At 66.3% G+C, this 43,304-nt stretch carries 43 protein-coding genes and 2 pseudogenes; 26 read left to right on the forward strand and 19 right to left on the reverse strand.

Features of this window, described 5'->3' with window-relative positions:
• Positions 1–192: 192 nt before the first annotated feature.
• The 6 genes and pseudogenes from UB43_RS09330 (at position 193) to bglX (ending at position 7,880) form a co-directional block, all read left to right on the forward strand.
• Positions 193–1,068, forward strand: a complete 876-nt coding sequence (locus tag UB43_RS09330; protein ID WP_045210145.1) for a PHP domain-containing protein — start codon at positions 193–195, stop codon at positions 1,066–1,068.
• The gene (locus tag UB43_RS09335) at positions 1,065–1,694 is read left to right on the forward strand and encodes an L-threonylcarbamoyladenylate synthase (RefSeq protein WP_045210146.1); all 630 of its coding nucleotides are present in this window, start codon (positions 1,065–1,067) and stop codon (positions 1,692–1,694) included. Before UB43_RS09330 ends, UB43_RS09335 begins: the two co-directional genes overlap by 4 nt.
• 61 nt (positions 1,695–1,755) lie before the next feature.
• Positions 1,756–2,970 (forward strand): tryptophan--tRNA ligase, encoded by a 1,215-nt coding sequence (locus UB43_RS09340; protein WP_045210150.1) that lies wholly within the window; start codon positions 1,756–1,758, stop codon positions 2,968–2,970.
• 379 nt (positions 2,971–3,349) lie between these two features.
• Positions 3,350–4,108, forward strand: a pseudogene (locus UB43_RS09345) (ScpA family protein); the annotation flags it as partial.
• 219 nt (positions 4,109–4,327) lie between these two features.
• Positions 4,328–5,365, forward strand: a complete 1,038-nt coding sequence (gene scpB, locus UB43_RS09350; RefSeq protein WP_045210152.1) for an SMC-Scp complex subunit ScpB — start codon at positions 4,328–4,330, stop codon at positions 5,363–5,365.
• A gap of 217 nt (positions 5,366–5,582) precedes the next feature.
• Positions 5,583–7,880, forward strand: a complete 2,298-nt coding sequence (gene bglX / locus UB43_RS09355; RefSeq protein ID WP_256205131.1) for a beta-glucosidase BglX — start codon at positions 5,583–5,585, stop codon at positions 7,878–7,880.
• Positions 7,881–7,941: 61 nt separating this feature from the next.
• On the opposite strand, the gene UB43_RS09360 is transcribed toward bglX, so the two are convergent.
• Positions 7,942–8,721, reverse strand: a complete 780-nt coding sequence (locus tag UB43_RS09360; protein WP_045210153.1) for a hypothetical protein — start codon at positions 8,719–8,721, stop codon at positions 7,942–7,944.
• 175 nt (positions 8,722–8,896) lie between these two features.
• On the opposite strand from UB43_RS09360, the gene UB43_RS09365 reads away from it, so the two are divergent.
• Entirely contained in the window at positions 8,897–9,079 is a 183-nt protein-coding gene (locus UB43_RS09365) for a DUF1289 domain-containing protein (RefSeq protein ID WP_024766417.1), read from the forward strand.
• Between the two features lie 86 nt (positions 9,080–9,165).
• On the opposite strand, the gene gap is transcribed toward UB43_RS09365, so the two are convergent.
• Positions 9,166–10,170, reverse strand: coding sequence for a type I glyceraldehyde-3-phosphate dehydrogenase (gene gap / locus UB43_RS09370; RefSeq protein WP_045210155.1), 1,005 nt, complete (start codon positions 10,168–10,170; stop codon positions 9,166–9,168).
• Positions 10,171–10,298: 128 nt separating this feature from the next.
• On the opposite strand from gap, the gene edd reads away from it, so the two are divergent.
• The 11 genes from edd (at position 10,299) to UB43_RS09425 (ending at position 23,334) form a co-directional block, all read left to right on the forward strand.
• A complete protein-coding gene (edd, locus tag UB43_RS09375; protein WP_045210157.1) occupies positions 10,299–12,125 on the forward strand; it encodes a phosphogluconate dehydratase in 1,827 nt (608 codons plus the stop codon).
• A gap of 123 nt (positions 12,126–12,248) precedes the next feature.
• A complete protein-coding gene (locus UB43_RS09380; protein ID WP_045210158.1) occupies positions 12,249–13,247 on the forward strand; it encodes a glucokinase in 999 nt (332 codons plus the stop codon).
• Between the two features lie 44 nt (positions 13,248–13,291).
• Positions 13,292–14,026, forward strand: a complete 735-nt coding sequence (locus tag UB43_RS09385) for a response regulator (protein WP_045210159.1) — start codon at positions 13,292–13,294, stop codon at positions 14,024–14,026.
• A gap of 19 nt (positions 14,027–14,045) precedes the next feature.
• The gene (locus tag UB43_RS09390) at positions 14,046–15,467 is read left to right on the forward strand and encodes an ATP-binding protein (protein WP_156160385.1); all 1,422 of its coding nucleotides are present in this window, start codon (positions 14,046–14,048) and stop codon (positions 15,465–15,467) included.
• A gap of 249 nt (positions 15,468–15,716) precedes the next feature.
• On the forward strand, positions 15,717–16,082 hold the full coding sequence (locus tag UB43_RS09395; RefSeq protein ID WP_045210162.1) for an endonuclease domain-containing protein: 366 nt from the start codon (positions 15,717–15,719) through the stop codon (positions 16,080–16,082).
• A gap of 362 nt (positions 16,083–16,444) precedes the next feature.
• Positions 16,445–17,707, forward strand: a complete 1,263-nt coding sequence (locus UB43_RS09400) for an ABC transporter substrate-binding protein (RefSeq protein WP_045210163.1) — start codon at positions 16,445–16,447, stop codon at positions 17,705–17,707.
• A gap of 101 nt (positions 17,708–17,808) precedes the next feature.
• The gene (locus tag UB43_RS09405) at positions 17,809–18,735 is read left to right on the forward strand and encodes a carbohydrate ABC transporter permease (protein ID WP_045210166.1); all 927 of its coding nucleotides are present in this window, start codon (positions 17,809–17,811) and stop codon (positions 18,733–18,735) included.
• Positions 18,728–19,573: a carbohydrate ABC transporter permease gene (locus UB43_RS09410; protein ID WP_045210168.1), complete on the forward strand. Its 846-nt coding sequence runs from the start codon at positions 18,728–18,730 to the stop codon at positions 19,571–19,573. The genes UB43_RS09405 and UB43_RS09410 overlap by 8 nt, the downstream gene beginning before the upstream one ends.
• 11 nt (positions 19,574–19,584) lie before the next feature.
• The gene (locus tag UB43_RS09415; protein WP_045210170.1) at positions 19,585–20,745 is read left to right on the forward strand and encodes an ABC transporter ATP-binding protein; all 1,161 of its coding nucleotides are present in this window, start codon (positions 19,585–19,587) and stop codon (positions 20,743–20,745) included.
• A 45-nt stretch (positions 20,746–20,790) separates the two neighbouring features.
• Positions 20,791–22,155, forward strand: a complete 1,365-nt coding sequence (locus UB43_RS09420; RefSeq protein WP_045210258.1) for a carbohydrate porin — start codon at positions 20,791–20,793, stop codon at positions 22,153–22,155.
• A 342-nt stretch (positions 22,156–22,497) separates the two neighbouring features.
• Entirely contained in the window at positions 22,498–23,334 is an 837-nt protein-coding gene (locus UB43_RS09425; protein WP_017516670.1) for a D-hexose-6-phosphate mutarotase, read from the forward strand.
• 160 nt (positions 23,335–23,494) lie between these two features.
• Here UB43_RS09425 and UB43_RS30060 read toward each other — a convergent pair whose 3' ends face one another.
• The 3 genes from UB43_RS30060 to UB43_RS09435 all read right to left on the reverse strand — a co-directional run bounded on the left by UB43_RS30060 (position 23,495) and on the right by UB43_RS09435 (position 24,344).
• A complete protein-coding gene (locus UB43_RS30060) occupies positions 23,495–23,623 on the reverse strand; it encodes a hypothetical protein (protein WP_017516671.1) in 129 nt (42 codons plus the stop codon).
• Between the two features lie 73 nt (positions 23,624–23,696).
• Positions 23,697–23,885 carry a hypothetical protein gene (locus UB43_RS09430; protein WP_045210172.1) on the reverse strand — a complete coding sequence of 63 codons (189 nt, stop codon included), beginning with the start codon at positions 23,883–23,885 and terminating at the stop codon, positions 23,697–23,699.
• Positions 23,886–23,906: 21 nt separating this feature from the next.
• Positions 23,907–24,344 (reverse strand): hypothetical protein, encoded by a 438-nt coding sequence (locus tag UB43_RS09435; RefSeq protein WP_045210173.1) that lies wholly within the window; start codon positions 24,342–24,344, stop codon positions 23,907–23,909.
• A 222-nt stretch (positions 24,345–24,566) separates the two neighbouring features.
• Here UB43_RS09435 and UB43_RS09440 point away from each other — a divergent pair, with 222 nt between their 5' ends.
• Positions 24,567–25,001: a PGDYG domain-containing protein gene (locus tag UB43_RS09440; RefSeq protein ID WP_045210175.1), complete on the forward strand. Its 435-nt coding sequence runs from the start codon at positions 24,567–24,569 to the stop codon at positions 24,999–25,001.
• Positions 25,002–25,157: 156 nt separating this feature from the next.
• Entirely contained in the window at positions 25,158–26,063 is a 906-nt protein-coding gene (locus tag UB43_RS09445) for a YihY/virulence factor BrkB family protein (RefSeq protein ID WP_045210179.1), read from the forward strand.
• Here UB43_RS09445 and UB43_RS09450 read toward each other — a convergent pair.
• Entirely contained in the window at positions 26,060–26,611 is a 552-nt protein-coding gene (locus UB43_RS09450; protein ID WP_045210180.1) for a hypothetical protein, read from the reverse strand. The genes UB43_RS09445 and UB43_RS09450 overlap by 4 nt on opposite strands.
• A 109-nt stretch (positions 26,612–26,720) precedes the next feature.
• On the reverse strand, positions 26,721–27,629 hold the full coding sequence (locus UB43_RS09455; protein WP_045210182.1) for a LysR family transcriptional regulator: 909 nt from the start codon (positions 27,627–27,629) through the stop codon (positions 26,721–26,723).
• Between the two features lie 60 nt (positions 27,630–27,689).
• On the opposite strand from UB43_RS09455, the gene UB43_RS09460 reads away from it, so the two are divergent.
• On the forward strand, positions 27,690–28,964 hold the full coding sequence (locus tag UB43_RS09460) for an SGNH/GDSL hydrolase family protein (RefSeq protein ID WP_371318961.1): 1,275 nt from the start codon (positions 27,690–27,692) through the stop codon (positions 28,962–28,964).
• Positions 28,965–29,119: 155 nt separating this feature from the next.
• Here UB43_RS09460 and UB43_RS09465 read toward each other — a convergent pair whose 3' ends face one another.
• The 4 genes and pseudogenes from UB43_RS09465 to UB43_RS09475 form a co-directional block, all read right to left on the reverse strand.
• Positions 29,120–30,235 (reverse strand): PilT/PilU family type 4a pilus ATPase, encoded by a 1,116-nt coding sequence (locus tag UB43_RS09465; RefSeq protein WP_045210185.1) that lies wholly within the window; start codon positions 30,233–30,235, stop codon positions 29,120–29,122.
• 114 nt (positions 30,236–30,349) lie between these two features.
• Positions 30,350–30,910 (reverse strand): methyl-accepting chemotaxis protein, encoded by a 561-nt coding sequence (locus UB43_RS30290; protein WP_371318968.1) that lies wholly within the window; start codon positions 30,908–30,910, stop codon positions 30,350–30,352.
• Positions 30,890–31,723: pseudogene (locus UB43_RS30295) on the reverse strand (PAS domain-containing protein); the annotation flags it as partial. The pseudogene UB43_RS30295 and the gene UB43_RS30290, both read right to left, overlap by 21 nt.
• A gap of 79 nt (positions 31,724–31,802) precedes the next feature.
• Entirely contained in the window at positions 31,803–33,560 is a 1,758-nt protein-coding gene (locus UB43_RS09475) for a hybrid sensor histidine kinase/response regulator (RefSeq protein WP_045210190.1), read from the reverse strand.
• 27 nt (positions 33,561–33,587) lie between these two features.
• Between UB43_RS09475 and UB43_RS09480 the strand changes: the two genes are divergently transcribed.
• Both UB43_RS09480 and UB43_RS09485 read left to right on the forward strand, forming a co-directional pair.
• Positions 33,588–34,247: a response regulator transcription factor gene (locus UB43_RS09480; RefSeq protein WP_045210192.1), complete on the forward strand. Its 660-nt coding sequence runs from the start codon at positions 33,588–33,590 to the stop codon at positions 34,245–34,247.
• A gap of 219 nt (positions 34,248–34,466) precedes the next feature.
• Positions 34,467–35,099, forward strand: coding sequence for a LysE family translocator (locus tag UB43_RS09485; RefSeq protein WP_045210194.1), 633 nt, complete (start codon positions 34,467–34,469; stop codon positions 35,097–35,099).
• 82 nt (positions 35,100–35,181) lie between these two features.
• Here the strand turns inward: UB43_RS09485 and UB43_RS09490 are convergent, their stop codons facing one another.
• Entirely contained in the window at positions 35,182–35,463 is a 282-nt protein-coding gene (locus tag UB43_RS09490; RefSeq protein ID WP_045210197.1) for a peptidylprolyl isomerase, read from the reverse strand.
• 300 nt (positions 35,464–35,763) lie between these two features.
• Positions 35,764–36,348: an NAD(P)H-dependent oxidoreductase gene (locus UB43_RS09495; RefSeq protein WP_045210199.1), complete on the reverse strand. Its 585-nt coding sequence runs from the start codon at positions 36,346–36,348 to the stop codon at positions 35,764–35,766.
• A 164-nt stretch (positions 36,349–36,512) separates the two neighbouring features.
• Here UB43_RS09495 and UB43_RS09500 point away from each other — a divergent pair, with 164 nt between their 5' ends.
• Complete coding sequence (locus UB43_RS09500; RefSeq protein ID WP_045210200.1) at positions 36,513–36,806, forward strand: putative quinol monooxygenase; 294 nt, start codon at positions 36,513–36,515, stop codon at positions 36,804–36,806.
• A 7-nt stretch (positions 36,807–36,813) separates the two neighbouring features.
• Here UB43_RS09500 and UB43_RS09505 read toward each other — a convergent pair whose 3' ends face one another.
• On the reverse strand, positions 36,814–38,256 hold the full coding sequence (locus UB43_RS09505; protein WP_045210201.1) for a diguanylate cyclase: 1,443 nt from the start codon (positions 38,254–38,256) through the stop codon (positions 36,814–36,816).
• Between the two features lie 242 nt (positions 38,257–38,498).
• Between UB43_RS09505 and UB43_RS09510 the strand changes: the two genes are divergently transcribed.
• Positions 38,499–39,347, forward strand: coding sequence for a CAP domain-containing protein (locus UB43_RS09510; protein WP_045210202.1), 849 nt, complete (start codon positions 38,499–38,501; stop codon positions 39,345–39,347).
• 4 nt (positions 39,348–39,351) lie between these two features.
• Here UB43_RS09510 and UB43_RS09515 read toward each other — a convergent pair whose 3' ends face one another.
• The 4 genes from UB43_RS09515 to UB43_RS09530 all read right to left on the reverse strand — a co-directional run bounded on the left by UB43_RS09515 (position 39,352) and on the right by UB43_RS09530 (position 42,322).
• Complete coding sequence (locus UB43_RS09515) at positions 39,352–39,873, reverse strand: hypothetical protein (protein WP_045210203.1); 522 nt, start codon at positions 39,871–39,873, stop codon at positions 39,352–39,354.
• Between the two features lie 184 nt (positions 39,874–40,057).
• The gene (locus UB43_RS09520) at positions 40,058–40,894 is read right to left on the reverse strand and encodes a bifunctional allantoicase/(S)-ureidoglycine aminohydrolase (protein WP_045210259.1); all 837 of its coding nucleotides are present in this window, start codon (positions 40,892–40,894) and stop codon (positions 40,058–40,060) included.
• Between the two features lie 188 nt (positions 40,895–41,082).
• Entirely contained in the window at positions 41,083–41,967 is an 885-nt protein-coding gene (locus tag UB43_RS09525; RefSeq protein ID WP_045210204.1) for a LysR family transcriptional regulator, read from the reverse strand.
• A gap of 82 nt (positions 41,968–42,049) precedes the next feature.
• Positions 42,050–42,322 (reverse strand): hypothetical protein, encoded by a 273-nt coding sequence (locus UB43_RS09530; RefSeq protein WP_045210205.1) that lies wholly within the window; start codon positions 42,320–42,322, stop codon positions 42,050–42,052.
• A gap of 157 nt (positions 42,323–42,479) precedes the next feature.
• Between UB43_RS09530 and UB43_RS09535 the strand changes: the two genes are divergently transcribed.
• Positions 42,480–42,803 carry a hypothetical protein gene (locus UB43_RS09535; protein WP_045210206.1) on the forward strand — a complete coding sequence of 108 codons (324 nt, stop codon included), beginning with the start codon at positions 42,480–42,482 and terminating at the stop codon, positions 42,801–42,803.
• Positions 42,804–42,858: 55 nt separating this feature from the next.
• Here UB43_RS09535 and UB43_RS09540 read toward each other — a convergent pair whose 3' ends face one another.
• Positions 42,859–43,080 carry a DUF1654 domain-containing protein gene (locus UB43_RS09540; RefSeq protein WP_045210207.1) on the reverse strand — a complete coding sequence of 74 codons (222 nt, stop codon included), beginning with the start codon at positions 43,078–43,080 and terminating at the stop codon, positions 42,859–42,861.
• Positions 43,081–43,304 lie beyond the last annotated feature (224 nt).

The raw sequence follows: 43,304 nt of genomic DNA on the forward strand, positions 1-43,304 counted from the left end.
CCAGAGCCCAGTAGAGCCGGCATAATACCAACCTGCGGATGAACTGAAAGAGCCATCCGCCCAACGCTGCGTCAGATCATGGTTTCAATCCATTGCCGCGGGAGCGTTGGCACAGAAGCGTCTATACAGAAAGTTATCCCGACAGAAATCCATTCCGACACCAAGCCACCCCCTGCATTCCCTGGAAGCCCCATGCGAGTCGATCTGCACTGCCACAGCACCGCGTCCGACGGACAGCTAAGCCCGACGGCCCTGGTCGAGCGTGCCCATGGGCGCGGCGTGCGCGTGCTGGCGCTGACCGACCACGACACCCTCGATGGCCTGCCCGAGGCGCGCCGCGCCGCGCAGGCGCTGGGCATGGAACTGGTGGACGGCGTCGAGGTGTCCTGCACCTGGGGCGGGGCGACCATTCACGTGCTGGGTTACGGCTTCGATGTGACGGCCGAGCCGCTGGTGAAGGCGCTGGACGACCTGCACCGTGCCCGCTGGACCCGCGCCGAGGAAATCGGCCGGCGCCTGGAAGCCAAGGGCATGCCCGGCGCCTTCGAGGGGGCGCGGGCGATCCAGGCCGAACTGGGCGACAGCGAGAACGCCCCGGCGCGCCCGCACTTCGCCGAGTTCCTGCTGCGCCAGGGCCATGTCAAGGACCGCGCCGAGGCCTTCCGCAAGTGGCTGGGCGCCGGCAAGCTGGGCGACGTCAAGCAGCACTGGCCGAGCCTCGCCGACGCCGTCGGCACGCTGCGCGCGGCGGGCGCCTGGATCAGCCTGGCGCATCCCTACCAGTACGACTTCACCCGCACCAAGCGGCGCAAGCTGGTGGCCGACTTCATCGCCGCCGGCGGCCATGCGCTGGAGGTCTGCAACGGCCCGCAGCCGGCCGAGCAGGTCGGCGTGCTGAGCATCCTCGCCCGCGAATTCGGCCTGATGGTCACTGCCGGCAGTGACTTCCACGGCCCCAGCGACTGGTCGGAGCTGGGCCTTTACCGGAGCGTGCCGGAAGACTTGGCGCCGCTCTGGCCGCGCTTCGCCAGCGCCGAGAACGCCATCGGGATCAAGGAGACTCCATGAGCCAGTTCTTTCAGATCCATCCGGAAAATCCCCAGGCGCGCCTGATCAAGCAGGCGGTGGAGATCGTCCGCCAGGGTGGGGTGATCGCCTATCCCACCGACTCGTCGTATGCGCTGGGTTGCCGCATCGGCGAGAAGTCCGCGGTGGAGCGCATCCGCCACATCCGCCGGCTGGACGACAAGCACAACTTCACCCTGGTCTGTCGTGATCTGTCGGAGCTTGGCCTCTATGCCAAGGTCGACACCGGCCTGTTCCGCCTGCTCAAGGCGCACACGCCTGGCCCCTACACCTTCATCCTCAATGCCACCCGCGAAGTGCCGCGCATGCTGCTGCATCCCAAGCGCCGCACCATCGGTCTGCGCGTGCCAGCCTGCCCGATCGCCCTGGCGCTGCTGGAGGAACTGGGTGAACCGCTGATGAGCGTCAGCCTGATCCTGCCCGGCCAGAGCGAGCCGCTGAATGATCCGTACGAGATGCGCGATTCGCTGGAGCACCTGGTCGACCTGATCATCGACGGTGGTTTCGGCGGCGGCGAGGCCTCCACCGTGATCGCCCTGACCGACGAGGACCCGGTGGTCGTGCGCGTCGGCTGCGGCGACCCGGAGCCCTTCATGGTCAACGCCTGAACACGCCCGGCGTGCTGGCTATACTCCCTCGTCCCATCGCCGAACCCGCGAGGTTGACCGCTTGACCAGCGTCGAATCCCTGCGCCGTGTGCTGTCCGGCATGCGCCCCACCGGGCGCCTGCACCTGGGGCATTACCACGGTGTGCTGCAGAGCTGGGTGAAACTGCAGCACGAGTACGAATGCTACTTCTCCATCGTCGACTGGCATGCGCTGACCACCGAGTACGACGAGACCGCCAGTATCCGCCAGCACGTGCGCGACATGGCCATCGACTGGCTGGCGGTGGGCGTCAGCCCCAGCGCGGCGACGCTGTTCATCCAGTCCCAGGTGCCTGAGCACGCCGAGTTGCACCTGCTGCTGTCGATGATCTGCCCGCTGTCCTGGCTGGAGCGCGTGCCGACCTACAAGGAACTGCAGGAAAAGCTGGTCCACAAGGACCTTTCCACCTTCGGCTTCCTCGGCTACCCGCTGCTGCAGGCCGCGGACATCCTGATCTACCGCGCGGGCCTGGTGCCGGTGGGGTCGGATCAGTTCGCCCACGTCGAATTCACTCGCGAGATCGCCCGCCGCTTCAATCACCTGTACGGCGGCGAGGTGGACTTCGAGGACCGCGCCCAGACCGCCATCGCCCGCCTGGGCAAGAAGACCGGCAAGCTCTACAGCAGCCTGCGCCGCGCCTGGCAGGAGCAGGGCGACGCCGAGGCGCTGGAGACCGCCCGTGCGCTGCTCATGGAGCAGCAGAGCCTGACCCTGGGCGACCGCGACCGGCTGTTCGGCTACCTCGAAGGCAGCAGCCGCGTGCTGCTGCCCGAGCCGCAGACCCTCACCAGCCACGCGCCGAAGATGCCCGGGCTGGACGGGCATAAGATGTCCAAGTCGCACCACAACACCATTGCCCTGCGCGACAGCCCGGCGGTGATCGAGGAGAAGATCGCGCGCATGCCCACCGACCCGGCGCGCGTGCACCGCCGCGATCCGGGCGATCCGGAGCGTTGCCCGGTGTGGCAGTGGCACCTGATCTACTCCGACGACGGTTGCCGCCAGTGGGTGCAGGAAGGTTGCCGCAGCGCCGGGATCGGCTGCCTGGACTGCAAGCGGCCGGTGATCGAATCGATCCTCCACGAACTGGCGCCGATCCAGGAGCGCGCGCTGGACTACGAGGACAACCCCGAGTTGGTGCGCAGCATCCTCGCCGAAGGCGCCGAACGCGCTCGCGAGGCCGCGCGCGAGACGCTGGTGGAGGTGCGGCATGCCATGGGGCTGTCTTACCGATAGGCAGCGCTGTTTGCTTCTTGTAGGAGCGAGCTTGCTCGCGAACCCAGCTCCGCAGCGAGGCTTTGGTTCGCGAGCAAGCTCGCTCCTACAGTAATGCCAGGGCGGCATCGCGCCGGAAGCCAATCGCGGACGGAGTCCGCTCCTACCCACAGGCATGCCGCGTGCGAAGCAAATCCGCCAAATGCCCCTCGCGCCGCCGGCAAAAGCAGGGATAATGCCGCCTTCGAACCCTGCGCCTGACGAGTGGCCGATGAGTGACCTGACCGAGCCGGAAGCCCCCGCCGCCGCCCCTGAATACCAGGTGCCGGTGCAGCTGGCGCTCGTCTACGGCGAGGCCCTGACGGAGATGCCGCAGGACCTGTACATCCCGCCGGACGCCCTGGAGGTCTTCCTCGAAGCCTTCGAGGGTCCGCTCGACCTGCTGCTCTACCTGATCCGCAAGCAGAACATCAACATCCTCGACATCCCCGTGGCGGAGATCACCCGCCAGTACATGGGCTACGTCGAGCTGATGAAGTCGGTGCGCCTGGAACTGGCCGCCGAGTACCTGGTGATGGCCGCCATGCTCGCCGAGATCAAGTCGCGCATGCTGCTGCCGCGCTCGGCCGAGGCCGAGGAAGAAGAGGACGACCCGCGCGCCGAGCTGATCCGCCGCCTGCAGGAGTACGAGCGCTTCAAGAAGGCCGCCGAGGACCTCGACGACCTGCCGCGCCTGGGCCGCGACTACGTGGTGCCGACCATCGCCGCGCCGGATGCGCGGGCGCGCCGGCTGTTGCCGGAAGTGGACATGCAGGAACTGATGCTGTGCATGGCCGAGGTGCTGCGCCGCGCCGACCTGTTCGAAAGCCACCAGGTCACCCGCGAAATGCTCTCCACACGCGAGCGCATGAGCGAGATCCTCGAGCGCCTGAAGGGCGAGGGTTTCGTCCCCTTCATCACGCTGTTCCGTGTCGAGGAAGGCAAGCTGGGCGTGGTGGTGACCTTCATGGCGGTGCTGGAGCTGGTGAAGGAGCAACTGGTGGAGCTGGTACAGAACGAAGCCTTCGCGCCTATCCACGTCCGCGCCCGCACGGAAGTGCAGGAAGGCGCCGCGCGCTTCGGGGAAACGTCGGAAGACGTCCTGGAAGAGGGCGACGAAGCTGTTTTCGAGCCGTGCGAAGAGCCGCCGGCCGAGCTGACCTTCGAGGACGGCCACTTCGACGGCGCGGAAGACGAGTCGGCGCTCGATCAGGCGCTGGGCGGCGAGCCGGAGGACGATCTGCTCTGATCAGCCAGCGTTGCCCTGGCGCTGCGCTTTGAGTAGCTTTCCCGCCTGAACGGCGAAACCTTCCTATTCCGACCCTGACCCGAGCCCCCGATGAATCTCTCCGACCCGCAAGAACTGGCGACCCTGCTCGAAGGCATCCTCCTGGCTGCCGGCAAGCCCATGTCGCTGGAGCGCCTCGGCGAGCTGTTCGAGGAGGCCGAGCGCCCCGAGCCGCAGCAGTTCCGCGATGCGCTGGCGGTGCTGAGCCTGTCCTGCTCCGGGCGGGCCTTCGAACTGAAGGAAGTCGCCACCGGCTACCGCCTGCAGGTGCGCGAGAAGTTCGCCTCCTGGGTCGGCCGGCTCTGGGAAGAGCGCCCGCAGCGCTATTCCCGTGCGCTGCTGGAGACCCTGGCGCTGATCGCCTACCGCCAGCCGATTACCCGGGGCGAGATCGAGGAAATCCGTGGCGTCGCGGTGAACACCCAGATCGTCAAGACGCTGATGGAGCGCGAGTGGATCCGCATCGTCGGCTACCGCGAAGTCCCCGGCCGCCCGGCGATGCTTGCCACCACCCGCACCTTCCTCGACTACTTCAACCTCAAGAGCCTGGAAGACCTGCCGCCGCTGGCCGAGCTCAAACTGATGGAGCCCGAGCCGCAGCCGATCCTCGAGGACATGGCACCGGTGGCCAGCTTGCCGAGCCCCGAGGAGTACGACGAGGATTACGTCCCGCCGTCCCTGCAAGCCCTGGCCGACCAGGCCGTGCGCGATGCCGGCGAGGAGCCGGAGCCCGCGCCGCCAGAGGAGCCGAAGGAGGAAACCAGCTTCCGCAGCCTGCTGGCCGAGCTGGACGAGATGGAACAGGGGCTGAAGACCGACTTCGACGACCTGGTCGACCGCCCGCCGAGCGACGACGAGGACACTGGCGTGGAGGCCGACTTCAGTGGCGTTCATGCGCTGCCGGAGGTCGAAGCCCAAGCGCCTGGCCAACCCGAAACGCAAGGCCAGCCCGCCGTGGCAGCCGAGCCCGAAGCGCCCGCGCCACTGCCGGCCCCCGAGCCGGCGGAGGACGAATGGGATGAAGAGCGGGCCCTGCGCGAAGCCATGCTTGAGGAAATGGAGTTCAACGCGCGCAATCGCGACCATTGAGCCCGGCTTTTGGCGTATCTGGCCGAGGCTTTCCAGCCGTTCGGTGATTGACTTCCGCCCTCGGCGCGACGACCTTATGTGCCGCGTTCGCAAGGCGCTGGCGGCAACACCCGGGGATGCCGCCCGCTCGACCGCCCTGACGACGTCTCTCGACAACAATCCACAGTGGCCTGGCGCCTCGCGCAGGCTGCTGAGTACCCATATGAAAAGAACTCCAATCAGCCGTATCTGCTGGCTCGGCCTCCTGCTGGGCCTGAGCAGCGCTTCGCTTTCCGCCGCCCAGGCGCCTGCCGCCGCAGCCGCCGTGCCGCTGGCCGGCCAGTCCAAGGAAGCCTTCCTCGACAGCCTGATGCAGCGCATGACGCTGGAAGAGAAGATCGGCCAGCTGCGCCTGGTCAGCGTCGGGCCGGACCATCCCAAGCCGGTACTGCTGAAGGAAATCGCCGAGGGCACCACCGGCGCGGTGTTCAATACCGTGGTGCGTCCGGGCATCCGCGACCTGCAGGACGCGGCCATGAAGAGCCGCCTGAAGATCCCGCTGTTCTTCGCCTACGACGTGGTCCATGGCCACCGCACCGTGTTCCCCATCGGCCTGGGCCTGGCGGCGAGCTGGGACCTGGCCGCCATCGAGCGCAGCGCCCGCGTCTCGGCCATCGAGGCCAGTGCCGACGGCCTCAACCTGACCTATTCGCCCACCGTCGACATCGCCCGCGATCCGCGCTGGGGCCGTGTCTCCGAAGGCTTCGGCGAAGACGCCTGGCTGACCAGCAAGGTCGCCGCCGCGGTGGTCAAGGGCTACCAGGGCAAGGGCCTGAACCAGCCGGAAACCATCATGGCCGGGGTCAAGCACTTCGCCCTGTACGGCGCCGGCGAAGGCGGCCGCGACTACAACACCGTGGACATGAGCCCGCAGCGCATGTTCCAGGACTACCTGCCGCCGTACCGCGCGGCCATCGACGCCGGCGCCGGCGCGGTGATGGTCTCGCTCAACAGCATCAACGGCGTGCCGGCCACCGCCAACAAGTGGCTGCTGCAAGACCTGCTGCGCGGACAGTGGGGCTACAAGGGCCTGACCCTGAGCGACCACGGCGCGGTGCTGGAGCTGATCAAGCACGGCGTGGCCGCTACCGAACGCGACGCCACCCAGGCAGCGATCAACGCCGGCGTCGAAATGAACATGAACGACGACCTGTACGGCAAGCACATGCCCGAGCTGCTCAAGGCCGGGCTGATCAGCCAGGACGAGATCGACCGCGCCTGCCGCGACGTGCTCGCCGCCAAGTGGGACATGGGCCTGTTCCAGGACCCGTACCGCTACCTGCAGGGCAAGGACCCGGTGGATACCGACGCCGAAGAACGCCTGCACCGCGCCGACGCCCGCGAGATCGCGCGCAAGGGCATGGTCCTGCTGAAGAACGAGGGTGGCGTGCTGCCGCTCAAGCGTGACGGCGTGATCGCCCTGATCGGCCCGCTGGCCGACAGCAAGCGCGACGTGATGGGCAGCTGGTCCGCCGCCGGCAAGGCTTTCCAGGCCGTGACCGTGCTCGAAGGCATGGGCACCGCCACCCGTGGCCACGCCGCGCTGCTCTACGCCAAGGGCGCCAACGTCACCGACGATCCGGAGATCGTCAAATACCTCAACGAGTACAGCGAGGACGTGAAGGTCGATCCGCGCAGCCCGAAGGCCATGATCGACGAAGCCGTCGAGAAGGCGAAGCAGGCTGACGTGGTGGTGGCCGTGGTCGGCGAATCCCAGGGCATGGCCCACGAGGCGTCGAGCAAGACCAACCTGCACATCGCGCAGAGCCAGATCGAGCTGCTCAAGGCCCTCAAGGCCACCGGCAAGCCGCTGGTGCTGGTGCTGATGAACGGCCGGCCGATGGACCTGCGCTGGGAAAGCGCCAACGCCGACGCCGTGCTGGAAACCTGGTTCAGCGGCACCGAGGGCGGCAACGCCATCGCCGACGTGCTGTTCGGCGACTACAACCCCTCGGGCAAGCTGACCATGACCTTCCCGCGCTCGGTGGGCCAGGTGCCGATCTACTACAACCACCTGAACACCGGCCGCCCGTTCGACCACGAGCACCCGAACAAGTACACCTCGCGCTACTTCGACTCGGAGAACGGCCCGCTGTACCCGTTCGGCTATGGCCTGAGCTACACCGACTTCAGCGTCTCGGACGTGAAGCTGTCGGGCAGCAAGCTGAAGAAGGGCGACCAGCTGACCGCCAGCGTGACCGTGAAGAACACCGGCAAGGTCGCCGGTGAGACCACCGTGCAGCTCTACCTGCGCGACGTCGCCGCGTCCATCAGCCGCCCGGTCAAGGAGCTCAAGGGCTTCAGCAAGATCCTGCTGCAGCCGGGCGAGTCGAAGGTGGTGCAGTTCCCGATTCGCGAGGAAGACCTGCGCTTCTACGACAGCCAGCTGCGTTACGCCTCGGAGCCGGGCGAGTTCAAGGTCTACGTCGGCCTGGATTCGGACAACGTGAAGGAGCAGAGCTTCACCCTGCTCTAAGCGTAAACCGCTGCTGCAGACGAAAACGCCACGGCTGGTTCAGCCGTGGCGTTTTTCTTTGTCAGGCGGCTTTGGCTGTCCTGCGGGAGCGGAACCCGATCAGCCAGCGCACCGCGCCTTGCACCAGCACGGCCAGCAGCGCTGCCTCGGCAAAGCTGGGCAGGGTGTCGTTGTCCGGCAGGCGCAACGCCAGCCACAGGCAGAACGCCGCGAAGGCCGGGCGCCCGGTGACCATGCCGCGCAGCAGGGCGATGACGAAGCCTGCGCCATGCAGGCGTTGCGACGACACGCAGAGCACGATGGAGAGCAGCGGGAACACCGCCAGCAGGCCGCTCCAGCTCGGCCCGGCCCAGCCGGCGAGGGCGGTGACGGCCAGGGTCAGCAACGCACCGGCGAGCATGCGCAGGCCCAGTTCGAAGCGGCCAAGCGCGGCGACGCTGCCCGGCTGCTCGGCGCGGGGCATGAACAGCTGACTGGTCAGTGCGCCCAGTGCTGCGGCGATCAGCGCCCAGGCGGGCATGGTGGGGAGTTGCGTCAAGGCCCAGGCCGCGACCAGCCAGGCGAGCATCGCGCCGCTCAGGGCCAGTGGCCAACGTTGCTTGCGGCACAACCAGGCGTAGGCGAAGTTGAAGGCTTCCGAAGCGAAGATCGCCGCCAGCGCCAGCAGCGCGGCCTGGGCGCCGAAGTCGCGTCCGTGCTCCACGGTGATCAGGTAGAGGATGGGGCCGGCGATGGCGGGCAGGGCGGCCAGGCAGCCGGCAACGGTCGGCCCCCACCAGCGCCCGGAGAGCGAGACCAGCAGCAGGAACAGCGGAACCAGGGTGAGCTTGAGGGCGAGCATGGGCGAGGCCGCAAGGGGGGAGGGCGGATTCTAGCAAGGCGCGTAGCCTTCGATTGCCCGCTTCGATAACCCGCGTCGATGGCGCCGATGGGGAAATCGAGTTGGACCTTGGCGCCGCGCGGGTGTCCATTGTGCAGGCCCACTGACGTTCACCCATCGAGTCGAGAGGAAGTCCGTGAAGAGTCCGTGCATCAAGGTCTGCGAGTTCGAAGAGGGCATCTGCCTGGGTTGTGGCCGCAGTCGTGAGGAAATCAAGGCGTGGAAGCGTGTCGATCATCTCGGCCAGGAAGCGATCCGGGCCGAGGCCGACATGCGCCTGCTGGTGCTGGAGGCGCAGGGGAAGCGGCTGTATCGCTGATTGAAAGGCTGTTCGCGAGCAAGCTCGCTCCTGCGAAGAGCCTGCACTCCAGACCTGTAGGAGCGAGCTTGCTCGCGAACCTCGCATCACCCCCGCGCCAGATACATCACCCGCGCCGTATCCAGCATCCGGTTGGAAAACCCCCACTCGTTGTCGTACCAGGCCATCACCTTCACCAGCCGCCCATTCACCCGTGTGTGGCTGGCATCGAAGATGGCCGAGCGAGGATCGTGGTTGAAGTCCACCGAGACCAGCGGCAGGCGGTTGAAGCCGAGGATCGGCGAAAGCTCGCTGGCTCGTTCCATCAGTTCGTTGATTTCCTGCGCGCTGGTATCGCGGCCGACCTCCACCGTGAGGTCCACCAGCGACACATTGATCACCGGCACTCGCACCGCCAGCCCGGTCAGCTTGCCGGCCAGTTCCGGCAAGACCAGGCCCACCGCTTCGGCGGCGCCGGTCCTGGTCGGGATCAACGACTGGGTCGCCGAGCGCGCCCGGTACGGGTCGCTGTGGTACACGTCGGAGAGACTCTGGTCGTTGGTATAGGCGTGGATGGTGGTCATCAGGCCGCGCTCGATGCCCAGCTCGCGGTGCAGCACCTGGGCCACCGGCGCCAGGCAGTTGGTGGTGCAGGAGGCGTTGGAGACGATGCGGTGCACCCCGCGCAGGATGTCTTCGTTGACACCGAACACCACCGTGGCGTCCACATCCTGGCCGGGCGCGGAGATCAGCACCTGGCGCGCGCCGGCCTGCAGGTGCGCGGAGGCCTTGTCACGGGAGGTGAAGAGGCCGGTGCACTCCAGCACGATATCCACCCCCAGGGCTTTCCACGGCAACTCTGCCGGATTGCGGATCGCCGTGACGGCGATGCGGTCGCCCTCTACCCTGAGGCTTTCGGCGTCGTGCTCGACGTGGCCGGCGAAGCGCCCATGCACACTGTCGTACTGGAACAGATGGGCGTTGATCGCGGCGTCGCCCAGATCGTTGATCGCCACCACTTGCAGGTGCTGGCGATAGGGGCCCGAGTAGAGCGCGCGGAGTACGTTCCGACCGATGCGGCCAAATCCATTGATTGCCAGGCGTATAGTCATGAAGGTCGTCTCTTTTCTTTTGTTGTGGTAAAAACCATTAAATTTCGCCGTCGATGAAAAGTAAACGCCTAGTAATCGATGATTATGTTGTAAAAACAACAACCGATAGTCTGTAGGAGAATGCTGCCATGCACCCCCGTGTGCTTGAAGTCACCCAGCGTATCCAGGCCCGCAGCGCGGCCACGCGACAGCGCTACCTCGACCTGGTCAAGGCAGCCGCCACCAAGGGCCCGCACCGCGGCACGCTGCCCTGCGGCAACCTCGCCCACGGTGTTGCGGCCTGTGGTGATTCCGACAAACAGGCGCTGCGGCTGATGAACCAGGCCAACGTCGCCATCGTCTCCGCCTACAACGACATGCTCTCCGCGCACCAGCCGCTGGAACGCTTCCCGGAGCTGATCAAGGACGCCCTGCGGCAGATCGGTTCGGTCGGCCAGTTCGCCGGCGGCGTGCCGGCCATGTGTGACGGCGTGACCCAGGGCGAGCCTGGGATGGAACTGTCCCTGGCCAGCCGCGACGTGATCGCCATGGGCACCGCCATTGCGCTGTCGCACAACATGTTCGACGCCGCGCTGTGCCTGGGCGTGTGCGACAAGATCGTCCCCGGCCTGCTGATCGGCTCGCTGCGCTTCGGCCACCTGCCGGTGGTGTTCGTGCCCGCCGGCCCCATGCCTACCGGCATCTCCAACAAAGAGAAGGCCGCAGTGCGCCAGCTGTTCGCCGAAGGCAAGGCCACCCGCGAGGAGCTGCTGGCCTCGGAGATGGCCTCCTACCACGCGCCGGGCACCTGCACCTTCTATGGCACCGCCAACACCAACCAGTTGCTGGTGGAAGTGATGGGCCTGCACCTGCCGGGCGCTTCCTTCGTCAACCCGAACACCCCGCTGCGCGACGAGCTGACCCGCGAAGCCGCTCGCCAGGCCGCGCGCCTGACCCCGGAGAACGGCCAGTTCGTGCCCATGGCGGAGATCGTCGACGAGAAGGCCATGGTCAACTCGGTGGTGGCGCTGCTGGCCACTGGCGGCTCGACCAACCACACCCTGCACCTGCTGGCCATCGCCCAGGCGGCCGGCATCCAGCTGACCTGGCAGGACATGGCCGACCTCTCCGAAGTCGTGCCGATGCTGGCGCGCATCTATCCCAACGGCCAGGCCGATATCAACCACTTCCAGGCGGCGGGCGGCATGTCCTTCCTGATCCGCCAGCTGCTCGACGGCGGCCTGCTGCATGAAGACGTGCAGACCGTGGTCGGCAAGGGCCTGCGTCGCTACATCCAGGAGCCCTTCCTCGATGGCGGCAAGCTGGTCTGGCGCGAAGGTCCGGCGGCGAGCCTGGACGAGAACATCCTGCGCCCCATCGACAAGCCGTTCTCGCCCGAGGGCGGCCTGCGCCTGATGGAGGGCAACCTCGGCCGCGGTGTGATGAAGGTCTCCGCCGTGGCACTGGAGCACCAGATCGTCGAAGCCCCGGTGCGCATCTTCCACGACCAGTCGAGCCTGGCCGCCGCCTTCAAGGCCGGCGAGCTGGAGCGCGACCTGGTGGCCGTGGTGCGCTTCCAGGGCCCGCGCGCCAATGGCATGCCGGAGCTGCACAAGCTCACGCCGTTCCTCGGCGTGCTGCAGGACCGTGGCTTCAAGGTGGCGCTGGTCACCGATGGGCGCATGTCCGGCGCCTCCGGCAAGGTGCCGGCGGCGATCCACGTCTCTCCGGAGGCACTCAACGGCGGCCCGCTGGCCAAGCTGCGCGACGGCGACGTGGTGCGCGTCGACGGCACCACCGGCGAACTGCGCGTGCTGGTGGACGCGGCGGAATGGGAAGCCCGTCCGCTCGTGGAAACCCCGGTCATTGATAACCTCGGCATGGGCCGCGAGCTGTTCGCCTTCATGCGCAATGCCTTCAGCCCGGCGGAGCAGGGCGCCTGCAGCTTCACGGCCGAACTGAACGGCCCGAGCTGAGCGGCGCCGCACTCCCGTGTGACGTGATTGCCTGTCCGTCGCACGGGGCGTTCCCGGCGCTGGCCTATGCTGGCATGATCCCGCGCCGCACCCTTTCACCCAACTTCCAGGCCCGAGCCCGCAATGAATTCCAACAACGCTCAGACTGCCTCGAACGGTTTCGCCCTGGTCGGCGACATCGGTGGCACCAATGCCCGCTTCGCCCTGTGGCGCGGTGAAGTCCTTGAGTCCATCGAGGTCCTGGCCTGCGCCGATTATCCGCGCCCCGAAGATGCCGTGCGTGACTACCTGCAGCGTATCGGCCAGCCGCTGTCGGCCATCGACAACGTCTGCCTGGCCTGCGCCGGGCCGGTCGGGGCGGGCGACTTCAAGTTCACCAATAACCACTGGGTGATTCGCCGTGATGCCTTCCGCGCCGAGCTGGGCCTGAGCCACCTGCTGCTGGTGAATGACTTCAGCACCATGGCCTGGGCAGCTTCGCGACTGTCGGAAGAGCATCTGGTACAGGTGCGTCCGGGCAAGGCGCTGGAGGGTCGCGCCAAGCTGATCATCGGTCCGGGCACCGGCCTGGGTGTCGGCAGCCTGATGCCGCTTCCCTTCGGCGGCTTCGAGGTCTTGCCCTGCGAAGGCGGCCACGTCGACCTGCCGGTGACCTCGGAGCGCGACTTCGCCCTCTGGCAACTGCTGCGCGAGAAGTACGGCCATGTCTCGGCCGAGCGCGTGCTCTCCGGCAGCGGCCTGGAAAACCTCTATCGCATGAGCTGCCAGCTCGATGGCGTGGAGCCGAAATGCGCCACCGCCGCCGAGATCGGCGAGCGCGCCATGGCTGGCGACGCCTACGCCGACGCGGTGCTGGAACACTTCTTCGTCTGGCTGGCGCGGGTCGCCGGCAACGCCGTGCTGACGGTCGGCGCGCTGGGGGGCGTGTACATCACCGGCGGCATCGTCCCGCGCTTCCTCGAACGCTTCCAGCGCAGCGGCTTCGCCGAGGCCTTCCGCACCCGTGGCAAGACCAGCGGGCCGTATCTCGACCCGGTGCCGGTGTGGGTCATGACGGCGGATCATCCGGGCCTGTTCGGCGCTGGTGTCGCCCTGGAACAGGCGTTGCGCAACGAAGGCTGACAGACCGCTCAACCCCTGAATAACAACAAGAAGGGACGCCCGAAGTGAACCAGCCTGCCCGATCCATCCTGCTGGTGGACGACGATCAGGAAATCCGCGAATTGCTGGATGCCTACCTCAGCCGCGCCGGCTTCCAGGTGCGCGCCGTCGCCAATGGCACGGATTTCCGCCGTGCGCTGTGCGAAGAGGAATCCGCCCTGGCGATCCTCGACGTGATGCTGCCCGACGAGGACGGTTTCAGCCTGTGCCGCTGGATTCGCTCGCACCAGCGCCACGCCTGCATGCCGGTGATCATGCTCACCGCCAGCTCCGACGAGGCCGACCGCGTGGTGGGCCTGGAACTGGGGGCCGACGACTACCTCGGCAAGCCCTTCAGCCCCCGCGAGCTGCTGGCGCGGATCAAGGCGCTGCTGCGCCGCGCGCAGTTCACCCAGGTGCGCGGCGGCGAAGTCATCGCCTTCGACGACTGGCGGCTGGATACCATCAGCCACCGGCTGTTCCATGAAGACGGCGAGGAACACTTCCTCAGTGGCGCCGACTTCGCGCTGCTCAAGCTGTTCCTCGACAACCCCCGGCAGATTCTCGACCGCGACACCATCGCCAGCGCCACCCGTGGCCGCGAGGTGATGCCGCTGGAGCGCATCGTCGACATGGCCGTGTCGCGCCTGCGCCAGCGCCTGCGCGATACCGGGAAGCCGGCGCGGTTGATCCAGACCGTGCGCGGCAGCGGTTACCTGCTGGCTGCCCAGGTTCGCCCGCACCTCGCCGGCCATGAGTGAGCGCCGCCGCTGGGCCCTGGTGCCGCGCTCGCTGCTCGGCCGCATGCTGTTGCTCACCCTGCTGGCGGTACTGCTCGCCCAGGGGCTGTCGAGCCTGTTCTGGATTTCCCACCTGCGCACCAGCCAGCGCGACGGCCTGCTCACCAGTTCGCGCAGCCTGGCCTATTCCATGGCCGCCAGCGTCAGTTACTTCCGCTCGCTGCCCATCGGCTACCGCCCGCTGGTGCTGGACCAGTTGCGCAGCATGGGCGGCACGCGCTTCTTCGTCTCGCTCAACGAGCGCCCGCTGAACCTGCGCGCGCTGCCCGACACCAGCAACAAACAGGCGGTGATCGACATCGTGCAGGACGTGCTGCACCAGAAGCTGGGCAAGGATGTCGAGCTGCAGGTGGAGTTCGTCAGCCCCGACGACCTGCGACTGTTCAACGGTGAGCTGAAACTGGAGGAACTGCCGCGTTCCTGGGCGCACTACGCGCTGACCCTGGAACCGGTGAACCCGCCGGTGCTGGTCACGCAGATCCGCATCGGCGAGAGCGAATGGCTCTACATCGCCAGCCTGATGCCGGCGCCCTACGTCACCCTGGAGCCCGAAGGCCTGCCGCCGCAGCAGATCATCTCCATCGCCTTCACCAGCCTCCTGTTATTGCTGTTCACCGGCTTGCTGGTGCACTGGCAGAGTCGCCCGCTCAAGCGCCTGGCCCGTGCTGCCCGCGACATCGCCCTGGGCGGCCAGGACCAGCCGCTGGAGGAGAACGGGGCGAGCGAACTGGTGGAAGTCTCACGGGCCTTCAACACCATGCGCGAGCGTATCGACCGCTACGTCAACGAGCGTGGCCAGTTGTTCAGCGGTATCTCCCACGACCTGCGCACACCGATCACCCGCCTGCGCCTGCGGGTCGAGCTGCTGGAGGATGAGCAGGCGCAAGAGAAATTCAGCCACGACCTCGACGAGCTGGAGCTGCTGGTGAAGGGCGCGCTGCAATGCGTGAAGGACACCGACATCCACGAGAACATCGAGCCGGTGGACCTCAATCAGCTGCTGCAGTACGTCGCCGGGCCCTACATCGCCGATGGCCGTGTCGAGGTGCTCGGCGCCGCGCTCGAGCCTTATTCGGGCAAGCCGCTGGCGCTCAAGCGCTGCATCGGCAACCTGCTGGACAACGCCTTGAAATACGGCGGCCGCGCCCAGCTGAGCATCGAGGACGATGCCAACGCGGTGGTCCTGCACGTCGACGACCAGGGGCCCGGCGTGCCGGAACAGCGCCTGGAAAAAGTCTTCGAGCCGCGCTTCCGGTTGTCCGAACGCGGCCAGGGCTACGGCCTCGGGTTGGGCATCGCGCGCAACATCGCGCATACCCACGGTGGCGAAGTCAGCCTGCAGAACCGCCGCGAGGGCGGGTTGCGGGTGACGTTGCGCTTGCCGAGGTTGGAGGTGGAGTAGGGCGTTCGCTTCTGCGGGTGACTGCGGATTGTGCGGATGTCGCGGCCCTCTCCCTAACCCTGGCTACTCGCTCCGCTCCGAAGGGAAAGGGGACTGGATCGGCGCGAGCTGTTACCTGGGAGTCCGCTTGACACCTTGGTACGAGTGGGCGCAGTAGCGTACAGGCAACTCGGAAAGCTCCCTCTCCCTTCAGGGAGAGGGCTGGGGAGAGGACTAGCCTCCAGCAGTACTCCCGCTGGAGCTCCGCCAATGTCATCCCACCTCACCCAATATTCAAAACAACTCCGCACAGACCAGACCGAAGCCGAACTCGCCCTCTGGCACCACCTGCGCGCCCACCGCTTCCTCGGCCTCAAATTCCGCCGGCAGAAAGTCATCGGCCCGTGCATCATCGATTTCATTTGTCACGAGCGCATGTTGATCATCGAGTTGGATGGTGGGCAGCATCTGGGTTCCGATGTGGATCAGAAGCGTGACGCATGGCTCAAGAACAAGGGTTTCACGGTGTTGCGGTACTGGAATCATGATGTGCTGGCGAGGATGGACTCGGTGCTGGAGGCGATACGCTTGACGCTGGAGGGGGAGCCATTTCCCTCTCCCCAACCCTCTCCCTGAAGGGAGAGGGGGCCGCTCGGAGCGAGGCGAGGCCACGGCGTCAGCCGGCTCCCCATTGATAGTTGAAAGCTGCGACGGCATCAGGCGAACTGCATACCTGGCACGGCAGAGGACAGCCCCCTCTCTCTTCATAGGGGGGACGCCTAGTCAGAGGGCGGGGGAGAGGGTAGTGGGCCGGAATTCGGTGCCCCAGGACACATTCGAAAACGCTCACCCAGTACAGCGCTTCCCATCAAGCTCAAATGTCACCGAGCGGTGACAATCAAAGATCGCTTCGTTACCCGGAGAACGGAATGCCTTGGATAGACTCGGACCATCGCAAGCGCAGACTTGCCTCCAATAACAAGAACAAGGTGCTCCCCATGAATGCGATCCGTCGCCTGTCGGCCGCCATCTGTCTTTCCTCTTTCTGTCTCTCCCCGCTGCTGGCCCACGCCGGTGAAGTCGAGGTGCTGCACTGGTGGACTTCCCCTGGCGAGAAGCGCGCCGCCGAAACCCTGAAGAAACTCGTCGAAGCCAAGGGCCACACCTGGAAGGATTTCGCCGTCGCCGGTGGCGGTGGTGAAGCGGCCATGACCGTGCTGAAGACCCGCGCCGTCTCCGGCAATCCGCCGGCCGCCGCGCAGATCAAGGGGCCGGACATCCAGGAATGGGGCGAGCTGGGGCTGCTCGCCGACCTCAACGACGTCGCCGCCGAAGGCAAGTGGGACCAACTGCTGCCGCCGCAGGTGGCGCAGATCATGAAATACAAGGGCGACTACGTGGCCGTGCCGGTCAATGTGCACCGGGTGAACTGGCTGTACATCAACCCGGAAGTCTTCAAGAAGGCCGGGGCCACGCCGCCGACTACCCTGGACGAATTCTTCGTCGCCGCCGACAAGCTCAAGGCCGCCGGCTTCACGCCGCTCGCCCATGGCAGCCAGCCGTGGCAGGACGGCACCCTGTTCGAGAACCTGGTCCTGAGCAAGATGGGCCCGGAAGGCTACCGCAAGGCCTTCGTCGAGCTGGACAAGGAAACCCTGACTGGCGCGCCGATGGCCGACGTCTTCGCCGCGCTGAAGAAGCTGCACGGTTACGTTGACGCCGACGCCGCCGGCCGCGAGTGGAACGTCGCCACCGGCATGGTGATCAACGGCAAGGCCGGCATGCAGATCATGGGCGACTGGGCCAAGAGCGAATTCACCGCCGCCGGCAAGGTGGCGGGCAAGGACTACCAGTGCCTGCCGTTCCCGGGCACGCAGAAGGCCTTCGACTACAACATCGATTCCCTGGTGATGTTCAAGCTGAGCAACGCCGAGAACCGCAAGGCCCAGGAAGACCTGGCGCGCGCGGTACTCGACCCGGCGTTCCAGAAGGACTTCAGCCTGAACAAGGGCTCGATCCCGGTGCGCCTGGACGTCGACATGACGCCGTTCGACAGCTGCGCCCAGCAGTCGATGAAGGACTTCAAGGCGGCTTCGGCCGACGGCAACCTGGTGCCGAGCATGGCCCACAGCATGGCTGCCTCCAGCTACGTGCAGGGCGCGATATTCGACGTGGTCACCAACTTCTTCAACGACCCCGCCGCCGACCCGCAGAAGGCCGCGCAGCAACTGGGCGCTGCCATCCAGGCCGCCGCGCAGTAAGGCGCTCGCCGGCCCCGTAGCGGAGCCGGCTTCTCTCCCGACAGAACGACTCCGGGCCGCCACGGCAGCCCGGGCGGGCTCACTCATCCTCGAGAAAGCAGATGGCGACCCAATCTCCGACTTTCACACCCGCCGCTAGTCCCCGCGCTTCGCTGCTCGATGGCTTGCAGGCCTGGCTGCCGAAGCTGGTGCTGGCCCCGAGCATGCTCGTGGTGCTGGTCTGCGTGTACGGCTACATCGGCTGGACGCTGTTGCTGTCCTTCACCAACTCTCGCTTCATGCCCGCGTACAGCTGGGCCGGCCTGAGCCAGTACCTGCGCCTGTGGGACAACGACCGCTGGTGGGTGGCAAGCAAGAACCTGCTGCTGTTCGGCGGCCTGTTCATCGGCGCCTGCCTGGTGCTCGGCGTGTTCCTCGCGGTGCTGCTGGACCAGCGCATCCGCCGTGAAGGCTTCATCCGCACCGTTTACCTGTACCCCATGGCGCTGTCCATGATCGTCACCGGCACCGCCTGGAAATGGCTGCTCAACCCCGGCCTGGGCCTGGACAAGCTGCTGCGCGACTGGGGCTGGAGCGGTTTCCGCTTCGACTGGCTGGTGGACCCGGAGCGGGTCGTCTACTGCCTGGTGATCGCCGCCGTGTGGCAGGCCTCGGGCTTCGTCATGGCGCTGTTCCTCGCCGGCCTGCGTGGGGTCGATCCGGCCATCGTCCGTGCCGCCCAGGTGGACGGCGCGAGCCTGCCGACCATCTACCTGCGCATCGTCCTGCCGAGCCTGCGCCCGGTGTTCTTCAGTGCGCTGATGATCCTCGCGCACATCGCCATCAAGAGCTTCGACCTGGTCGCCGCGATGACCGCCGGCGGCCCCGGCTACTCCTCCGACCTGCCGGCGATGTTCATGTACGCCCACACCTTCACCCGCGGCCAGATGGGCCTGGGCGCGGCCAGCGCGATGCTGATGCTGGGCGCCGTGCTGGCCATCGTCGTGCCGTACCTGTACTCCGAACTGCGGGGCAAGCGCCATGCATGACTCGACCCTGAAACCGTCGTTCAGCCTGAGCCGCCTGGCGGTGCACGCGACCCTCTGGGGCGCCGTGGCGCTGTACGTGATCCCGCTGCTGGTCATGCTGCTGACCAGCTTCAAGTCGCCCGAGGACATCCGCAACAGCAACCTGCTGGCGCTGCCGGACGTGTTCACCGTGATCGGCTGGGTGAAGGCCTGGGGCGCGGTGGGCGATTACTTCTGGAACTCGGTGAAGATCACCGTGCCGGGCGTGCTGATCTCCACCTTCATCGGCGCCATGAACGGCTATGTGCTGTCGATGTGGCGCTTCCGCGGTTCGCAGCTGTTCTTCGGCGCGCTGCTGTTCGGCTGCTTCCTGCCGTTCCAGGTAATCCTCCTGCCGATGTCCTTCACCCTCGGCAAGCTCGGCCTGGCCAACACCACCATCGGCCTGGTGATGGTGCACTGCATCTATGGCCTGGCCTTCACCACGCTGTTCTTCCGCAACTACTTCGTGGCGATCCCGGATGCGCTGGTGAAGGCTGCGCGCCTGGACGGCGCGGGGTTCTTCACAATTTTCCTACGCATTCTGATGCCGATGTCCACCCCCATCGTGATGGTCTGTCTGATCTGGCAGTTCACCCAGATCTGGAATGATTTCCTCTTCGGTGTGGTGTTCGCCAGTGGCGACGCACAACCGATCACGGTGGCTCTGAACAACCTGGTGAACATCAGCACGGGCGTGAAGGAATACAACGTCGACATGGCGGCCGCGATGATCGCGGCGCTGCCCACGCTGGTGGTCTATGTACTGGCCGGCAAGTACTTCGTGCGCGGGCTCACTGCCGGCGCCGTCAAAGGTTGAGGTAAGCACCGATGTCCACCCTTGAACTGCACAACCTGCACAAGTCCTACGGCGCGGGCCTGGCGGACACCCTGAAGTCGATCAACCTGTCGATCGACTCGGGCGAGTTCCTGATCCTGGTCGGCCCTTCCGGCTGCGGCAAATCCACCCTGATGAATTGCATCGCGGGGCTGGAGAACCTTACCGGCGGCGCCATCCTGGTGGACGGCCAGGACATCAGCGGCATGAGCCCGAAGGATCGCGACATCGCCATGGTGTTCCAGTCCTACGCGCTGTACCCGACCATGAGCGTGCGCGAGAACATCGCCTTCGGCCTGAAGATCCGCAAGCTGCCCAGGGTCGAGATCGACGCCGAGGTGGCGCGCGTGGCCAAGCTGCTGCAGATCGAGCACCTGCTCGAACGCAAGCCTTCGCAGCTCTCCGGCGGCCAGCAGCAGCGCGTGGCCATGGGCCGGGCGCTGGCGCGGCGGCCGAAGATCTACCTGTTCGACGAGCCGCTGTCGAACCTCGACGCCAAGCTGCGCGTGGAGATGCGCACCGAGATCAAGCTGATGCACCAGCGCCTGAAGACCACCACGGTCTACGTGACCCACGACCAGATCGAGGCCATGACCCTGGGCGACAAGGTGGCGGTGATGAAGGACGGCATCGTCCAGCAGTTCGGTACGCCGCAGCAGATCTACAACGACCCGGCGAACCTGTTCGTCGCCAGCTTCATCGGCTCGCCGCCGATGAACTTCATCCCGCTCCGGGTGCAGCAACAGGGCAGCCGGCTGATCGGCCTGCTGGACAGCGGCCAGGACCGCTGCGAGCTGCCGCTGCAACTGGATGCCGGGCTGATCGAAGGCCGTGAACTGATCCTCGGCTTGCGCCCGGAGCAGGTGCAGCTGGCCAGCGACGGTGCCAATGGCCCGAGCGATCTGCGCGCCGAAGTCGAGGTGGTCGAACCGACCGGCCCGGACACCCTGGCCTTTGTCACGCTCAACGGCGCCAAAGTCTGCTGCCGTCTCGCGCCGGACCAGGCTCCGCAGCCCGGCTCATCGCTGCAACTGCGTTTCGATCCCTCCCGTGCACTGCTGTTCGATGCCCGGAGTGGCGAACGCCTGCGCGCGGAGCCGCGTGGCAACGGCGACAGCAAGGTGACGCCACTGGCGCGCCAGAAGAATTCCTGAGTGATTCACTGCCTGAAAATACGACACCTAACGAGGATGCTGGACATGAACCAGTACATCAAGAATCGACCTGCTGTACGGACACTTGGTTGCCTGATCGCGCTGAGTGCCGCGGGGGCGGGCAATACCGCAGGGGCCGCCGATGCCTTCTCTTCCGAGTCCCAGTGGGGCCTGGGCGACTGGGGCGGCAAGCGCACCGAACTGCTGGAGAAGGGCTACGACTTCAAGCTCGACTACGTCGGCGAGGTCGCCAGCAACCTGGGCGGCGGCTACGACCAGCACACCACCGCGCGCTACTCCGACCAGTTCGCCCTCGGCACCCACCTGGACCTGCAGAAGATCCTCGGCTGGGACGCCACCGAGTTCCAGCTGACGGTCACCGAGCGTAGCGGCCGCAACCTCTCCAACGACCGCATCAGCGACCCGCGCGCCGGGCAGTTCAGCTCCGTGCAGGAAGTCTGGGGCCGGGGCCAGACCTGGCGCCTGACGCAGATGTGGATCAAGCAGCAGTACTTCGACGGCGCGCTGGACGTGAAGGTCGGCCGCTTCGGCGAGGGCGAGGACTTCAACAGCTTCCCCTGCGACTTCCAGAACCTGGCCTTCTGCGGATCGCAGGTGGGCAACTGGGTCGGCGGCATCTGGTACAACTGGCCGGTCAGCCAATGGGCCGCCCGCGTGAAGTGGAACTTCAACGACGAGTGGTACGCCCAGGTCGGCGCGTACAACCAGAACCCGTCGAACCTGGAAACCGGCAACGGCTTCAAGCTCAACGGCAGTGGCACTAAGGGCACCATCCTGCCGGTGGAGCTGGTGTGGATGCCGAAAGTCGGCGCCGCACAGCTGCCGGGTGAATACCGCCTGGGCTACTACTACAGCACCGCCGAGGCCGACGATGTGTACGACGACGTCAACGGCAACCCGCAGGCGCTCACCGGCGAACCGGCCAAGACCCACAGCGGCAAGCACGGCTGGTGGGTGGTGGCGCAGCAGCAGGTCACCGCGCACAACGGCGACGCCTCCCGCGGCCTGAGCCTGTTCGCCAACTTCACCGTGCACGACAAGGCCACCAACACCGTCGACAACTACCAGCAGCTCGGTGTCGTCTACAAAGGCCCGTTCGATGCGCGGCCCAAGGACGACATCGGCTTCGGCGTGGCGCGCATCCACGTCAACGACGACGTGCAGGATCGCCAGCGCCTGGTGAACCAGGTCAACGGCATCGACGACTACGACAACCCGCTGTACCAGCCCATCCAGGACACCGAGTACAACGCCGAGCTGTACTACGGCGTGCATGTGACCAATTGGCTCACCGTGCGGCCGAACCTGCAGTACATCCGCCATCCGGGCGGGGTGGACGAGGTGAACAACGCCGTGGTGGCCGGCCTGAAGATCCAGTCCAGCTTCTGATTGCTCCCTGGTGCGAACCTGGCCCGTCCTTGCGACGGGCCTTTTTTGTCTGCTCCGGGCGGTGTGTTGGGTGGTTCCTCGGCTGCTTTTTGTAGGAGCGAGCTTGCTCGCGAATTGCCTGGCGCCGGTGTTCCGGGCGGTTCGCGAGCGAGTTCGCTCCTACATCCGTAGAAAACGGGCGGACCCGGAGCGGGTGAGGAACCGTTTTTCATTGGCGCGGGCGCTGCGCGTGACTAGGCTTTGCGGTTAGAATCGCGGCCTTTTCTGTAAGATGTAGTGAAACTACAGAGAACTTCACGCCCCGGAATGTCCGGGCAGGGATTGGATCAGGACATCCGGACAATGCTCGAGCATCCGCTGCAGCGCTTTTTTCATTCCATGCGGGGCAAGCGCCCCTTCGACTGGGTGCGCTTCCAGCGTCGCGACCTGCTGCTCATCGATCATCCGCAATGCCAGGCGGTCTTCAGCCGCCAGGGCGCGCAACTGCTGCACTTCCAGCCGCGCGGCGCGCGCCCGCTGCTGTGGTGTTCGAGCCAGTGGCCGAGCCTGAGCACCGCGCCGATCCGTGGCGGCATCCCGGTCTGCTGGCCGTGGTTCGGCAGCCATCCCACCGAGGCCGACTGGCCCCAGCACGGCTGGGCGCGCCAGCGCGAGTGGCGCATGCTCGACGCCTGGGCCGACGACCAGAAGGCGGTCGTCAGCTGGCAACTGGATATCGAGGACTGGCACGTGCGCCTGGAAGCGCGCCTGGGCCAGGACCTGGATATCGAACTCTCCAGCTACCACGAAGATGACAGCGACTGCCTCTTCAGCTTCGCCCTGCAGCCATACTGGCGCGTGGGTTCGCTGCGTCGCTCGGTGGTCCACGGCATGGAGCTGGACGGCAAGGCCAGCGGCCTGCCCAACACCTGGGCGCCCCGTGGCGCGGTCAAGCAGGTGCTCTACAACACCGGTTCCCTGGTGCTGGAGGATGCCGGCTGGCAGCGCCGCCTGCGCATCGACAAGAACACCAGCGCCGGCAGCGTCATCTGGCACCCGGGCAGCCGCGCGGTGGAGCAGGTGGAGCCGGGTGAGGCGGAGCGTTTCCTGTGCATCGGCGCCGCCGGCTATCGCGCGGGCGGACTGATCCTCGCCCAGGGCGAGCGCATGCTGCTGAACCTGCGCGCCGGGCTGGTCTGAAAGCCGAATCGTACCGAGGCGGCACGTCGGAACTCAGTGTAGGAGCGGGCCATGCCCGCGATCGTGCACATGGCGCGCTCCTACAGGTTCGCTGCGACTTTTCGAGCAGGGAGGGCGGACAGCCCCACTGAGGGCCATCCGCAAGACGAGGGGCGTACCCTCAGGACGGTTGTTGCGGAGTACCCAGCAGCGACTTGCCGGTTTTCTTCTGCCGCTTGGCCATGCGTTTTTCGTGCGCGGTTTTCAGCGGCTTCTTCTTCGCTTGTTTCTTCGCGTCGAGACCTTTCATGAGCCTGTCCTCCAGGGGACGCCCTCGGGCCGAGAGCTGACTGCTTCAGCATAGTCCCGTGGCAGGCGGCCGTTCAGCCGGCGGTCAGGCGCTCCAGTTCGCGGCGAACCATGTTGGCGTAGTGCGGCGGGCTCAGCCGGTACAGCTCGCCGGCCACCCAGGGCAACCAGCGGGCGCCGAGCGGCCCGCGTTCGGCCAGCAGGCGCCGGGCTTCGGCCTCGGCGCGCTGGGCGTTTTCCTGATGGTAATCGGCACGGCTCATGGGTGGTTCTTCGGGGCAGCGTCAGGTCTTGGCGCAGCTCAGGGTCTGCGGATCGATGGTGATGCTGGCCAGCGGCTTGGCGTCGCTGCCGGCATACTCGTGGGTAACGCTCAGGTGATGCTCGCGGAAGCGCTGCAACAGGTCGGGCTGCTCGCAGGTGGTGCCTTCGAGCTGCTTCTTCAGGCCGTTCTCGAACTTGGCGCGGGCGCCCAGGTCCATGGCGTCCAGGCGCAGGTTGGAGATGGCGTAGCGGTAATACAGCATCTTCTTCGCCGGGTCGAGCTGCACGCTGTTGAGAGTGGTCACCTTGTCCACCTGGCGCGGCAGGTTGGACTTGGTCACCTGGTCGAAATAGTCCGCCGATTCCTTGAGGAATTTCGCTTCTTCGGGGGTGTCTTCGGCGTGGACGGCAAGGCTGACAAGCAACAGGAAGGGCAGGGCGAGACGGGCAAACGGCATGGGAAATTCCTGTACGGCTGATGGGAGTGGCGTGAAGGTGCAGGCTAAGCAGGTGCGACTGCCAGGGGGTGGTCGGGTTCGGTCGAGTGTGCGGTGACGGCACGCTCATGGTCTGTGAGTGTAGAGCACTGCCAGCCGCTGGCCGCTCGCGGGGTGATTCTTTTGCGAGTAGGCTTGCCCCGTTCTTTTCCCCACCTTTTTCCGCAGGTCCGCAGTCCCGCCATGATCGAACTGACCCAGGTCGACCTCCGCACCGATCCCACCGCGCAACGCGTGGTGAAGGACGAAACCGTCACTGTCGAATTTGCCGCTGCGGCAGGCGAATTGATGAGCCTTGAAGGGCCGAACCGTTATGCCGTCGGCGACGCAATTGTCAGTAGCGCGACCGGCGAGCGCTGGGTCGTCTCCCGCGAGCGCTTCGATCCGAAGTACCGGCCTGCCGATGCCGCACTTGCCCACGGCGAGCCGGGCGCCTACCGCAATATCCCCAGCCCGGTGCTGGCCCGGCGCATGGACGAGCCCTTCACCCTGTTGCGCTCGGCCGGTGGCGACCGCCTCACCGGTTGCGCTGGCGACTGGGTCATGCAGTACGCCCCCGGCGACTACGGCGTGGTGAAGGCCGAGCGCTTCGCCAAGGTCTATCGTCTGGCCGACTGAAACCGCACCCGCTCTGGCCTCCACGCCCCGCCAGCAGCTATGGTCTGTGCTGGCGGGCGCTCTGCGTCGCGCTTTTGTTGCAACTTTGCCGGCGGTGCGCAGGTCCACCCTGCAGCCCGCCGGCGGGCGGGACGCTCATCGGGAGGACGGTGCGGGATGCGATTCATGGACATGCGCGGGCTCAGTTTGGGGCCCTGGAAACTGATCAGGCTGACGCTGAAGGAATTCCTCGACGACGAGATGCCCACCTACGCCGCCGCGCTGGCCTACCAGGGGTTGTTCTCGCTGTTTCCCTTCCTGCTGTTCCTCATCGCGCTGCTGGGCTTCCTGCACCTGCCGGAGTTCTTCGACTTCCTCCGCCAGCAGGCCGACTATGTGCTGCCGGCGCAGGCGCTGGAACAGGTCAACCCAGTCATCGACCAGTTGCAGCAGCGCCAGGGCGGGCTGTTGTCCATCGGTATCGTGGTCGCGCTGTGGTCGTCCTCGGCGGCGGTGCGCTCGCTGATGATCGCGCTCAACGCCGCCTATGACGTGCGCGAGGCGCGTCCGGCCTGGAAGCGCATCCCGCTGTCGCTGTTCTACACCTTCGGCCTGGTAGCGATGCTGATGCTGATCGCCGCGCTGATGATCCTCGGGCCCCAGGTGATGGGCTGGATCGCCGCCCAGGTGGGCCTGGAGGACTTCGTGGTGATCCTCTGGAGCATCCTGCGCTGGCCGGTGATCGTGCTGCTGATGATGATGGCGGTGGCGATCATCTACTACGTCACGCCCAACGTGCAGCAGAAGTTCCGCTTCATCACGCCCGGTTCGATGCTCGCCGTGGTGCTGTGGATTTCCGCATCGCTGGGGTTCGGCTACTACGTGAAGAACTTCGCCGACTACAACGCCATGTACGGCAGCGTCGGGGCGATCATCGTGCTGCTGCTGTACTTCTACATCTCGTCGGCGGTGCTGCTGCTGGGCGCGGAACTCAACGCGGTGATCGAGCACCATCTGCCCCACGGCAAGGACGAGGGCGAGAGGACCTTCGAGCGGGCCGCTCCGACGCCCGATGAAGGCTAGGGCTGAACCGGTTGGCCGGCGACGGCGGGTGGTTCGCTGAGCAGTGAGTTGACCAGCGCGGTGGCCTTCTCGAACGATGGGTAGCCGCTCTTGGCGACGTCCAGGTTGCCGTAGTCCTCAAGATACTGCCGGGCCTTCGCCGGGTCGGCCTGCTCCACCAGGAAGGGCTCGGACCAGATCTTGTAGAGCAGCGCCACGGCGTAGGGCTGGCCGGCGTCGGCGGCTTTCTCCAGCAGCGGCAACACCTCGTCCACCTGCGGGCCTTCCTTGATCTTCAGCAGCGCCATGTAGAAGCTCGCCTCGCCGCGTACGTCCGCCTCCATGGAGCGGGCGAGCAGGGCTTCGGCCAGCTCGTAGTTGGCCAGGTCGCCGCTGGCGATCAGCAGCTTCGCCTGCAGCATGTCGTTCTGGTAGAGCAGGCGCTCCTGGCGGCAGGCCTCGCCGCTCAGTGGCTCGTCGCAGGGGTTGCCGGCGTTCGTCGAGCAGCCGGCGAGCAGCAGCGGCAGGGCCAGGGCGGCCAGCAGGTAAGGTGTGTGTTGCTTGCCCATGCAAGTCCCTCGGGAGCGGGTGTCAGGGTTCGACCGGTCGGTGGGCGCGCCGGTTCTGCTCATTGGCGAAAAGCATAGCCGCTGCACTACACAAGGGCCGCGCGAAGGCTCATAGAGCTTCAAAACCGGGCAGGCGCGGCAGGCGCTCGATGAAGAAGTCGATCAGCGCGCGGGTCCGGGCCGGCAGAAAAAGGCGCGAAGGATACAGCAGGCTGGCCTCCTGGGCAGGCCCGCACCACTCCGGAAGCAGACGTTGCAGGCTGCCGTCGGCCAGCAGGTCGGCCACCAGCCAGGCCGGGGTCAGGCCGAAACCGGCGCCCAGGCAGTAGCTCTCGCGGATCGCCAGGGAGCTGTTCACCGTGTAGCGGCTGCGCGTGGCGAGGCTCAGCTCGCGCCCGTCGGCATGACGCAGCAGCAGATTCTGCCCGGCGTCGAGCCAGGCGAAACGCAGGTAGTCGGCCAGCGGCAGGTCTTCGGGAGCCTGCAGCCCGGACTGCCGCGCGAGCCATGCCGGAGCGGCCACCAGATAGCGCGGCGAGCGGGCCAGCGGGCGGGCGATCAACTGCTCCGGCAATTCGCCGCCCAGGCGCAAGGCGAGGTCGATGCCTTCCTCGGCGAGGTCGACGAAGCGGTCGTTGAGCAGCAGTTCCACCTCGACCTCCGGGTGTAGCTGCATGAACTCCAGCAGCAGCGCATTCAGGCGCAGCACGCCCAGGCTCACCGGTGCGCTGACCCGCAGGCGGCCGCGTACCTGCTCGGTCTCCCCACGGGCCTCGCTGACGCCCTCGGCGTAGCTTTCCAGCGTCTGCCGGGCATGTTCGTAGAAGCGCCGGCCCTGCTCGGTGGGCTGCACGCGGGTGGTGCTGCGGATCAGCAATTGCGCGCCGACCTGCCGCTCCAGTGCCGCCATGGTCTTGCTCACTGTCGGCTGGCTGCTGCCGGCCTCGCGGGCCACGGCAGAAAGACTGCCCAGCTCCACGGCGCGGACGAAACAGTGCAACGCCTTGAGGGTATCCATGTCCTATTCGTTTATCGAATGACGGGTCTGCAAATATGCCGTCTACCGTCGCGGTTGGGAATGGCCGAGCCTGTGCTCAACCCATTACCGCTATCGAGGAACGCCATGAAACGCTTGCTGCTCGCGACCCTGATCACCCTGGCCCTGCCGCTGGCGCAGGCCGGAGAAGGACACTGGCAGGCGACCTGGAGCGCCAGCCCGCAGCGTGCCTGGGGCCGGGAAGTACCGCTGCCGCTGGGTGTGCCGTCGGTGATCGGCAACCACACACTGCGGCAGAGCGTGAAAGTCAGCCTGGGTGGCCGGCGCGTGCGCATCGCGCTGTCCAACGCCTATGGCCGCCAGCCGGTGGCCATCGGAGGTGTCGCCGTGGCACTTGGCGCGTCCGCCGGGCAGCTCGCTGGCCCGAGCCACCGCCTGACTTTCGCCGGCCAACCCACGGCCTACATCGCACCGGGCGTCGAGCTGCTGAGCGATCCGCTGGATCTGGCCGTCCCGCCGCTGGGCGAGCTGGCCGTATCGATCTATCTGCCGCAGCCCACTGCCATCGAAAGCTTCCACTGGGATGGCAAGCAGCGCGTCCATGGCGGACCGGGTGAACAACTCGACGCTGCGCGCCTGCCGGCAGACGGCAAGATGGAAGCGCGGCTGTTCCTCGCCGACGTGCTGGTGGAGAGCCCCGAAGCACGCCCGGTGGTGGCGGTGCTCGGCGACTCGATCACCGATGGCCGTGGTGCCAGCCTGGACGGCAACCAGCGCTGGCCGGACGTGCTGGCGCAGCGGTTGGCGGTGCATGAGGTGGGCGTGATCAATGCCGGCATCTCCGGCGCGCGCCTGCTCTCCGACGGCATGGGGCAGAGCGCCCTGGTGCGTTTCCAGCGCGACGTGCTGGGCAAGCCGGGTGTGAAGGCGGCCATTGTGGCGCTGGGGATCAACGACATCGCCTGGCCCGGCAGCACCTTCGCGCCGAACAACCCGCTGGTGCAGTACGAGGACCTGGTCGCCGGTTACCGCCAGCTGATCGCCCAGGCCCATGTGCGTGGCGTGCGCCTCATCGGCGCGACCATCCTGCCGTTCGAGCGTGCGCTCAGCGGGTCGCCCATCGAGAACTACCATGCGGCCGGCAAGGAAGCGCTGCGCCAACGGGTGAACCAGTGGATTCGCGAGAGCGGTGAATTCGATGCGGTGGTGGACCTGGATGCGCACCTGCGCGATCCGGCCCACCCGCTGCGCCTGCTGCCGGCCTACGACAGCGGCGACCACCTGCACCCCGGCGATGCGGGGAACCGGGCGATGGCGGAGAGTGTGGATATCGACGCATTGTTGAAGGGGATGTGATGCCTTTCGGGGCCTTTGCGAAGGTTGGCGTTGCCGGGGATCGATCGCGGACGGAGTCCGCTCCCACGTAACCGGTCAGCGCGGTGCGCAGGCGTGCGTGGGAGCGGACTCTGTCCGCGATTGGCCACGCTTTCGCACATTCGGAGCAGGCGCGTTCAGTTACCGAACGCCGGCCCGATACTGTCGTCGTCCATACCGCGCTCCAGCTTGATCTTCAGCGCAAGGTCAGTGCGCGAGTCGGCGAATTTCAGCGCATCGCTCACGCTCACGCGGCCTTCCTCCAGCAGCTTGTACAGGCTCTGGTCGAAGCTCTGCATGCCGCTTTCCAGTGCGCGTTCCACCGCGCCCTTGAGCTCGGGCAGTTCGTCGCGCTGGATGATGCCGCGGATGTGCGGCGTACCCATCACCAGCTCCACCGCCACGGCGCGGCGCTGGTGGGTGCCGGGCACCAGGCGCTGGCCGACCAGCGCGAGGATGTTCTGCGAGAGGTCGGCCAGCACCTGCGGGCGCGCCTCGTCGGGGAAGAAGCGGGTGATGCGCTCGATGGCGTGGCGGCAGCTGGTGCCGTGCAGGGTGGCGACGCACAGGTGGCCGGTCTCGGCGTAGTGCAGCGCATGCTGCATGGTGGCGGCGTCGCGGATCTCGCCGAGCATGATCACGTCCGGTGCCTCGCGCAGCACGTTGCGCAGGGCGTCTTCGTAGCTGTGGGTATCCAGGCCGACCTCGCGCTGGTCGATGATCGATTTCTTGTGGGTGTGGAGGAACTCGATGGGGTCCTCGATGCAGACGATGTGCCCGGAGCGGTGGCGGTTACGGAAGTCCAGCATGCTCGCCAGGGTCGTCGACTTGCCCGCGCCGGCCGCGCCGATCACCAGGATCAGCCCGCGGTCCTGCATGGCCAGCTTGTCGAGGATCGACGGCAGGCCGAGGGAAGTGACGTCGGGGATCACCTGCTTGATCAGGCGCACCACCATGGCCACTTCGCCACGCTGGAAGTAGATGTTCGCGCGGAATCGCCCGACGTCCGGCACGCTCAGCGCCAGGTTCATCTCCAGGTCACGCTCGAAGTCCTGCGCCTGCGCCGGCGACATCAGTTGCCAGGCCAGGGTCTTCACTTCGCCGGGTTGCAGCACGCGATCGTCCGCCGGCTGGCTGTGGCCTTCGGCCTTCAGGTGCGGCGGCGCGCCGACGCTGAAGAACATGTCCGAGCCACCGCGCTCGGGCAGCAGGCGCAGATACTGGATGACGTCGGGGAGGGGCGAGTCGCTCATGGGTTTGTCCTTGGATGGCGAGAGGGCGCATCTGCATTGAGCCTAGCTGCAATGCCGGACGGGAGACTAGGGGAGGCTGCGGCACGCCGTGTTGACGTGCCGCAGGCAAGCACCTCAGGTCGACAGCTGGTTGGCAAACTGGCCCACGGCGTTGACCACGCGCTGGGCGCTGTCCTGGATCTCGATGATCACCGTGCCGGCCTGGCCGGACAGTTCCAGGCCCAGCTCGGCCTGCTGCTTGCCGCGGTCGATCATGGCCACGGCCTGGCCGGCCAGGTGCTGGTTCTGTTCCACCACGCGGGTGATTTCCTCGGTGGCGGCGCTGGTGCGCGAGGCGAGCTGGCGCACCTCGTCGGCGACCACCGCAAAGCCGCGTCCCTGGTCACCCGCGCGGGCGGCTTCGATGGCGGCGTTGAGCGCCAGCAGGTTGGTCTGGTCGGCGATGCTGCGGATGCTCTGCACCAGCGCGCCGATGGCCTGGGACTGGCGGTCCAGCGCCTCGATGCCCTGGGCGGCCTCCTGCATGCGGTCCGCCAGTTCGCGCATCACCTCGACCGTCTGCTGGACCACGGCGGCGCCCTTGGTGGCGCTGTCGTCGGTGGTCTGCGAGGTGTCGAAGGCGATGGTCGCCGCTTGCGCGACGGCGTTCTCGCGGTGCACCTGTTCGGTGATCACGGTGGCGAACTTCACCACTTTGTAGAGGCGGTCGTGGGCGTCGATGATCGGGTTGTAGGAGGCCTCCAGCCAGACCTCGTGGCCACGACTGTCGAGGCGCTTGAAGCGGCCGGTGACGAACTCGCCGCGGCGCAGCTTGGCCCAGAAGGCGTCGTACTGCGACGAGTTGTATTCGGCAGGCTCGCAGAACATCCGGTGATGCTTGCCCCGGATCTGCGTCAGGCTGTAGCCCATGGCGTTGAGGAAGCGGTCGTTGGCGGCGAGCACTTCGCCCTGCAGGTTGAATTCGATCACCGCGGTGGAGCGTTGCAGCGCCTCGATCAGGTTCTCGTGCTCGCGGGAGTTCTCGATGGTGCGGGTCAGGTCGCTGGCGTAGATCGAAAAGCGCTGGATCGCACCGCTGCCGTCGTGCACCGGCTGCAGGATCGAGCGCAGCCAGGCTTCCTCGCCGTCACCGCGCAGCAGGCGGATCACCCCGGCCAGGTGTTCGCCGCGCTCGATGGCGTGCTTCACCTTGAGGTGGAAGTCCAGCCCGCGGACGTGGTCAGGAATCAGGTCCAGCAGTGCGCGCCCCTTGAGCTGTTCGCCGCGGTGGAGCATCTCTTTCTCGAAGTTGGCATTCACCGACTCGATGCGCCCTCGGGGGTCGAGGAACAGCACGAGCATTTCCTCGTCGAGGCTGGCGCGGATCTCTTCGACGGAGGCGAGTTCTTCACGCAGGGAGGCCAGTTCCTGCTTCAGACGCGAGTTGAACATTCGTGGGCTTTCTCTAGTGGTGAGGCACGAAGGCTGCTGCCGATTCGTTTCACCCATTGCATCGGCCGATCCGGCCGCGACTTTAGCCCCGGATGAACCGGCGTAGCCCGCGTGCCACAAGGCCTGGCGCTAGATTTCAGGCGGTACTGGTCACATCCTGACTGCTGGCGATGGCGGCGCGCAGCTGGTCGGTGTCCAGCGGCTTGTGCAACAGCTGGCTGCCGCTGGCGGCGGCCTCGCGCAGGTGTTCGGGAGAGGTGTCACCGGTGATGATCAGCGCCGGCACCTTGCGCGAGAGGTAGCTGCGGATACGCCGGATGGCGTCGGCGCCGGTCTGGCCTTCACCGAGTCGGTAGTCGCTGAGGATCAGGTCCACGGGCGCGCGGCCAGTGTGGCTGGCCTCGATATGCCGCTGGCAGGCGAGCAGGGCGCTGGTGCCCGGATAGACGCGATGGCCCCAGACCTCCAGCAGGCTGCACAGCGCGTGCAGCACGTCGACTTCGTCCTCCACCACCATGATGCCCAGGCCGGGCCCGCGCGCAGCCGCCGGCATCGGCATGGGCGGCGCCTGCAACGGCGTCTCGGCCAGTGGCACGCGCAGGCTGAAGCAGGTGCCCCGGCCGGCCTCGGAGGTCAACGCCAGGGGATGCCCGAGCAGCCGTGCGGTGTGGCGCACGATGGCCAGGCCCAGGCCGAGCCCCTGCTTGCGGTCGCGCTCGGCGTTATGCAGCTGGACGAACTCGTCGAAGATCACGTCCTGCTGGCTGGCATGGATGCCAACGCCGGTGTCGATCACCTGGATTTCCAGCTCGTCGCCGCGCCGCCGGCAGCCCAGCAGCACACTGCCCTTCGGCGTATAGCGGAAGGCGTTGCTCAGCAGGTTGTCGAGCACGCGCTTGAGCAGCAGCGGGTCGCTGTCCACCCACAGCCGGCTGCTTTGCACACGCCAGCGCAGGTTGTGCTCGCTGGCGGTGCCGGCATAGGCCTCGCGCAGGTCGGCGAACAGCTTGTGCAGCGAGATCGGCTCGCGCGCCACGGGTACCACGCCGGCGTCCAGGCGCGAGATATCCAGCAGGCCGTTGAGCAGGTCGCCCAGGTTGCCGAGCATGGCGCGCAGGCGCGTGGCGATGTCGCGCGCCTGGCGGGCATCGACCGGGCCGCGTTCGGCGAGGGCGGAGAGGGCGCCGACGAACAGCCCGAGGGCGTGGATCGGCTGGCGCAGGTCGTGGCTGGCGGCGGCGAGGAAGCGCGACTTGGCGCGGTCCGCGGCGCGGGCACGGTCGCGCTGCTCGCGCAGGTCCTGTACGAGCTCGGAGTTCTCCTGGCGCAGGCGGATGGTCTCGCACAGGCTGCGGTAGGTCACCCGGCTGTAGTACAGGTTGACCCCGGCCAGGCAGACGATGAAGAAACTGTAAGTAGTGTGCTGCTCATCGGCGACGCTCAGGCACAGCACCAGCATGGGCAGCAGCATTGCGCTGAGCGAGCCGACATAGGCCGGCGGAAAGGCCGACAGCGACGGCACCGCGCCACACACCAGGCCGGTGAGCACGATGCAGGTGAAGGCGAACAACTGCGGATCGCCATGGGCGAATCCGGCCCAGCCCAGCCACCCCCACAGCAGGCTGCTGGCCCAGGACAGCAGCGTGTTGCTCCACAGCCATTTTTCTTCCCGCGTGCGCGCCGGGGCTTGCCGGAAGTACAGGCGTGCCAGGACAATCCGCCCCAGCGTGAGCGCGTAGAGCGCGACCAACCAGAAGACCATCGTCGTCGGCGACAGGGCGTTGCGGAAGATGTACAGCACCGGCAGGGGTATCACCAGGTTGGCAAAGAGCACGGCGTAGGACTGGCGGAACAAGAGTTCGACCAGATCGCGCTGCTGCAGGCTGTTGTGCATATCCGAAATGCCTCAGGGAGACGAAAGATGGACGGGAAGCGCGAATGGCGGGTGGTCATCGCCGATGACCACGGCATTGTACGGGACGGCCTGCACCTGCTGCTGTCGACCCAGGACGGCATCCAGGTGGTGGGTGAGGCGGGCGACGGCATGCGCCTGCATACCCTGCTGGAAGAACAGGGCGCGGACCTGCTCCTGCTCGACCTGAACATGCCCGGCCTCAACCGGCTGCAGTTCATCCATGAACTGCGCCAGCGCCACCCCCGGCTGAAGATACTGGTACTCACCGCCAACACCGAAACGGCCACAGTGCGCTCGGTGCTCGACGCCGGCGTACACGGCTACCTGAGCAAAAGCGATGATACCGGCGAGCTGCTCGAAGCCATCGATGCCCTGCGCCACGGCCGGCACTTCCTGGCGCACAGCCTGCGCGTCCTGCTGGACAGCCCGAACGCGCGCGTGCCCGTCGATGCCGGCCTGCTGTCGGCCGTGGAGCTGACCAAGCGCGAGCGGCAGATTCTCATCCTGGCCGCCCAGGGGCACAGCGCGCGGGAAATTGCCGAGCACTTCAGCATCAGCCCGCTGACCGTGCGCAAGCACCGCGAGAACCTCATGCGCAAGCTCGACCTGCACAGCCCCGCGGAGCTTGCCGCCTTCGCTGTGCGCCTGGGGCTGCCCAGCGCCTGAGTCGAACCTGTGCCTTGCCTGCGTGCGCATGCCGCGCGTCCCCGTCCCATGGATGAATGGATGAGTCGTCCGGCAGAGACTAGCGTCCGGCACTCCGGGAAAAAATACGGCAACTGCCGTATGTGCCCGGCCGCCCGCGCTGCTTAACCTTTCCCGTCACGGACCAGACGCCGCCTCGATGAGCGCCGGCCGATACCCGATCAAGGGAAGGATCACACCATGATATTGCCTGCCTACTGGGCCTCGTTCGCCGTGGCGACGCTGGCATTCGCCTGCATGCCGGGCCCGGCCATCCTCTACATGACCTCGCAGACCCTCGCACACGGCCGCCGCGCCGGCCTGCACGCCGCGCTGGGCATTCACCTGGGTTGCTACGCGCACATCCTCGCCGCCAGCGCCGGTCTTGCCGCACTGCTGCACCATGCACCGAACCTGTACCTCACCCTGAAGCTGGCCGGCGCCGCCTACCTGATCTGGCTCGGCGGCACGATGATCTTCGGCCGTCGCCGCCTGGGCGCCAGTGGCGAGGAAGTGGGCGAGGCGCGCCCGAAGGTGCTGCGCGACAGCATCATCGTCGAGGTGCTCAACCCCAAGACGGCGCTGTTCTTCCTGACCTTCCTGCCACAGTTCGTCGACCCGTCTGCGAGCCTGCCGGTGGGCCTGCAGTTCTTCATTCTCGGGATGATCGTCAACCTGGTGTTTTCCACCGCCGACGTGCTCGCCGTGCTGTTCGCCTCGCTGTTGCTCGGCGCGTTGGGCAAGGGGCGCGGACAGCGGCTGATGCCGCGTGTGTGCGGGTCGATCCTGGTGGGGCTGGGAGTGATGCTGGTGGCTCGGGGCGGGCCGATGTGACGCGGGGATCTGGAGCGGGAAGCCGGGCGGGAGGGAGAGCAGGCGCCGCCCCGTCAGACGGGCGCGGCGCGGGCGAAGCGGATCAGTCCTCGCGGCTGGTCACTTCCACCAGGTGGTAGCCGAACTGGGTCTTCACCGGACCCTGGACGACGTTCAGCGGGGCGCTGAACACGACCTGGTCGAACTCGCGGACCATCTGGCCCGGGCGGAAACTGCCCAGGTCGCCGCCGCTGCGGCCGGACGGGCAAGTGGAGTTGTCGCGCGCCACCTGGGCGAAATCGGCGCCGCCTTCGATGGCAGTTTTCAGTTCCTTGCACTTGGCTTCGCTGGAAACCAGGATGTGACGAGCGGATGCACGGGCCATGGGATAACTCCTGAACAGGCAGTAGGAAAAAGCGAAGCCTAGCCGATTCCGGGCGCGAACCCAATGCCAGGCGGCGGGTGGCTTGCCCTTCGTAGGAGCGAGCTTGCTCGCGAACCGCCTGACGCCGGAGCAGCCGGGGAGTCATCGCGGACGAAGTCCGCTCCTACGCAAGTGTCTGCCTCAGACGCCGAACACTTTGCCAGTGTTCCTTGTAGGAGCGAGCTTGCTCGCGAACGGCCCATCGCCGGAGCAGCCGGGAAGACATCGCGGACGGAGTCCGCTCCTGCGCAAATTTCCGCCTCAGACGCCGAACACTTCGCTCAGGTGCTGCTGGTAGCGCTGCACATCGCCCTCGATGTTCGGGCGCTTCATCACGTCCACGCAGAGGAAGGTCGGCAGCGGGCTCATGCCCAGGAACTGGTTGGCCTTGTGGAACGGGAAGTACACCGCGTCCACGCCCTTGCCCTCGAAGAAATCGGTCGGGTCGTCGAAGGCCTGCTGCGGCGCGTTCCAGGTAGCGGAGATCATGTACTGCTTGCCCTGCAGCAGGCCGCCGCTGCCGTACTTCTGAGAGGCGTCGGAACGGGTGCGGCCGTCGTTGGCGTAGAGGCTGCCGTGGCCGGCGGTGAACACTTCGTCGATGTACTGCTTCACCGTCCAGGGCGCGCCCATCCACCAGCCGGGCATCTGGTACACGATGACGTCGGCCCAGAGCATCTTCTGCACTTCTTCCTGGATGTCGTAGCCGCCGTCGATGAAGGTTTCCTTCACGTCGAAACCGGCATGGTCCAGGTGGGCGATGGCGGCTTCGTGCAGAGTGGCGTTGTAGCGGCCGTCGGAGTGGGCGAACTGTTTGCCGCCATTGATCAGCAGGATCTTTTTCATGGTGTGGGCCCTGAAGTGAGGAATCGGATGGCGGCAGAATATCGAGCGGAGCAGGGTGGAAACACCCGTTTTCGGACAAATGATCCGTGCGTGAGAATCAAGAATGAAGAAGATTGATTTGCGTCAGGATTAGGCAATCCTTTCATCTCCCAGGAGCTAATCCGATGTACGCCTTCACCCTCCAGGCCCACACCCTTCCGGAAAAATCCCAGGTCTTCGAGGACCTGTTCCGTACCTACCTGACCCCCAGCCGCGCCGAGGAAGGCTGCATCCAGTACCACATGCTGCGCGACGCCAGCGACCCGACCCTGTTCACTTTCTTCGAGGTCTGGCAGAGCCGCGAGCACCTGGCCATTCACTCCTCGCTGCCGCACATGCGCGAGTTCCACGAGCGGCGCATGGAGTTCCTGCGCCGCGATTTCGATATCCAGGAAGTCGAGGTGATGCTGCCGCGCTGAGCGGCGCTCACGCCACCACCCGGTTGCGCCCGCCTTCCTTGGCCCGGTAAAGGTTGGCGTCCGCCGCGGCGATCAGCGCCTCGATGCTCTCTGCCTCGGTGTCGGAGGTGCTGGCCACGCCGATGCTGATGGTCACCACGCCGCGCTGGCTCTTTTCGTGGGGCAGCGCGGTGGCCTCCACCTCGCGGCGGATAGACTCGGCGACCTGCGCGGCGGCGGCGCTGTCGCAGCCGGGGAGGATCATCACGAACTCCTCGCCGCCATAGCGCGCCGCGCCATCTTCCTCGCGGCGGCAGCCCTTGCGCACCAGGTGCGCGACATTGATCAGCGCCAGGTCGCCACGCGGGTGGCCGTAGTGGTCGTTGTAGGCCTTGAACTGGTCGATATCCATCATCAGCACCGCCAGGTGGCCGTCTCCGGTGCGGCGACGCTGCCATTCCTGCTGCGCCTTCTCATCGAACCAGCGACGGTTGCGCAGGCTGGTCAGCGGGTCGGTGTCAGCCTGGGTGCGCAGCTTGTTCTCCTTGGCGTCGCGGCGGCGCAGGTGCCGGGTCAGGCGATAGGCGAAGAACAGGGTCGCGGCGTTGATCGCCAGCAATAACCCGGCGGTGATCCAGGTGCGCGCGGTCCAGGTGTTCAGGATCGCTTCGCGGCACAGCTCCACCGAGACCACCGCCTGGTAGTCACCGATGCGCCGGTAGCCGCGCCAGTAGGCGTTCGAAGCACCGTTTTGCTGGCGGAAATAGTCGTTCTGCCCGCTGTCGACGAACTCGCGGAAGGTGCCGACTTCTTCCTCGTTGGCTCGCTGCGGATCCGGCGGCCACTGGGCCAGAATGGTGCCGTCGAGCAGACGGATCGAGATCACCCCGAGCTTGCCCAGATCGATGCCGCGCACGAAGGACTCCAGGTGCTTCAGCTCCTTGATCGCGGCGACCGCGCCGACGAACTGGCCATCCTTGTCGATCACCGCACGGCTGAGCGCGGTGCTGACCGAGGAGCCCGGATAGGACGGCAGGAAGGGATGACTGAGGAACAGTCGATCAGGATTGTTCCGTGCATTCTTGAAGTAATCGCGCATCGACAGGTCGCGGCTGGACTCGCCGGCATGGTTCAGGTCCGCCAGCAACCGGCCCTGGGCGTCGGTCACCACCAGCGTGCCCGCGCGCATCGAGCCGGCGGCGTGGCCTTCGACCAGTTCCTGCAGGACCTGCTGCGACAGGTCCGGAGTTGCCGGGCCGGTGATGACATTGGAGAGGGTCAGCAGCGTCTGCGCATGCACATCCAGGTCGCGATGGAACTCGCGCTCCACCAGCAGCAGGGTGTTCTTGCCACTGGCATGGGCGTAGGCCAGCGCATCCTGCTTCATCTGTAGCATGTGCCAGCCGGCCAGCAGCGAGGCGAGCACCGCCAGCAGAAAGATAAAGCAGAAGACGCGAATCGGTTTGAGCACTGCGTACCTCCTGCCGTGACTCGGTAACTGTTCAGGTTCCTGAATTGTCCGATATGGCGGGCGACATACAACGCTTGTTCGGGGCCCCCTTGCCCTATGTCAGGCCGCCTGGCAATTTTCCCATCGGGGTGATACCCAACCTTTTCCAGGTTTTTCCGCCAAGGGAACCCGAGTGCGGCAGCCGCAGCCAAATGCCGAGAAATCACGCATCATTGAGCCCTTTTCGACCATCGGAGCCGTCCATGCCCAGCCAGTCGTTCCTTCCGCGTAGCCTGCTGTTGTCGCTCGGCCTGCTGGCCGCCGCCTGCGCCGGCGCGGCTGACCAGGACCAACTGCTCGAAGCCATCAACGCCTATCGCGGCGACGTGCAGTCCTGCGCCGGCCAGGCCTCCCAGGTGCTGCCGCCGCTGTCACCGGACTCGCGCCTGGCGTTACCGGTCTCGGCGGGGGAATGGAAGACTGCGCTGAACCAGACCGGTTACCCGATGAGCAGCGTGCGCATGCTCAGCCTCACCGGCCCACGCAACGTGACGGCCGCCATGAAGGCGCTGCAGGAGAGCTTCTGCCAGGTGCTGCTGGACCCGCAGTTCGTCGATGTCGGCATCGTCCGCGAAGGGGATGACTGGCGCGTGCTGCTCGGTCGCCAGCTGGTGCAGGCCAGGCTGGGCACCTGGGAAGCGGAAGGGCAACAGCTGCTGCAGGCGATCAACGCCGCACGCGGCAAGGCTCGCCAGTGCGGCGGCCAGGCCTTCGGTCCGGCCGGTGCGCTGAGCTGGAGCGCCACTCTGGGCGGCACCGCCGAAGCGCACAGCCGCGACATGGCCAACAACAACTATTTCGACCACAAGGGCCGTGATGGCAGCACGCCGGGCGACCGTGCGGAACTGGACGGTTACGCCGGCCAGCGCGTCGGCGAGAACATCGCTGCCGGGCAAGCTGACGCACAGAAAGTGGTGGACAGCTGGCTGGCCAGCCCCGGCCATTGCGCCAACCTGATGAACCCGCAATACAGCGAACTGGGCGCAGCCTACGCGGCGGACCCGAAAAGCGACGCGGGCATCTACTGGACGGCGATGTTCGGCTCGCCCTGAGTCCTCAGCGACCGCCGCTGACGGCGTCCGATTCGCCGCCCTGGCGTTTCACCTTCGCCGCGAGAATGGCTGCCTTGGCCGCCTCCAGGGTGGCCGAGGCGGCGGGAAGTTCGAAGACGCGGCTCTCGGCAAGCGACGAGACACGCTCACCACTGTCCAGGGTGAACTCCACGAACGCCAGGTGCTCCGACCAGGAGCGATAGCGGCGCACCATGAACAGGCTGTGGCGGCTGCGCACCGAACTGATCTTCTCCAGGGCGATCTGCCGGTGGCTGTCCTTGCCGCACAGCACCAACTCACCTTTGTCGATGAAGGCAGGCTCAGCCTTCGAAACCCGCTGCCACTCCACGGCGAAGCGCCCGCCGAGCAGCAGCAGGCAGAGGGGCAGGGCGGAGAACAGGGCAACGACGCCACTGAACATCTTGATCAGGGTGAAGACAGCCATCGCCAGCAGGATCAGCAGGGTGGCGGCGCGGTAGAAATGGACGTTGTCGAACTCGGTCTGCGGCAAGAACCGGACTTCCATGTACCTGTTTCCTCGGCGACTGCGAAACGTTTTCCAGCCAGATGTTTTAGCAGAATGGGCCACGCTTGCCACGCGAGACCGGTCACGGTACCGGCTGCGCGACAAAAGAAAAACCGGCGCCTGGGCGCCGGTTTTTCAGGTGTCGCTGTGGGAACCGGAGTCAGCTCCCGGCCGAACCTGCCGCTCAGTGCGGCTGGTTCAGGGTCAGGCGCATGTGGCGGTTCACATCCTTGTACAGCAGGTAGCGGAAGCGACCCGGGCCACCGGAGTAGCAGGCCTGCGGGCAGAAGGCGCGCAGCCACATGAAGTCGCCGGCTTCCACTTCGACCCAGTCCTGGTTCAGGCGGTACACCGCCTTGCCTTCCAGTACGTACAGGCCGTGTTCCATGACGTGGGTCTCGGCGAACGGAATCACGCCGCCCGGCTCGAAGTTGACGATGTTCACATGCATGTCGTGGCGCATGTCGGCCATGTCGACGAAGCGGGTGGTGCTCCAGCGGCCTTCGGTATCCGGCATCACCTTCGGCTCGATGTCCTGCTCGTTGGTGACGAAGGCTTCGGGCAGCGGTACGCCGTCGACTTTCTGGTAGTGCTTGCGGATCCAGTGGAAGCGCGTGTGCTGGCCGCTGGTGTTGCGCACCTTGTAGTCGGCGCCCGGCGGAATGAACGCGTAGCCGCCCGGCTGCATCTTGTGCACTTCACCCTGCAGGGTCAGGGTCAGCTCGCCTTCGACGATGAACAGCACCGCTTCGGCGTTGATGTCCTGCTCGGGCTTGTCGCTGCCGCCCTGGGGCGCCAGTTCGACGATGTACTGCGCGAAGGTCTCGGCGAAGCCCGAGAGCGGGCGGGCGATGACCCACATGCGCATGTTGTCCCAGAAGGGCAGGTGACTGGTGACGATGTCACGCATCACGCCCTTGGGGATCACGGCATAGGCTTCGGTGAACATGGCGCGGTCGGTGAGCAGCTCGGTCTGTGCCGGGTGCCCGCCGTGCGGCGCGTAATAGCTGGATTTGGCCATGGGTTGGTTCCTCATTGTTGTCTTGCTGCCCGGCGCGTACGGCGCCGTGGTGAGCAATTCGTGCAGAGCGGCGCGCTTGTCGGTGCGCTGGCCGTCGCTGGAAACCACGATATCCAGCGGCGTGTTCATGCACAAATTAAATGTTGGAATCCGCTGTATTCGATTTCTGAATGCGTGAGTGATGGCGCTCAGCCTTTCGTGTCCTGCGCCAGGACCCGCGACAGCACCCGCGCCAGCTCCTTCACCATCGGGTCCACCGCTGGCCGGTGCAACATCGCCACCTCGAACACGTCCACCGAGGGTAGCCCGATATTCTTCGGCAGCACGGCGTGTTCCGTCGTGACCGCGCGCTGCGGCAGCAGGCCGATGCCCATGCCGTCGGCGATGGCCGACTGGATGCCGGAAAGGCTCGAACTGGTGAAACTGATGTGCCAGCGCCGGCCGATGGATTCCAGCGCGGCGATCATCTCGTCGCGGTACACCCCGCGTGGCGGAAAGGTGACGATGGGCAGCGGGTCCAGCCCGATGCAGGCGTTCTTCGCGCTGTCCACCCAGCGCGTCTTCTCTGGCCAGCAGGCCACCGCCTCGCGGGCGTTCTGCCGTTGCTTGAGCAGCACCAGGTCCAACTCGCCGCGGTCGTAGCTGGCGGACAGATCGCGGCTCAGCCCGCTGGTGACTTCCAGCTTCACCTGCGGATAGCGGCGGTTGAACGCGGCCAGTTGCTCGGTGGTGCGCCCGGTGGCGAAGTCGTCCGGCACGCCGATGCGCACCGTCAACGCCACGGTGGCGCCGGACAGCGCCTCGACCATCTCGTCATTCAACGCCAGCAAGCGCCGGGCGTAGCCCAGCAGCGTGTCCCCGGCGTCGGTGGGCAGCACATCGCGATTGCCGCGCTCAAGCAGGCGATGTCCGGCCATGTCCTCCAGCCGACGGATCTTCTGGCTGACGGTGGACTGGGTCGAGTGCAGGCGTGTGGCGGCCGTGGTGAAACTGCCACAGTCGGCCACCGTGACGATGGCACGGAGCAGATCGAGGTCGAAGAGACGGGTATTCGGTTTATCACTGTCGCTCATGGCGGTATCGGAAATCTGAATGCGATACCGCTTTCTAGCAGCTCAGCCCGGGCCCCGGCAAATCACCTGGCACTGCCGACGCTCAGAGGTCGACGGTCTTCGCCCAGGGATCGCTGACGCTGCTGCCGCGGCGGTCGCCCTTGCGGCGGTCGTCTTCGAAGCGGATGGTTTGCCGTCGGTCGGCGCTGCAGCGGCGTTCGCCGTGGCGGGTGTCGATCTGGAACTTGGCCCTGGGCTTGGCCGGCATCGCCGCAACGGGCGGGGCGGCGGGTTCCATGGGAACCAGGCTGAGTTCATCGATGTTCAGGTCATCGAAGTTGAAATCACCGAGGTTGAAATCGTCGTCGAGATTCATCACGCGTCGCTCCACTGCAATACCCTCAGAGGTGAGCGTAGAAGCGTAGTGGCGTTGCGCCGTATCAGCCGACGGACTGCACATCGGACGTTTCCTTCAGCGCGATCTAGACTCCAGAAGCTGACCCTACCGGGGGATCCACACGGAGAGCGTCACCATGAAACGTCTACCGCTGTCCCTGCCGGTGCTGGCTGCTGTCGCCGCGTTGTCCGGTTGCATGAGCAACGAAGAGTTCCTCGCCTCGAACCAGCAGGCCGCGATCAATGCCACCGAATCTCGGGCGAAGTTCGAGCTCAATTGCGAGTCGATCACCAGCAGCGTGCTGTCGAGCAAGGTCACCAGTGTCCGCCGCGCCATGGAGCGCACCGAGTACACCATCGGCGTGCGCGGCTGTAACAAGCAGGCGACCTACATCACCTACTGCCTCAACCCCACTACCTGCAATGCCATCGCCGATACGGCGCGGACCGGTTCGCCGTAATTCACCAGGGATGGGGAGTTCGCGGTCCATCCTGCTTCGCTTTCCCAGTTGCCGATCAATCCAGCCAGCTGTGCCAGGCCAGCCGGATCGCGCCGTCCTGCAGGGGCAACAGGGTCAGGTTCGGTGCCTGGCGCAGGTCGGTGACCAGTTGGCTCCAGGCGGCGGAGTCATCGCTGGCTTCGCGGCGCAGGGTGATGCCGAGGTTCTTCAGGGTGGTCGGGTCTGCCAGCAGGGCGTTCACGCGGGCGGACAGCTGATTGTAGGTTGCGGCGTGCATGGGAGGCCTCCGGTTCGGGGTGGATGGAAAGTACTGTATGTAAATACAGTATTTCTTGTAAAGACCTGCGTGACCATCGGTAGGTGGGTTTCTGAAAGACGTGAAAGCGGGAGGCCCTGGGACGGTACTTCGGGCAGTGGGCGGCGTTCGCTCAGGGGCACAGCCCCTGTGAGCCGTGGGTTTGAGGGTTGGCCTGTCGCTATCGTTCTGAAAATGGAACGCTA

This window comes from Pseudomonas sp. 21 (genome assembly GCF_000955805.1).
Taxonomy (GTDB): Bacteria; Pseudomonadota; Gammaproteobacteria; order Pseudomonadales; family Pseudomonadaceae; genus Pseudomonas.

Bases quoted from the DNA above. Each gene is read 5' to 3' on its own strand.
- UB43_RS09330 (WP_045210145.1), top strand. From the start codon at position 193: ATGCGAGTCGATCTGCACTGCCACAGCACCGCGTCCGACGGACAGCTA.
- UB43_RS09335 (WP_045210146.1), top strand. From the start codon at position 1,065: ATGAGCCAGTTCTTTCAGATCCATCCGGAAAATCCCCAGGCGCGCCTG.
- scpB (WP_045210152.1), top strand. From the start codon at position 4,328: ATGAATCTCTCCGACCCGCAAGAACTGGCGACCCTGCTCGAAGGCATC.
- UB43_RS09360 (WP_045210153.1), bottom strand. From the start codon at position 8,721: ATGCTCGCCCTCAAGCTCACCCTGGTTCCGCTGTTCCTGCTGCTGGTC.
- gap (WP_045210155.1), bottom strand. From the start codon at position 10,170: ATGACTATACGCCTGGCAATCAATGGATTTGGCCGCATCGGTCGGAAC.
- edd (WP_045210157.1), top strand. From the start codon at position 10,299: ATGCACCCCCGTGTGCTTGAAGTCACCCAGCGTATCCAGGCCCGCAGC.
- UB43_RS09380 (WP_045210158.1), top strand. From the start codon at position 12,249: ATGAATTCCAACAACGCTCAGACTGCCTCGAACGGTTTCGCCCTGGTC.
- UB43_RS09395 (WP_045210162.1), top strand. From the start codon at position 15,717: ATGTCATCCCACCTCACCCAATATTCAAAACAACTCCGCACAGACCAG.
- UB43_RS09400 (WP_045210163.1), top strand. From the start codon at position 16,445: ATGAATGCGATCCGTCGCCTGTCGGCCGCCATCTGTCTTTCCTCTTTC.
- UB43_RS09405 (WP_045210166.1), top strand. From the start codon at position 17,809: ATGGCGACCCAATCTCCGACTTTCACACCCGCCGCTAGTCCCCGCGCT.
- UB43_RS09410 (WP_045210168.1), top strand. From the start codon at position 18,728: ATGCATGACTCGACCCTGAAACCGTCGTTCAGCCTGAGCCGCCTGGCG.
- UB43_RS09415 (WP_045210170.1), top strand. From the start codon at position 19,585: ATGTCCACCCTTGAACTGCACAACCTGCACAAGTCCTACGGCGCGGGC.
- UB43_RS09420 (WP_045210258.1), top strand. From the start codon at position 20,791: ATGAACCAGTACATCAAGAATCGACCTGCTGTACGGACACTTGGTTGC.
- UB43_RS09425 (WP_017516670.1), top strand. From the start codon at position 22,498: ATGCTCGAGCATCCGCTGCAGCGCTTTTTTCATTCCATGCGGGGCAAG.
- UB43_RS30060 (WP_017516671.1), bottom strand. From the start codon at position 23,623: ATGAAAGGTCTCGACGCGAAGAAACAAGCGAAGAAGAAGCCGCTGAAA.
- UB43_RS09430 (WP_045210172.1), bottom strand. From the start codon at position 23,885: ATGAGCCGTGCCGATTACCATCAGGAAAACGCCCAGCGCGCCGAGGCC.
- UB43_RS09435 (WP_045210173.1), bottom strand. From the start codon at position 24,344: ATGCCGTTTGCCCGTCTCGCCCTGCCCTTCCTGTTGCTTGTCAGCCTT.
- UB43_RS09440 (WP_045210175.1), top strand. From the start codon at position 24,567: ATGATCGAACTGACCCAGGTCGACCTCCGCACCGATCCCACCGCGCAA.
- UB43_RS09445 (WP_045210179.1), top strand. From the start codon at position 25,158: ATGCGATTCATGGACATGCGCGGGCTCAGTTTGGGGCCCTGGAAACTG.
- UB43_RS09450 (WP_045210180.1), bottom strand. From the start codon at position 26,611: ATGGGCAAGCAACACACACCTTACCTGCTGGCCGCCCTGGCCCTGCCG.
- UB43_RS09455 (WP_045210182.1), bottom strand. From the start codon at position 27,629: ATGGATACCCTCAAGGCGTTGCACTGTTTCGTCCGCGCCGTGGAGCTG.
- UB43_RS09460 (WP_371318961.1), top strand. From the start codon at position 27,690: ATGGCCGAGCCTGTGCTCAACCCATTACCGCTATCGAGGAACGCCATG.
- UB43_RS09465 (WP_045210185.1), bottom strand. From the start codon at position 30,235: ATGAGCGACTCGCCCCTCCCCGACGTCATCCAGTATCTGCGCCTGCTG.
- UB43_RS09475 (WP_045210190.1), bottom strand. From the start codon at position 33,560: ATGCACAACAGCCTGCAGCAGCGCGATCTGGTCGAACTCTTGTTCCGC.
- UB43_RS09480 (WP_045210192.1), top strand. From the start codon at position 33,588: ATGGACGGGAAGCGCGAATGGCGGGTGGTCATCGCCGATGACCACGGC.
- UB43_RS09485 (WP_045210194.1), top strand. From the start codon at position 34,467: ATGATATTGCCTGCCTACTGGGCCTCGTTCGCCGTGGCGACGCTGGCA.
- UB43_RS09490 (WP_045210197.1), bottom strand. From the start codon at position 35,463: ATGGCCCGTGCATCCGCTCGTCACATCCTGGTTTCCAGCGAAGCCAAG.
- UB43_RS09495 (WP_045210199.1), bottom strand. From the start codon at position 36,348: ATGAAAAAGATCCTGCTGATCAATGGCGGCAAACAGTTCGCCCACTCC.
- UB43_RS09500 (WP_045210200.1), top strand. From the start codon at position 36,513: ATGTACGCCTTCACCCTCCAGGCCCACACCCTTCCGGAAAAATCCCAG.
- UB43_RS09510 (WP_045210202.1), top strand. From the start codon at position 38,499: ATGCCCAGCCAGTCGTTCCTTCCGCGTAGCCTGCTGTTGTCGCTCGGC.
- UB43_RS09515 (WP_045210203.1), bottom strand. From the start codon at position 39,873: ATGGAAGTCCGGTTCTTGCCGCAGACCGAGTTCGACAACGTCCATTTC.
- UB43_RS09520 (WP_045210259.1), bottom strand. From the start codon at position 40,894: ATGGCCAAATCCAGCTATTACGCGCCGCACGGCGGGCACCCGGCACAG.
- UB43_RS09525 (WP_045210204.1), bottom strand. From the start codon at position 41,967: ATGAGCGACAGTGATAAACCGAATACCCGTCTCTTCGACCTCGATCTG.
- UB43_RS09530 (WP_045210205.1), bottom strand. From the start codon at position 42,322: ATGAATCTCGACGACGATTTCAACCTCGGTGATTTCAACTTCGATGAC.
- UB43_RS09535 (WP_045210206.1), top strand. From the start codon at position 42,480: ATGAAACGTCTACCGCTGTCCCTGCCGGTGCTGGCTGCTGTCGCCGCG.
- UB43_RS09540 (WP_045210207.1), bottom strand. From the start codon at position 43,080: ATGCACGCCGCAACCTACAATCAGCTGTCCGCCCGCGTGAACGCCCTG.